Below are 57,103 nucleotides of genomic sequence, written 5' to 3'. Positions count from 1 at the left end.
CGCCGCGCTCGGACCGCAGGCACTGCGCCAGCCCTGCCAGCGTCCAGGTCCTCCCGCGCCCAGCACGGCGGCCGGCCCGGACGCGGTGCGTCCGCCAGGGCTGCGAACCCGCCGCCGGCAAACCGGTGCAGCGCCCTGCGCACGGTGACCACGTGCCTGACGACGATCAGCGCGATCTGCGGCACCGTCCGGCCCTGCGCCGACAGCCGCACACACTCCAGCCGCATCCGCTCATTTACCGTCAGATCCCACGTTCGCAGCCGACACCCAAGCTCGGCCTCCTGCACCGCCGACAACTCCACACGCAACGGCCTCATCACCACGGCAGCCCCTCCCTCCAGGCCACCTGCCCAAAGCGCACAACAAATGGCCAAGACTTAGACCGACCGGCAAATGGATCACTTGAGGCGTCGGGTGGTGGGGCGGCCGTCCCAGCGATAGCGGCTCGTCGAGCGTCGGATGAGCATGCGGAGCGTGACGAAAGAGGAGCGAGCGATGTCGCAGCCCTCTGATCTGGTGGCGCTCCTGATCGAAAGAGATAGAACGTGGCCGAACGAACTTGACCTCAAGTTAGGTTGACTTTCTACGGTCGATCTCGTCGAACCAGCTCAGGCAAAGGCGGAGGGACCAGCCATGAAGTACTCGCACAGCGACGCCGAACTGATCGAGCAGCCTATCGGCTACTGGAGTTGGGCGGCCTACAAGGCCATCGTCACCCGCACCCGGGCAGCCCTCGCGGGGATCGGCACTACCCAGCCGCAGTGGTGGGTTCTCGCGCAGGTCGCACGCGCCGACACCGTCAAAACCCGCGACGAGGTGTCCCGCCTCCTCCGAAATTACCTCGACACAGGTCCGGAAGCCATGGAGTCGGAGATCGACAAGACCATCGCCCAAGGCTGGATCACCGAGGACGCCGAGGGATGCCTCGGCATCACGACGAAAGGCCGGGCATTCTATGACAAGGCAGCGGCCCTCCAGGACGAGCTGCGGGCGGAACGGCACGCGGGCATCTCCGGAGAGGAGTACTTGAGCACCCTCAAGGTACTCCAGCGATTTCATCCACAACACCGGCGGGCGCGCTTGGCACCACTGAGACCGACTGGCGAACGGTGGTGGCACTGACGGCTGGTCACTCAAGAGCACGAAACAGGCACGGGCCTGGGTGATCATGGAGTTCTCTACGCTCAGTGATCCCTGGAGGGCCCGTGCCTGCTGTGCCATCCTGCCTGCTCGAACCCCTGTGGGACCAGTTCGCCGTCCTGCTGCCCGCGCGCGATGACTATGCGCCCACCCACCCGCTGGGCTGTCACCGTCGCCGGGTCCCGGACCGGATCGTCTTCGAGCACATCGTGCAGGCTCTGGTCCACGGCACCGGGTACGAGCGGATCGCCAGTCCGGGTTGCTCGGATCGCACCATCCGACGCCGTGTCAAACTCTGGTCACAGATGGGCATATCAGAGCAGATCCACGCCCTGGCACTCCAGGCGTACGACCGGATGAACGGCCTCGGACTGGCTGAGATCTCCGTGGACGGCTGCATCACGAAAGCTCCCTCGGGCGGCGAGAAAGCAGGACGCTCCCCGGTCGACCGGGGTAAGCAGGGACTGAAGCGATCGGTGGCCTCCGACGCGGCCGGAGTTCCTCTGGGAATCGTCTCCGCAGGCGCCAACCGGCACGACTCACCGCTGCTCGGCCCCACCCTCGAAGCTACGAAGGCCCAGGTAGGAGCACTCCCCGAGCAAGTGAACGTCAACCTGGACCGGGGCTACGACAGCGCCAGGACCCGTGCCTTGCTTGACGAGTTCGGCTTCACCGGCGAGATCGCTCGTAAGGGGGTGCCCGCACCGATCCAGGCTGGTAAGCGGTGGGTGGCCGAGCGTTCCCATTCGTGGATGAACGGCTACGGCAAGCTGCGGCGCTGCACCGAGAAGGACGGCAGCGTCGTGGACTTCTACCTCTACCTAGCCGCCGCTGTCGTCACGCTCCGCATGCTCATCCGACGCTCGACGAGCCGCTATCGCTGGGACGGCCGCCCCACCACCCGACGCCTCAAGTGATCCATTTGCCGGTCGGCCTAAGTCTCCCCAGTACGTTCGTACGCGCACAGGGCCGCACTCCCCGGGAGGGGGGTGCGGCCCTGCCGCGTTCTAGACGCACACATCGACGGACGCACACACGCTGATACACGACTGAGCGGTCGCCGCGGAACGTCTGATACACGCGTGAGCCCTTCCGGCGGTCCGCCGGGTCCAGGATCGGTGGCCCGGACGGGACGGCCGGGTGCCGTTCCTCCTCCGTACGAGATCGCCGCGGGGACGGCCCGCGGCGGACGAAAGGGGAGACGTTGATGCGCAATTGGATAAGTCGGAGGGCGGCCGCCGTCCTGACGACCGGGGTTGCCGTGGCCGCGTCCATGGTGGCCGCGACGCCGGCGCAGGCCATCAAGGGCGGCACCGAGTCGACCCACGCCTACTCGTTCATGGGATCGTTCCAGCCCTCCTTTCCCAAGTCGCCGCACCCGGACGGACACGGCTGCGGGGTGGAGGTCCTCGCGCCGCAGTGGGTGCTGACCGCGAGCCACTGCGCCGGTAAGAACCCGACCATGGCGAGAGTGGGGGTCCCGAAGGGCTGGAAGGTCCGGGTCGGGTCGCTGGACACCAGGTCCGGGGGCGAGGTGGCGGAGGTCGATCACTACTACCGGCTGGCGACCTTCGATGACGACGTGTTCTGGGGCAAGGACGTGGCGTTGATGCACCTGCGCACCCCGGTGCGGGCCAAGCCCGTGCGGATCGCCTCGGCCACGCCGGCGGACAACTCCCCCGTCCGGATCATGGGCTGGGGCATGACCTGCGACGACGACACCGATTCGGCGTGCTACCCGCATCGGCTGCGGGAGGCCGACACCGTGGTCCAGCCGCGCTCGAAGTGCACGGAAGCCGACGTCGGAGAGCTGTGCGTCGGCAGCGACGACGGCAGCGTCACCACAGGGAACACGGACTCCGGTGGGCCCGCGCTGGTCCGTGAGGGCCGCCAGTGGGCGGTTGCCGGTGTGGTCAGCGGCCCCGACTGGGAGAGCGGCAGGACGCGGTACACGGACGTCACCAGGCACGCCGACTGGATCAACGGCATCATCAGCGGCGCCCACGTGCCGCCCGACGACAAGATCCCGAACGTGGAAGGCGCGGTGGACCTGGGCATCTGCGTGGGCTCGGTGGTGAGCACCCCGGCTTCCCGGCCGCAGGACCCGGCGCTGATGATGACCAACGGCCACTGCGTGGAGGGGAAGCGGCCCGCGCCCGGAGCCTCGCTGACGGACCAGCCGGCCGACCGCGAGGTGCCGATCGCCGACCGCCAGGGCTACCCGACGACCACCGCCCATGCGAAACGGCTGGTGTACGCGACGATGACCGGCACCGATGTCGCGCTCTACCGTCTGGACCAGACCTACGCGCAGTTGAAGGCCGAGGGCGCGAAGGTCTTCCGGCTCGCGTCCTCCCCGGCGCGCGCGGGCGACTCGCTGACCATGGCCTACCCCACCCACCGTTTCCACTGCACCGCCGAGGCCGTGGTCCCGCACCTGCGGGAGGGCGGCTATCAGGAGGACCACTCGATCCGCTACGCCACCGGCGAGGACTGCGCCCCCTTCTTCGGCACCTCCGGTTCGGCGCTGCTGGCCCCCGACGGCACCACGGTGGTGGGAATCCACAACACCCACAACGACGACGGCGAGAAGTGCACCGACAACAACCCCTGCGAGGTGGGCTCGGACGGAACGGTGACTTCCGTCAAGGGTCGCGGCTACGGTCAGCAGGTCTACGGGATCGCGTCCTGCATGACGGCGGGGTCGAAGCTGGACTTGTCGCGCGAGGGCTGCACGCTCACTGGTGCCACGCCGCGCGCGGGCCACGGGCGCTGATGGGGCAAACCCCGGCCACGGGCGCTGATTGGGCAAGGCGGACCTCCTCGTCGCATCATGGTCCCCCAGCACCCAGCACGTCCGATGGGGGAAAATGTCGGTCCCAGCGGCCGGGGGGAACGCCCCGGCGCCCGTAGCGATCCTGCTCGTCGAGGACGACGAGGTGATCCGCAGATCGGTGACGCTGGCGCTGGAGCGCTACGGCTACCGTGTCACCTCCGCCGGTGACGGACTGACCGGTCTCGAAGTGTTCCTGCGAGGCGGGCACGACCTGCTGTTGCTGGACATCATGCTGCCGGAACTCGACGGCATCGGACTGTGCCGCCGGATCAGGGAGACCAGCACGGCCCCGATCCTGATGATGTCGGCCCGCGGAGACATACCAGACATCGTGGCCGGCCTGGAATCGGGCGCCGACGACTACGTCGTCAAGCCGGTCGACACCGCCCTGCTGGTGGCCCGAATACGATCCCTGCTGCGCCGCGCCACGTTCGCGCCGGTCGCGGCGGCAGCGGAGCCCGGCACCGCGATGGCGGTGCCGGGCGGATCCACGGCCTCCCTGCCGGACAGGCCGTTCCCTCCTGGCGGGAGCGATCCATCCGGCGGGCGCCCCCGGCTCGTCTTCGGAGACCTGGCGGTCGATACGGCCGGCCTGGAGGTGTTCCTCGCCGGTGAGCCGGTCGCGCTGGGCCCCACCGAACTCCGGCTGCTGCTGGAATTCGTCGCCCACCCGGGCATCGTCCTGGACCGGCAGGCCCTGCTGCGCAACGTGTGGGACTACGGCTGGGACGGCGACAGCCGGGTGGTCGACCTGTGCGTGCAGCGGCTGCGGAGGAAGATCGGAGCCGGGCGCATCGAGACGGTTCGAGGATTCGGCTACAAGCTGAGGAGCTGACATGGGAGCCCGGCGGTCCCTGCTCAACTGGCGCTCGCTGCGCTGGAGTATCGCCCTCCTGGTAGCCGTGGCGTGCTGCGGCATCGCGCTGACGGTAGGGCTGCTGGTGCACCACAGCACGTACGAGTGGTCCATGAACGACGGCGCGGCCAAGGCGCGCGTCGCCCTCAACACCGCCCTCTCGGCGGACAGCGGCAGCGGTCTCTGCGTCCTGGTGACGGCCCCCGAGGACATGCCGGCGGCTCTTGTGCGAATGGTCCGGGACAACGGGAGCGGCCACCTGTACGAGCAGTACGACGGGTACTGGACACGGATGTGGGCCGGAAAAAGGATGCCCGGCGGGCGCCTGGCGGCAGTCTGGGTCGACATGACCTCCGACCGGAACAGCCGTTGGGCCCTGGACCGGCACATGTGGAGGTACTCACTGGTCGCGCTGGCCGTCATCGTTCCACTGTCCGTCCTCGCCGCCGAACTCCCCAACCGGCGACTGCGGTGGGTGGCGCGTACGGCCCGGTGCATAGCCTCTGGCGACCTGGTCGCCAGAACCGGGACGGGCGGCCGGAAAGGCGACGAGATCACCGAGATCTCGGCCGCCGTCGACTCGATGGCCGACAGTTTGCAGGATCGGCTGCTCAGTGAGCAGCGCTTCACCGCCGATGTCGCCCACGAACTGCGCACCCCGCTGATGGGCCTGGTCACCTCCGCCGAACTGCTCCCCGAGAGCGAGGCCACCGATCTCGTCAGAGACCGGGTACGAGTGCTGCGCGCCCTCGTCGAGGACCTGCTGGAGATCTCCCGCCTCGACGCCGGCACGGTCCACGCCGACCTGCGGCCCGTCGCCCTCCCCGACTTGGTCCGGGACTCGCTCGCCCGCACCGCCCTCGACGCGCATCTCACGGCCGGCGCCGTGCCGCCCGCCGTGGTGGAGACGGACCCCCGGCGGCTCGACCGGATTCTCGCCAATCTGGTCGTCAACTCCCACCGGCACGGCGCCGGTCCGGTCGAGATCACCGTCGAGGACACGACCGTCGCCGTCCGCGACCACGGCCCAGGCTTCCCCGACAGCCTCCTCGCCGACGGACCGCAACGCTTCCGCACCGGAGCAGCCGAACGCGGCCGCGGCCACGGCCTCGGCCTCATCATCGCCTCGGGCCAGGCCGAGGTCATCGGCGCGACCCTGCTCTTCTCGAACGCCGCTGACGGCGGAGCCGTCGCAACCCTCCAACTGCCGCCCAGCTGACGCCACCGGGCCTCCCCTGTTGGGGTGCGGCCCTGTCGCGTGTCAGAGGGGGGAGTCGTACCGCCCTGCTTTGGCGGCGCGGATGAAGGTGCGGAGGTTGGCGAGGGTGGTGGTGAGGATGACGTCGGGGGCGTCGCTTTCGCGAAGCTTGATGACGTCGGGGGCGCTCACGGCGACGTTGACGCATGCCTCCCCTTCGCCGCAGTACGAGGATGTCTGCCAGCCGGCGGGGACTTTGGCGACGTAAAGGACTCTGCTGCGCATTTTGCTGCGGGGAGTGGTGTGTTGGCGAGGTGATCGTTCCTGTGGTCGCTTCCCTGTCGTGTGGCCGCAGGGGGGATGATGCGGATGTCGTTGCAGCCGAAGGGGCTGCCGGAGATCCCGGAACAGAGCGTGGCGGTGGCGCGGGCGGCTTTCCCAAGGGGAGGCTGCCGATTCGGGTGCGGGACCGCTTGGCGGAGGTCTTCGCCGACGAGCCGTTCACCGGCGCCTTCGGGATCCGTGGTGCCCCGGGGATGGCACCGGCGGTGCTGTCCCTGAATCACGGTTCTGCAGTTCGCCGAGAACCTGACCGACCGGCAAGCCACCGCGATGGCCGTCCGCGCGATCGACTGGAAGTACGCGATCGGGGCGGAGCTGACCGGTACCGGCTTCGGTCCCAGCGTGCTGGCCCGCTTCCGCGCCCGGTTGGCCAGGCACGGCCTGGAGCGGGTGGTCTTCGACCGGCTGGTCGACCACTGCCGCGACGCGGGCTGGTCGGCGCCGGCGGCAGACAGCGTACCGATGCCACCACGTCATCTCCGCAGTCCGGGACTGAACCGGCTGGAGCTGGCCGGGGAGAGCGTGCGCGCCGCGCTGGAGGCCCTCGCGGTGGCCGCGCCCGCCTGGCTGGCCGACCAGATCGACGTCGCCGAGTTCGCCCACCGCTACGGACCGAGGGTCAACGGCTGGACCATGCCGTCGTCCAAGGCCAAGCGGGACCGGCTGGCGCAGGTGTTCGCGCAGGACGGCTATGCGATCGTGCGGGCCGCCTGTGACGCTGCCGCCCCGGTGTGGATCCGTGATGTCGAGGCCGTCCAGATCCTGCGGCAGGTGCTCGTGCAGACCTACTGCATGCGCACCGACACTCGGGGCGGGAGGTGATCGTGAAGCGGGACGCCGACGACGAGGGCGTCCCGCCCGGCAGACGCCGTCTGGCCTCCCCGTATGACCCGACGCCCGCTGGGCGGCCAAGGGCGAGGACCTGTTCTGGTGCGGATTCGAGATCCATCTGACCGAAAGCTGCGACGCCCCCACCGAAGCCGAAGCCGAAGCCGGACGGCGCTCCTGCCCACGGCCGAACCTGATCGCCGACGTGCACACCACCGACGCCACCGTGCCGGACGTGAAGGCCACCACCGGCATCCAGCAGCGGCTCGCCGAACGCGGCCTCGCCCCGGGCGAGCACTACCTGGATTCCGGCTACCCCTCGGCCGGCCTGGTCACCACCGCCGCGCAGAACGGCATCACCATGGTCACCCCGCTCCTGGCCGACCACTCCCCGCAGGCCAAGGCCGACCAGGGCTTCGGCAAGAGCAACTTCCGCATCGACTGGAAGACGCGAACCACGGCTTGCCCCGAAGGTCCACCAGCAGCGGCTGGTACCCCGTCACCCAGCACGGACACGACGCCATCATCGTCGAGTTCGACAGGCGGGACTGCCGGGCATGTCCCTCGCAAAAGCAGTGCACCACCGCATCCCACGGCTTCCGCACGCTCACCCTGCGACCCCGTGAGATCCACGAGGCCGTCACCACAGCCCGCACCGAACAGGACACCGGGACCTGGCGGGACAAGTACGCCCTGCGCGCCGGAATCGAAGGCACCGTCAACCAGGCCCTGGACGTGGCCGGGATACGACGGACCCGCTACCGCGGCCTGCCGAAAATCCGCCCCCAGCACGCCTTCTCCGCGGCCGCGCTCAACATCGTCCGGCTCGACGCCTACTGGACCGACCGCCCCCTCGGCCGCAACCGCTCCAGCCACCTCGAACGCCTTGCCTACCGACTCACCGCACGAACCCGAATAGAGCAGCAGAGCCCCTGTAGCCCCCAAAGTCCCGTCGGAATTAAGTCCTCCCGAGCTCGATTGTTCCTGCGCAGTGATCGAGGTGGGGGAGGCGTATGAACAACCTGAAGGCATTCAGGGTACGTGGTGGACAGGCCACGGAGATTGTGGGCTCGTCCGTGGCACTGGAGCGCGAGTTGCAGTCGCTGATCGAGGGCAACATGGAGGCGATGCTCGGCATTCGTTTCCTGGCAAGCGAGTACGGGCCGACATCGGGGGCGAATCGACCCTTTGGACCTGGACGAGAACGGGACACCGGTCATCGTGGAGTACAAGCGCTCCCGTGACCAGAACGTCACGAATCAAGCGTTGTCGTATCTGTCGTGGCTTCATGACCATCACCATGAGTTCGAGAGCCTGGTCAAGGAAGAGCTCGGTTCGGAGGCAGCCGAGGTGATTGACTGGAGCAATCCCCGACTCGTCTGCATCGCTGGGGACTTCACTCACCACGACACCGTGGCGATTGAGATGATCGGCCGTCGAATCGATTTGGTGAGCTATCGGGTCTTCGATGACGTGTTGACGCTGCACCTGGTTGCTTCCGTTTCCGGTACCGCGGCTCCGGCTCGGCGAAGGGCGGTGTCCGCCTCCCGATCTTCCAACGCTCCTTTGCCGAAGTCGGTGCAGCAGTACTTCGATGAGTCGCCGCAGGATCTTCAGGATCTCTATGCGGATCTCGACGAGGTACTTCTGTCGCATGGGGACGTGCAGAAGGAGCCGCAGTTGCACTACATCGTGTACCGGCGGATCAAGAATGTCGCCACGGCGCGCGTCCAGCCTCGTAATCGGATGCTCGTGGTCAACCTGAAACTGGATCCGGACGCCGTGGAGCTGGAGGAGGGCTTCTCGCGAGACGTCCGCGGTCTGGGCTGTCTCGGAATCAAGGACGGTGTCGAGGTACGGATCAGATCGCGCGAGGATCTCGCGCGGGCCGCTGGCCTCATCCAGCGGAGCGTCGAAGAAAGCTGACCGGAGCGTCAACGGCGGTTGCTTCATCGGGTTTTGGGTGAAGCAACCGCCCTAACCGCCCTCTTCTGTGTTTTCGCCGGTCTGCCAGTGGGCGCCTTCACTCCTCGGGCCCGGCGAGTTCGAAGTCGTCCTGGGCGAGGGCACCACGGAGGCGCTCTTCGGCGATGTCGGCGTAGTGGGAGGAGAGTTCGACGCCGATGAAGTTGCGGCCTTCCTTCAGAGTTGCGACGCCGGTGGTGCCGCTGCCGGTGAAGGCGTCGAGGACGGTGCCGCCGGAAGGGCAGACCTGGACGAGCTACTGCATGACCTCGATGGGCTTCTGAGTGATGTGGACACGGTCCTTGCGAGGCTGGGAGGCGATGTAGTGGCCAGGCAGGTAGGGGTTCCGGCGTGGTCGAGGCCGCCCTTGACGCCCCAGAGGATGAACTCGGAGTCCTGCTTCGGACCACCCTTGCGAGGGCGTGAGGCCGACTTGATCCACGGGATGGTGCCGGACCAGGTCCAGCCGGCCATCTGTAGGACATCGGAGGTGGTGGGGTCCTGCCGCCAGTCCGAGAAGACCATCACGATGGCGTGTTCGCGGCTGGCGCAGTATGCCTCGGTGAGCAGTTCGGTGAGCCAGGCGCGATAGGAGCGCTGGTCTCGTTCGGCGAGCGCCGGGACAGCGCCGCACAGGGGCACGACGAGTAACGGCGGGCAGCCGAACGCGGCTCCGGCCCCGTCGTCGGCCTGTTCAGTGGAACATCCGGGCGCCGAGCGGGTGCTGCTGGTCGAAGCCGGGGAGGATGAGGAAGGTTGCGCTGGCGGTGGTGGTGGTGAAGCGCAGCAGGGCGTCGGAATCGTCCATATGCGCAAGCGTGTTGGTGAAGGTGCGTATGTCGTTCTGGAAGCTGATGAAGAGCAAGCCAGGGGTGGGCTCGTCGGTGCTGTAGGAGCGGCGGAGCATGAGGCCGACGCCGACCACGTTGGGGTTGGCCCGGCGGACGTGAGCGTCGGCCGGTATGAGGTAGCGCCCGTCAGGTGTTTTGGCGCCGAGGTTCGGGGCCGAGGCCATGGTGCCGCCGGAGAGAGGCACGGCGGTGGCCCGGTGCCGGCCGAAGACCGCCTCCTGGTCGGCGACGGAGAGCGCGGCGAACCGCGGCAGGTCGAGTTCCATGCGCCGTAGTACGGCAAGGGTGCCGCCGGCGACCGGAGCCGGCCCGGCCAGCCACAGATGGCGTTGGTGTTCGGCCGTCGTGTGCGGGCCCACGATGCCGTCGATGAAACCGAGCAGGTTCTGTGGCGCGGAAATGTCCTTGTCCACGGGGATGTTCGGACCGCGGCGTCCGGACTGCCGCCAGCGTTCCCGTATCCGGTCACCGGCCTGGTCCAGCAGCGCGGCGGCGGTGACCGGCAACAGCAAGGCGTCGCTGGCGCAGATCTGTATCAACAGGTCCCCGCCGCGTGCCTGTGGGGCGATCCGCTCGCGGGAGAATTGAGGGAGGTCCGCCGCGCCGGGCAGGGCGGGATCGGACATGCGCACCAGCCGTGCGCCCACCCCGATCGTCACGGTGAGATCGCCCGGCGGCAGGCCCAGCAGTCGTGGATCGTTCCCCGCGGTGAGGGTGTGAATGGCCTGGCCGAGTTCGGCCAGCAGCGGACCGGCGGCCACGGCGTCGCCGAGGTCGGCCACCAGCGCCAGGAGGTTCGGCTGGGCCGGTTGCGGGAGCGTGATGCCTGCCTGATAGCGGCCGACCGGCGACACCCGTGTCATCGACGCGGCGGAAGGGGGCGGGCCCGGCTGAGGTGCAGGCGATTCGCACCCGGCGGCGAGCCCGGTGGCCGCCACGGCCCCGGCGGCCCCGATGAAGGCGCGGCGTGACGGATGGGACTCGGCTCGGCTCACGGTGGGAAGAATGCCATATCCGTTCAGGCGGTGGTGAGTTGATCGCTCTCCCGCCGGTATGACTTCATGCCAGGATGAGGCCATGCCTCGTCTGCGTCTTCGCCTGATGGCCGCGTTACTGAGCACACTGACATGTGTACTGGCGGGCTGCGGGTCCGGCGATGACGGGTCGAGCCACGGCCGGCGACCGTCCGGCGCGCAGGTGACGGTCAGAGTGCCGGCCGACGCCCCGACGATCTCGGCTGCGGTGTCTCTCGCTCACCCCGGTGACCTGGTGTTGGTCGCTCCGGGCGTGTACCACGAGTCGGTGGAGATCTCCACGCCTCGCGTCACTCTGCGTGGTGAGTCTCGGGACAAGGTCGTCATCGACGGGCGGTTGCAGCAGCCGAACGGGGTCGTCGTCACCGCGCCCGGGGTGGCCGTGGAGAACCTGACCGTGCAGAACAACACGCAGAACGGGGTCCTGGTCACCGGTTCGGCGAAGGCCGTCGCCGGGCTGCCGGGGCGTTCGGGGGGCTACGACACCGGCGATGAGCCTGTCACCTTCGTGAAGTCGTTCCTGGTTTCCTATGTGACCGCGACTCGCAACGGTCTCTACGGTATCTACGCGTTCTCCGCGCAGGACGGTGTCATCGAGCATTCATACGCCTCGGGCGGCGCGGACTCGGGGATCTATGTCGGACAGTGCAAGCCCTGTCACGTCGTGGTGCGGGACAACGTCGCCGAACTCAACGCGGTCGGTTACGAAGGCACCAACGCCAGCGGCGACATGTACGTGGTCGGCAACCGCCTGGTCGGCAACCGGGTCGGACTCACCACCAATTCCGACCACCAGGAGAAGCTGCTCCCGCAGCAGGGCGCCATCATCGCGGGCAACCTGATCGCGGCCAACCAGCAGCGGGCGACCCCCGTCCAGGCCGACGGCGGGTGGGGCATCGGCGTGGGCATCGACGGCGGCAGCGACAACCACTTCATCCGCAATCGGATCGCCGACAACAGCAACGCCGGGCTGGTGATCACCGCAACCGCCGACATCCCTCCGAACGGCAACCAGATCGTGGACAACACCTTCGCCGTCAACGGAGTTGACGTCGGCTGGACGTTCCGCACCGCCACGCGGGGACGGGGCAACTGCCTGCGCGGCAATGATCTGCGAACCACCGTGCCCGCCCGGCTCGCGACGACCGCGCCCTGCCCGCTGCCGGCCGGATCGCCCTCGCCGGCCGGCAGCTGGGCGATGCCGACGGCACCCGGTGGCATCCCGTTCACCGAGGTCGCGGCGCCTGGTCCCCAGCCACAGTTCCCCGGCGCCCGCACTGCGGGCGCCACCGCCGTCCCGGCCGTTCCGGCCCTGCCGGACACGGCAGGCATCCCGCTGCCGCCGGCGTCCCTGCTCGCCGCCGGCGCGCGGGTGCGGACGCCCTGAGCGTCCTGAGCGTCCTGAGCAGCGGCTACCGCGCCGGGGTGACTCCGGGTACCGGGGTGACTCCGGGTACCGGGGTGACCGGAACGTACTTCTGGGTGTCGAAATCGATGACCACCGGCTGCGTCTCGGAACCCACGCTGACCCGGGTCCGGTACATGGTGCCGTCCGAGCCGACCCAGTAGCGCACGCTGCCCGCCGTACCGGCGCGGTCACGGGAGGACGGTCCGGTCATGACGTCCACCGGATGCCCGTTCACCTGGTCTCGTCCCCACCAGGCGGCGCCGTTCTGCGACAGCAGTTGGGCGTTGTCCGGCCGGTCGCTGCCGAGGCTGAGCGCGATGGTCAGCGCACTGTCCAGCGAGCTGCCGGACGACCGCAGCGGACGGCTGTACCAGCCCGACCGGGGCGGCGACGCGGGTGCGTGCCCCGGGGCGTTCGCCATCGGGTGGACGAAGACCGCGGCGGCCGTCCACTCGATCAGCCCGTCGCTGGACGCGTCGCGTCCGGTGCCGTGCACCACGCCGTAACCGAGCTTGCCCCGGTAGTCGACGGAACCCGTGACGATCAGCCCGCCGGCGGTGCCCGGCACAGTGATCGTCACCGAGCGGCCGTGCGCCTCGTAGTTGCGGAACCGCGTGATCGCCAGCCGGCTCGTCTCGTCCGAGGTCAGCGCGCGCGGACCGCTGGGTCCGGAGCCACTGCCGGGGATCAGGAACGCGGCCACGGCGACGGCCGTCGCACCGATGACGGCTGCCGCCCAGCGTGGCCGCAGCCATCGGCGCCGGTCAGCCGCAAGGCCCGATCGAGCTTGCCGGATTCTCACGCTCCGCACGCGGCGCGACGCTGACACTCTTCTGGTTCACCCTCTCAGTCACCACCCTGCCGAGTGCCGTCGTGCGGTCACGGCGGCACTCGGCAGTCCGGTGACAGACGACGCCAAGGCCGGCCCTCGCGGACCGGCCGAGACGTGATGTGCCCGACCGCGCCGTCCGGAGCGCGGGCGGGCTGATCACCGTTGTTCAGTTCGTTCGGTGATTCTGGGCGCGACGCTTCCGGCTCAGGAACACGATGGCCAGGCCCGCGCCCACCAGCAGACCGACGAGGGCGACCATCTCCGGCAGCCCGGCCATACCGGTGTGCGCCAGCGAACCCGTGCTCCCACCGGCCGGGGCCTGGTTGGCAGGCGGCACGGACGGCGGCGGCGTAGCGGCCGGTGGCGAGGTCGGCCCTGGGGTCGGGGTCGGCGTCGGGGTCGGGGTCGGGGTCGGTGTCGGGGTTGCCTTCGGGATGTACACCCCGGCGTCGATCGTGTGATCGACCCCGCCCGGCTTGTCCGGCGCTGTGACAGGTGCGTAGCCGTTGCACAACCGCCCGGTGGTCGGCGGGGTCACATTGGAGTCATGCGCCCGGTCGGCACCGGCTCGCGGAAGCGTGAACCGCAGTTCGCTTGCCGGGGGTTGGCCTGGCACCTTGCCGGTGTCCGCGGTGCACACGTCGAACTGCACCGTGTATTTCGCACCCGGCGTGAGCTCGTAGGCGGCGCCGACACCACCGAAGTAGTACTCGCCGGCGGCATCGGTCCTGGTCGTGGCGACCTGTTTGCCGCCCGCGTCCAGCAGGTTGATCGTCGCACCCGGCAGCGGCACTTCCGCCGGGTCCTGGATCCCGTTGTGGTCGCCGTCGAACCACACGCGGTTGCCGATCTGGATCGGCGCGTTCGCCGCCGCGTACGCGATGTCGCCGAGCCCGCCGGCCTTGCCGAATCCGTTCTGTTCCGGACCGACGAACTGGTACGCGTTGGCGGCCGGGCTGTTGCCCGGACCCTGACCGGTCGTGATGTCGTAGTAACCGGTCCCGCTGGTTTCGACGTTGACGGTCGGGTCGAACTCCGTGCTGACGACCCACTGCTGCCGGGGAATATAGGCCACCGCCCCCAGCGCGGTTTCCTGGTGACCGCCCGCGAAGAAGTCGCCCGGGAAGTATTCGACGACACCGTTGTCCTGGCCGCCGTCGGTGGCGGGGGTGGCGTGGTTGGGGCAGTTCCCGGTGCCTTCCCACGCGTATCCGCCGGTGGGATCGGCGCAGGCCATGGTGATGTCACCACCGGACATGCCCGTTTCCGGCGTGTTGTTCTGCGGGCGAGGGTCCAGTCCCTTCGCACTGAGAACGTCCATGAACCGGTCGCGGAAACCGAGGATGATCGAGCCGTCACGCGCGAAAGCGAGGCTGGCCAGCGCCGGCTGCGGATCGATGAAGGCACCGCCGAGATTGTTTTTGTCCCAGGTGGCCAGGTCGGTGTTCCACGGGTTCCACTGGCTGTTCTGAGCGGATGCCTTCTGGGTGGCACCGGCAAAGATGTCACCGCGCTTATTGGTGAGCGAATGCGTCAGCACCGTGGTGAACTGCTTGCCGTCGTAGGCGTAGACGACGGCTTTCAGGTCCGCGCGATTCTGCGTGCTCTCCGCGTCGCACACGCCACCGACGTAGAGCTTGTTGTCGTGCGTGGCGAGACCGAACGGCCGCCAGTCGCTCGGCGCCGCGCAGTCCGGGTCCGGGATCCGCACCGTCGCCTCGGGCGCCGACGCGGTGGCCCCGGTCGCGTCGAATTTCACCAGGGTCCGGGTCAGCAGGTTCACCGCGTACAGCGTGGAACCGTCCTCCGACAGGGCCAGACCGCCGATGCTCTCCTTGCCCGGTGCGTCGGTGAACCCGGGATCCTTGATCATCTGCGCCGCGTCGTGCGGTGTCACCGCGGCGCCCGGCACCCGCGCGAACAGCTTCGGCGCACCCTCGCCGCTGACCGGTACGGTGTAGATCGCGCCACCGCCCTCCGGCCCGTACGGGGCGTACCGGCGGGCGAACGCGCTCTGGAACAGCCGGCTCCGGTACTTGTCGTAGGCCAACCCGAACGTCGTGCCCACCTGGGCCTGCGTGTCCAGCGTGACCGGGCACGACACATCGGTAGGACACGTGCCTCGGGTCTTCGTCCCGAACGCCACCAGTGCCCGGGTGTCAGCTCCGTTGGCGCCGTTCTGGACCGGTACGAAATAGCGCGATTCCGGCAGCGTGTAGTCGGCCGGATCCCACACCCCCGTCACCACCGAGGCGTTCTTGCCGCCCGACACATCCACGAACGACGTGAAGCTGTCGAAGTGGTTCCCCGCCGTCGACGCAGGCGCCGCCCGCAGATAGCCGCTGTACGGCGCCGGGATGCTGACGTCGACGCGGTACTGGCCGCCGCTCAGCACGGTCGACCGCGGCACCACGACCTTTCCGGTGGCATCCGTGACGCCGGTGACAGCGTGACCGGCGGGGTCGGAGACCTGCACCTTCATGCCCCGCTGCGGCACGTCCATCGTCGCGTTGATCACGCCTTCGCCGAAGAAGTCGCGCAGTACCTCAACCGTCAGCGTGCCGTCGGCGGTCGAAGCCGCGGCCGGTCCAACCGCCGCCCCCATGGCGCCGCCTGCCAGCAAGAGAACAGACAACCCCATGCGCGCCAGCGGCTCCACAAGCCTCCGGGCCGGCCGGCGCGAGTCTCTGCCTAGTCGGTTCATGGCATCACTCTCCACACCTCTCTTGTCATGAATACGAAGCCCCGCTTCTCGCTGCACGTCCACTTCGTGGCCCCGGACGAGGACGCCGGCCGCGAACGGCCACGGAAAAACAAAAGGGGCCCACTCCTGTGGTGTGGGCCGCCTCGTGGTGATCGCCGGAGGATATTGCGGTCGAGCGGTAAACGTCGCAGGCCAGAAAAAGCGAACGCGCGTTCAGCGTCTCGGGAAGGACAGCCCTGGGGTGCGTGTGTGTGCAGCTCAATCACGGTGCTCTCGCCCCCCACCGCCGACCTCACCCACGCCATCGCGAGCAGCGCGCGCCGCACTCTATCCGTTGGCATCTCGCCGTCACCAGCGGAACCGTGACATCCATCGGAATTCGCGGCAGTCCCCCGGCGCCCGGAGAATGGTGACCGGAAGAACGTGCGGCAGCGACGTGCTGACCGGCCGCGTTCAGCCACCTGGACCACCCCGGCACCCGGCAGGCGATCCAAGTCGCCTGACAGCAGCGCGACTTGCGCACCGGGAAGCCGGCCATCGAGCGTGTCTGCCTGATCACCAGCCTGCGCGCCTTCGATGCCACCCGCACCGGACTCGCCACCTGGATCAGAGACCGCTGAGGCATCAAGAGCCTCCCGCACCACCTCCGATCGTCACTCTCCGTTATTTCACACGGGGTGTGCGCCGGTGACTCGCAGCGTTGCGCCGCACACGCTCCCGCCTGTCGTCGCAGGGCAGTTGACTGGTACCCGTACGGACAACGAAGTCGTTCGCGAGAGGAATGAGGAGCGCACCGTGACCGCCCACCCCGAACCCGATCTGGTGGCCGCCGACCTGGCGGAAATGAGGCGCCGCCTCGATGTGCGCACCGCCGAAGTCGAAGGCCGGCTCGCGCTGATCTCCCAGCGCTCGGCACAGTACGAGCGTGACGCGGACGAACTACACGCCCGCGTCACGCAGTTGGAGAGCGGTCGCTGGCCGCTGCCGTCCCTCGCCGCGCTCACGGGGCTCGCGGCGTTGCTGGTCACCCTGTGGCAGGCCGTGGCCCGATGAGAGAGGGCCGGCAGCGGCGGGGCGGACCGGTCAGCCGAGCCGGATGTGGTGCAGCATCAGCAACGCCGCTGCCATGTTGGCGGCCGGCACCTCCCCCCTCGCCACCATGTCCGGCACCAGCTTGAGGGAGACCCACTCCCGCCGGTCGGACTCGAAGTCGTCCTGCGGCTGGCCGACGAAGGCGCCCTCGTCGGACCAGTAGATGTGGTGCCGGGCATCGGTGAGGCCGTTGGACGGCTCCACCGTGAGGAGGTGCCGGAGGGGGCCGGGACGCCACCCGGTCTCCTCCTCCATCTCCCGCGCGGCCGCGGCCGCGATGTCCTCGCCGTCCTCCACGACACCGGCGGCCAGCTCCCAGCCCCAGGTGTCGGTGATGAACCGGTGCCGCCACAGCAGCAGCACCTCATTGGCCTCGTTGACCACTGTGGCCACGGCGACGGGCCGCATCCGGATCAGGTAGTGATCCAGGTGGTGGCCGTCGGGGAGTTCCACATCGGCGAGATTGACCCGGAACCAGGGGTTCGCGTACACGGTCTGTTCACTGAGGTTGTTCCAACGCACTTGATGTCACCTTCCGCCGTTTTGAGCTGGCGAGGTGACACGAGCCCGGTCACAGCGGAACGCGCAGCACCTCGTCGATGAGATCGGCGGCCGCGTCGGTCGCGGAGCTCCCGGTCTCGGCCAGATGCTCGCGCACCGCCCGCAGCCGGTCCCGCAACCGTTGCGACTCCATGCCCCGAACCTGCTCGGTCATCTGCGCGGCATTGGCCACGGCCCGGTCCGCATCGCCTTGGCGCAGCTCGATATGGGTGAGCATGGCCAGCCGGTGGACCCGGCCGCGGTCGTGTGCGGGGGTGTCGACGGCGGCGTCCGCCTGCTCCCGGGCGGAGCGCAGGTCACCGAGGCTGAGCAGCGCCTCCGCCACTTGTACGTTCACCAGGCCGGGCTGGACGTAGCCCGTCTCCGCCGGTTCGAGGCCCGGCCGGATCCGCTCCGCCGCCGCCTCCGCACGCCGGATGCACGCCAGCGCGCTGGCGCCGTCGCCGAGCCGTGCGTAGGACTTGGCCTGCATCGCGTAGAGGTCCGCGGAGAGCGCCGGGGTGATCTGCGGACCCGCGGCCCGCAGCGCCGCCTCCGCGAAGGCGACCGCCTGGCGGTATTCCCTTACGAAGAGGGACTGGTTGACCAGCAGCGCGATCACATACGCGCCGAGGCCGCGGTCCCCGCTCGCCTTGGCCAGCCGTAACGCCTGATGGAAGTAGCGCTGGGCCAGCCCGAGAGCGTCCGAGTCGTACGCGCAGATGCCGGCGACGGCGACCAGCCCGCCGGTGGCCCGGTGGAGCTGGCGTCCCGTCGCGTCGGTGTAGCTGCCCCGCAGCAGCGGCGCCGCCTCGGTGTTGAGGAATCCCACGATGCGTGCTCTGGTCGCGACACCACCCGCCTTCCGGTACATCTGCTCGTAGTGGGTCCGCGCCGTGCGCAGCATCTCGATGTCCGCCATGCCGACGCGCGACATCCCGGCGCGCGAGACGTCGGAGTCCTCGGGAGGGTTCTCCCACTCCCATACGGGCATGACCGCCGAGGTACCGGTGAGCGCGGGGGCGGCCAGGATGTGCGGCCGCTGCTGTTCGTCGGACCGCCACAGGGCGGTGGCGCGCTCGACGAAACCGGAGAGCGGGGTGACGGGGCCGCGCAGGTCCGGCCGGCTGAGCCCGATGTCGTCGAGTCCTACGGCGCGGTGCAGCCGGTCGCCGAGGATCTCGCAGATCATGTCGGGTACCTGGCCGCGCGGCCGCTGGCCCTTCAGCCAGCGGGCCACCGCGGTGTGTTCGTACCGCAGGGCGAGGCCGCGGGCGCGGCCGAGCTGGTTGATCCGGGCGGCCAGCCCGGCATGCGAGATACCGGCCTCGTCGAGGATCGCGTCGAGCAGGGTGTTGGGCTCCATGCCGGCCTCCCGGTGAGCCGGGCCGGCCGTGGGCCGACGGCTCATGGCCTTGTCGACTTACTGACTTCGTCAGATCAGCGTAGTGAACCGCGCTTCACACGGGGTGTGAAGCGGCGGCGGGCGCCATGGATACATGTCGGAGTGAACTGCCCTGCTCCGTACGGACGTTGCGGCGGCGCGCCCTGGTCCGGGGAGCACCGGCACCCCGCCGGGCTCCGGAACAGGCCGGCACTCCCCCGGGGTCCCGGGCGAGCGATGCGGCGGCTGATTTTCCCCGGAACGCCGGAAGGGGTGCGGGTGTGGACGGCATCCCTGCCGTCCACACCCGCACCCCTCATACCGTTCCCGGCGGGCGGATCCGCGCTCAGCCGCGCAGCGCCGCTCCGGTGCGCTCCACCGCCACCGCGACCGCCGCGTCACGGGCCGCCGTGGCGTCCTCCGCGGTCAGCGTGCGGTCGGCGGCACGGAAACGCAGCGCGTACGCGAGGGACTTCTTGCCCGCGCCGAGCTGCTCGCCGGTGAAGACGTCGAACAGCCGCACCGACTCCAGGAGGTCACCCGCGCCGTCGCGCAGCGCCGCCTCGACGTCCGCGGCCGGCACCGTCTCGTCGACGACGATCGCGACATCCTGGGTGGCGACCGGGAAGGTGGAGATCCGCGGGGCGCGCCGCGGACCGGTCGAGGCCCGCTCGACGCGGTCCAGGTCGATCTCCATCGCGCAGGTGCGCTCCGGCAGGCCGAGCGTCTTGATGACGCGCGGGTGCAGCTCACCGGCGTTGCCGACGAGGATCTCCTCGCCGTCGACGACCGCGAGCAGCGCCGCGCACCGGCCCGGGTGCCACGGGGCGTGCTGGTCCTGCCGGACGATCAGCTCGACACCCGCCTCCCGCGCGACCGTACGGCCCGCCTCGACGGCGTCCGCCCAGGTCGCCGGGCGGGCGGAACCCCACCAGCCGGCCTGCTCACGGGCCCCGGCGAGCACCACGGCGGCGCGCCGCGGCTGCTGCGGGAGCGAGGCGTCCAGCGAGGCGATCTCGTCATCGGTCGGCCGGCGGTCGACGACCAGCCGGGTGGCCGGCTTCTCGTCGCCGGTCGCCCGGAAGACCGGACCGGTCTCGAAGAGCGCGAGGTCGTGCGAGCCGCGGCCGACGTTGCGGCGCAGCGCGTTGAGCAGCCCCGGGACCAGCGTCGTCCGCAGGTCGGGCTCCTCGTCGGAGAGCGGGTTGACGAGGGTGACGGCCTGCCGGCGCGGGTCGTCCGCCTCGATGCCGAGCTGGTCGAGGACGGCCTGCCCGGTGAACGGGTAGTTCAGCGCCTCGACATAGCCCGCCCCGGCGAGCGCCCGGCCGACCCGGCGGTGCAGCCGCTGACGCTCGGTCAGGCCACGGCCGGCCGGCGGCCGCGGGAGGGTGGCGGGGAGGTTCTCGTAGCCCTCCAGCCGGATGACCTCCTCCGCCAGGTCGTTCGGGTCGCTCAGGTCCGGCCGCCAGGACGGCACCGTGACGACCAGTTCGTCCTGCCCGTACACATCGCAGCCGACCTCCTGGAGGCGGCGGACGACGGTCTCGCGGCCGTAGGTCACCCCGGCGACCTTGTCCGGGTGGTCCGCGGAGATGGTGATCGTGCGCGGCCCGCTGGGCGAGACGACCTCGGTGACCCCGGCCTCGGCGGTGCCGCCGGCCAGCAGCACCAGGAGGTCGACGGTCCGCTGCGCCGCGGCGGAGGCGGCCTGCGGGTCCACGCCGCGCTCGAAGCGCTTGGACGCCTCCGAGGACAGCTTGTGCCGACGGGCCGTACGGGCGATCGACAGCGCGTCGAAGTGCGCGGCCTCCACCACGATCTCGGTGGTGCCGCGGACCTGCCCGGTCTCGGGGTCGGTCGCCACGTCCGCGATCTCGGTGTTGGCGCCGCCCATGACACCCGCGAGGCCGATGGGACCGCGGTTGTCGGTGATGACCAGGTCCGCGGCGTCCAGCACGCGCTGGACGCCGTCCAGGGTGGTCAGCTTCTCGCCCGCGAGGGCGCGGCGGACCCCGATCGGACCGTCCACGCTGGTGCGGTCGTAGGCGTGCAGCGGCTGGCCGAGCTCCAGCATCACGTAGTTGGTGACGTCGACGGCCAGCGAGATCGGGCGCATCCCGGCCTTCTGGAGCCGGCGCCGGAGCCAGAGCGGCGAGCGCGTCTCGGGGTCCAGACCGGTGACCGTGCGGGCGGTGAAGCGGGTACAGCCGATCGGGTCGGCGACCTGGACCGGGTAGCCGTACGCGTTCGGCGGCGGCACGTCCAGCAGCGCCGGGTCGCGCAGCGGCAGGCCGTAGGCGGTGGCGGTCTCGCGGGCGACACCGCGCATCGACAGGCAGTAGCCGCGGTCCGGCGTGACGGCGATGTCCAGGACCTCGTCGACCAGCTGGAGCAGCTCGATGGCGTCGCTGCCCACCTCGTGCTCCGGCGGCAGCACGATGATGCCGTCCGTGCCGTCGTCGCCCATGCCCAGCTCGTCGCCGGAGCAGATCATGCCGTGCGAGGTCCTGCCGTACGTCTTGCGCGCGGCGATCTTGAAGTCGCCGGGCAGCACGGCGCCGGGCAGCACCACGACGACCTTGTCGCCGACGGCGAAGTTGCGGGCACCGCAGACGATCTCCTGCGGCTCGCCGGTGCCGTTGGCGGTGCCGACGTCGACGGTGCAGAAGCGGATCGGCTTCTTGAAGCCTTCCAGCTCCTCAATGGTCAGCACCTGGCCGACGACGAGCGGGCCCTTGAGACCCTCGCCCAGCCGCTCGACGGTCTCGACCTCAAGGCCGACGGCAACGAGCTTGGTCTGTACGTCGCGGCCGGACTCGGTCGCCGGCAGGTCGACGTACTCCCGCAGCCAAGAAAGCGGGACCCGCATCAGATCTCCATCCCGAACGGCCGGGTGAACCGGACGTCGCCCTCGAACATGTCGCGCATGTCTTCCACGTTGTGCCGGAACATCAGCATCCGGTCGATTCCGAACCCGAAGGCGAAGCCGCTGTACTTCTCGGGGTCGACACCACAGGCGATGAGCACCTTGGGGTTGACCATGCCGCAGCCGCCGAGCTCGATCCAGCCCTCGCTGGAGCAGGTGCGGCAGGGGCGGTCCGGGTTGCCCACGGACTCACCACGGCACACGTAGCAGACCATGTCCATCTCGGCGGACGGCTCGGTGAACGGGAAGTAGTTCGGCCGCAGCCGGGTCTTCATGTCCGCCCCGAACAGCGCCTGGACCATGTGGTCCAGGGTGCCCTTGAGGTCGGCCATGGTCAGGCCCTCGTCCACGGCGAGCAGCTCGATCTGGTGGAAGACCGGGGAGTGCGTGGCGTCCAGCTCGTCGGTGCGGTAGACCCGCCCCGGGCAGACGACGTAGACCGGCGGTTCGCGGTCGACGAGCGTACGGGCCTGGACCGGCGAGGTGTGGGTGCGCAGCACGACACCGGACTCGTCGCCCTGGGTGCCGTCACCCTGGACGAAGAAGGTGTCCTGCATCTGGCGCGCCGGGTGGTCGGGCACGAAGTTGAGGGCGTCGAAGTTGAACCACTCGGCCTCGACCTCGGGGCCCTCGGCGACCTCGTAGCCCATGGCGACGAAGACGTCCGCGACCCGCTCCATGAAGGTGGTCAGCGGGTGCCGGGCGCCGGCGGGGACGCGGTCGTAGGGCAGCGTGACGTCCACCGCCTCCTCGACGAGCACGCGTGCGTCGCGCTCCGCCTCCAGCTCCTCCTGGCGGGCCTTGAGCGCCTGGTTCACCCGGCCGCGCGCCTGGCCGACGCGCTTGCCCGCGTCCGCCTTGGCGTGCGGGGGCAGGGCGCCGATCTCGCGGTTGGCGAGGGCGAGCGGCGAGCGGTCGCCGGCGTGCGCGACCTTCACCTCGCGCAGCGCCTCCAGATCGGCCGCGGCGGCGACGGCGGCGAGCGCCTCGTCGACCCGCCGGGCGATCTCTTCCGGTTTCAGGGCTTCGACCTCGACAGGGTCGTACGACTTATTGGGTGCGGACATCTCTTCCCGTGCTTCCGGTGGTCTGGCTTCGCTTCGCTTGGCATCGGCTCTTCGATCACAAACTTCGGATGCCGAGCCCGCGCTTGTGCCCGCGATGCTTGTGCGCCAAAGGTGCCAAAGGTCAAGTCTAAGGGGACGGCTGCCAGGGCTGTTCCAAGCCCCTGGCCGGGGCGCCCGCCGCTGCTCCTCAGGCCATGAAGGCCGGGGCCGCGACGGGCAGGCTGAATCGGAACTGCGCGCCGCCGGCCGGCGCCCGGCCGACCGTGATCGTCCCGCCGTGCGCCTCGACGATGCCCTTGACGATATAGAGGCCGAGGCCCGTGCCGCCGCGTTTGCTGCCCCGCCAGAAACGGGTGAAGACGCGGCTCATCGACTCCTCGGGGATTCCGGGGCCCTCGTCGCTCACGGTGACGGACGTCCCTTCCGTATCGGCCCGGTCCGCTGCCGGTCCGACCTCGATCGTGACCGTTCCCGCACCGTGCCGCACGGCATTTTCCAGCAGGTTCCCCAGCACCTGGTCGACTTTGTCCGGGTCTGCCCACAGATCGGGCAGGGGCGCCAGCATCCGGATCAGGAAGCGGTCCGGCCGCTGTCCCGCGGTCGTCTGCGCCTGGACGTGCCGGCGGACCGCCGCGCTCATGTCGACCCGCTGCCGGCGCACCTCCAGCCGCCCGGAGTCGATCCGGGAGATGTCCAGGAGCTCGGCGATGAGGCGGGTGACGCGGCTGGCGTCGGCGTCCACGGTCTCCAGCATCAGCCGCTTCTGGTCGTCGGTGAAGCGCTCCCACTTCTGGAGCAGGGTGGCCGTGAAGCCCTTGACGGAGGTCAGCGGCGAGCGGAGTTCATGGGCGACGGTGGCGATCAGCTCGGCGTGGCTCAGTTCCGTACGGCGCCGGGCCTCGGTGCCGCGCACCGCGATGACCAGCCGCTGGAGGGGACCGGTCGGCCGGCTGCGGACATAGCGCGCGGAGACCAGCACCTCGCGGCCGCCCAGCAGCAGATTCCGTTCCGGCTGGCCGCTGCGGATGGCGAGCCCGCCGTAGGGGTCGGTCAGCTGCCACCAGCGGCGGCCTTCGAGGTCCTGCAACGGCAGGGCCTGTTCGAGGGGGTGGCCCAGCGCGTCCCGCGGGGCGATGCCGGTGAGCTTGGCGGCCGCGGTGTTGAAGCAGATCACCCGGCCGCTCTCGTCGGCGACGACCAGACCGTCGGGCAGCGTGTCGGGGTCGAGCCCGGGACCGGCCCCGAGCGCGCCCGGGTCGGTGGCGGGCGACGGGCCGTCCGCGGCACCGCCGGGCGGGCAGGTGCCGGCGGCGACCGTGGTGCCGGACGTCCTCACACTCACTCCCGTTACCCCCTTCCGGGCCCCGAGCACGCAAGACTACTAGGACGGACCGTATGTGCCGCGGAGACCGGACGGACGCCCCTCAGCCGGGTGACACCGCGCGGCAGCCGCCCGCGGTGCGCTGGGCACGGGCCGAGGCGTAGAGACAGACGGCGGCGGCCGTCGCGAGGTTGAGACTCTCGGCCCTGCCGTGGATGGGCACCCGCACCACGGCGTCCGCCAGCGCGCGGGTCTCTTCCGGCAGCCCCCACGCCTCGTTGCCGAAGACCCAGGCGGTGGGCCCGCTCATGACGCCCGCGTCCAGCTCGGCGTCCAGATCGCGCTCGCCCGCGCCGTCGGCGGCGAGGATCCGCACCCCGGCGGTCCGGAGCCCGCTCACGACCCGGTCGACCGACACGCCGACCGCGACCGGCAGGTGGAAGAGGGAGCCGACCGAGGCCCGTACGGACTTGGGGTTGTAGAGGTCCACGGAGGCGTCGGTCAGCACGACGGCGTCGGCGCCCGCCGCGTCCGCGCAGCGCAGCACCGTACCGGCGTTGCCCGGGTCGCGGACGTTCGCGAGCACCGCGACCAGCTGCGGGCGGGCGGCGAGGATCTCCTCGAACGGCGAGTCGAGGAACCGGCAGACGCCGAGCAGGCCCTGCGGGGTGACCGTCTGCGAGATGTCGGCGACGGTCCGGTCGTCGGCGAGGTGCACCCGGACCCCGGCCGCGCCGGCGGCCGCCACGATCTCGGCATGCCGCTCGGCGGCCTCGACGGTCGCGAACAGCTCGATGAGCGTGGGCTCGCCGTCGACGCGGTGCGCGATGGCCTCCCGTACGGCCTGCGGGCCCTCGGCGATGAACCGGCGTTCCTTGCCGCGGAAGGTACGGCGGGCCAGCCGCCGGGCGGCGGCGACGCGCGGGGAACGCGGGGAGATCAGCTCGGGGGTGCCCATGGGCGGCGGCTCGCTTCTTTCGTTCGGTGCGTGGGGACCGGGCGAACGGTCCGGCAAACGGCGGCGGACCCGCAGGCCGGGGCCTACGGGTCCGCGTCACACCGTCGTCAGGCTGAGGTTCAGGCAGCCTTCGGGGCGTTGACGTCGCTCGGCAGCGCCTTCTGCGCGACCTCGACCAGCGCGGCGAACGCGTTGGCGTCGGTCACCGCGAGGTCGGCCAGGATCTTGCGGTCCACCTCGACGTTGGCGGCCTTCAGGCCCTGGATGAAGCGGTTGTACGTCATGCCGTTGGCGCGGGCAGCGGCGTTGATGCGCTGGATCCACAGCTGCCGGAAGTCGCCCTTGCGCTTCTTGCGGTCGTTGTAGTTGTAGACGAGGGAGTGGGTGACCTGCTCCTTCGCCTTGCGGTAGAGGCGGGAGCGCTGGCCACGGTAGCCGCTGGCCTGCTCGAGGATCGCCCGGCGCTTCTTGTGGGCGTTGACTGCCCGCTTGACGCGTGCCACTTGTTAACTCCTTGTAGCGGGGCCGCGGTTGTCTTCACGCGACCCGGTTCGAATGTGGACCCGGTCCAGGTCCCGCACCCCGGCCGTCGGCGGGGCGCACGGACTCACTTGCCGAGAAGCTTCTTGATCTTCTTGGCGTCGCCCGGGGCCATCTCGGCGTTGCCGGTGAGGCGACGCGTCAGACGGGACGACTTGTGCTCGAGCAGGTGGCGCTTGCCGGCGCGCTCGCGCATCACCTTGCCGGAGCCAGTGATCTTGAAGCGCTTGCTGGCACCGCTGTGCGTCTTGTTCTTCGGCATGCGCCGTTCTCTCCTCGTCAGTGGCGCTCCCACCGGCACGGACCGGCCCGCGGGAGCGTCAGATGTATCGGTTTTGGTTTCCGGGCGGGTGCCCCGGTGTGAATCCGCGGCTCACGCCCGGGAATCACGCCTCGGCAGGCTCCTCGGCAGGCCCCTCGGCGGACTCGTCCGCGGGTGCTCCGCCCTGGCGCTCCGCCTTGCGGGCGGCCTGCGCCTCACGGGCCTCGGCCATCGCCTCGGTCTTCTTCTTGTGCGGACCGAGAACCATGATCATGTTTCGGCCGTCCTGCTTCGGGTTCGACTCGATGAAGCCGAGGTCCTCCACGTCGGACGCGAGCCGCTGCAACAGCCGGAAGCCCAGCTCGGGGCGGGACTGCTCGCGACCACGGAACATGATCGTGATCTTGACCTTGTCACCCTGCTTGAGGAACCGGACGACGTGACCCTTCTTGGTGTCATAGTCGTGCGGGTCGATCTTCGGCCGGAGCTTCATCTCCTTGATGACCGTGTGCGCCTGGTTCTTGCGCGCCTCACGGGCCTTCATGGCCGACTCGTACTTGAACTTCCCGTAGTCCATGAGCTTGCAGACCGGCGGACGTGCGTTCGCCGCCACCTCGACCAGGTCGAGGTCGTACTCCTGCGCAAGCTCCAGTGCCTTGGCAAGCGGCACAATGCCGACCTGCTCGCCACTGGGACCGACGAGTCGCACCTCAGGGACACGAATCCGGTCGTTGATGCGGGGCTCGGCGCTGATGGATCCTCCTCGGTAGCACCACGCGACGGCCTGGCGGACTGCCGCGTAACGTCTGTTTCGGTGTGACCAACCGCGCCGGTACATCAAAAACGCCCCGGACGGGACACAGGCGGGGCTCCGTAAAGTGGATCAGGAGCACCGCCGCGAAGTCTCCGCGGGGCGCAGCCAGACCGTTGACCCGCCGACCCTGAGGCCGGTGCGGGTGGGAGATCGGAGCCTCCACTTGTGGGCCGGTCACATGCGTGTCCGGCCGGTCGGAACACCAGAATACACGAGTCAAGGGGCGGGCACCCCTTTCGTCCCCGGACGGACCCGACCGGCCCGCGCGAAGACCGCGGGAGACGGGCCATAAGGTGGGCACGACCCCCTCAGCAGGAAGAGAAGTCCCCAGACATGAGTGAGCAGAGCCCGCAGCAGCCCGCCGCCCCGAATCCGGCAGACCAGGCAGACCCCGGCTTCGACGCCATGACCCGCGATATCGCGGAGGTGCCGGCGGTCGAGGTGATCACGACGGTCGCGGTGCACCTGATGAGCTCGGCAGCGGTCAACCTCGGTCTCGCCGAGGAGGGCGAGGACCACAAGGACCTGGACGAGGCGCGCAAGCTCATCCAGGCGCTGGCCGGTCTGGTCACCGCCAGTGCCACCGAGATCGGCTCCTACCACGCGGCGCCGCTGCGGGACGGGCTGAAGTCGCTCCAGCTGGCCTTCCGCGAAGCCTCGGTCGTCCCGGACGAGCCGGGTCAGGGCCCCGGCGAGAAGTTCACCGGCCCGGTCTACGGCTGACCCGGCGCCGCCTGCCCAGCGGATACAGGACGAGCCCCGGCCACGACGGCCGGGGCTCGTCCTGTATGCCGGGACCCGGCCGTCAGGCCGGCTACTCGCCGCGGGCCTGCCCGGGTGCCTCCTCGGCGGCGAGGACGGAGTTCGGCGGGTGGGTGATCTGGTGCACCACGGCCGCCAGCGCGCCGCCGATCAGCGGCGCCACGATGAACAGCCACAGCTGGGTGAGGGCCGCGCCGCCCGCGAAGAAGGCCGGGCCGATGCTGCGCGCCGGGTTCACGGACGTACCGGTGAGCGGGATGCCGACGAGGTGGATGGCGGCGAGTGCCAGACCGATCGGCAGGCCGTCGAAGCCGATCACGGCCACCCGGTGGGTGACCGAGAGGAAGACGAAGACCAGCAGGAAGGTCAGCACGATCTCGGCGACGAAGGCGCCGCCGAGGTTGATGTGGAGCGCGGAGCGGTCGCCCCAGCCGTTGGTGCCGAACGCCTCGTGGGTCTTCAGGCCCGGTACCTGCTTGGCGACCAGGAAGAGCAGGGCCGCGCCGACGATGGCGCCCAGGATCTGCGCGATCCAGTACTCCACGGCCGTACGGAGGGTGATGCGGCGGGCCAGCAGCACACCGAGGGTCACCGCCGGGTTGACATGGGATCCCGAGATCGGGCCCAGGGCATAGGCGAGGGCCAGCAGGGTGAAGCCGAAGGTCAGGGCGATGCCGAAGGTGCCGATGTACTCGCCCGCCAGCACTGCCGAGCCGACGGCGAAGAACACCAGGAGCAGCGTGCCGAGGAATTCGCATACGACGGGACGGGTCTCCGTGGTCTCCATGGGGCTCTCCTCGCGTGGATCTTGAGCTCTCCTCGAAATTGTGGGGCCGGGGAGCCGAACGCGCCCGTTGGCGAGGAGGAGCCCGGCGGGGAGAGCCGTCCGGCGGGACGGGACGGGAGGCCGGTGCGAGGGGGTCAGCGGCGGAAGAGCGGCTCCCCGGACGGGGCGGCGCCGGGCGGCAGAAGTGCCAGGTCCAGGCCGCGGACGAGACGGCCGCGCAGTACCTCGTCGGTGGCCAGCGACTGGGCCAGCCGCTCGGCGACCTCGGCGGCGGGGGCGTCGGCGGCGAGGCCGATCGCGAGGGTGGCATCGGTTTCGGCCGACGGGGCGAGATGGGCGACGCGTACGCCCGGCTCGGCGGCGAGGAGGGCGCGCAGCGCGTCGGTGACCGCCGGGTCGGCGAGCGGGTCGGCGCTCTCCCGGCCCTCGGCGAGGGCCCGCAGGGCGGCGCCGGTGAGCTGGTAGGTGACCGGTCCGGCCAGGTCGACGACGACCGTGTCGGCCTTCTCGTGGGAGGCGGCGAGCAGCGCCTGCTGGAGCGGCACCGCCACCGGGCGGGCGTCCGCGCGCCAGCGCTTGAGGGTCTCCATGGACGTGAAGGCGGGCAGCGCGCGGCGGCCGTCCGGGGCCTGGAGGGTGGGTACCGCCATATCGCTGGTCTTCTCGCGCCGCAGGCCGTCCGGGCCGGTCTCGGTCTCGCCCAGTACGGCGACGACCGGCACCAGGACGCGGGCGCCGGTCAGGGCCGACAGCAGCTGGGGCTCGGTGCCGCGGTCCCGGTCGTAGGCGGCCAGCGCGGCCGCCAGGGCCGGGTCGGCGGAGCCGTCGTCGTCGGAGTAGCCGGGGTCCGGGATGTTCTTCTGCACGGGGCGAGCGTAGCGGCTCGGGCCTTCCGCACCTCGCGCGGTGTGGCGCCGTGGTGCGGGCGGTACCGCGCGGGCGCCGGGGCGGGCGGCGGGCCCCGGAACGCCCGTGCGGTGTGCGGGTCAGCCGGCGGCCGCGGGGCGGGGGCGCCGGAGGTGGACGGCGACGGTCAGCAGGACCAGACCGGCGGCCGCGGCGGTCCACGGGAGCCAGCTGGAGGCGCCGTCTTCCTGGGGGGCGGCGGTGGGTCCGGCGCCGAAATAGCGGTGGGCGTAGGCGGCGGGGGCCGACAGCTGGGGGGCGGGCCGGAGGTTCCGGCCGGCCTCGATGGCGGCGGCCGGGTCGACCAGACCGGCGCCGAAGGTGTCGTCGCGGCCGCCCTCGGGGGCGTCCTGCGCGGTGTCGATGAGCAGCTGGCGGATCTGCGCCGGGCTCAGACCGGGGTGCGCGGCGCGGACCAGCGCGGCGGCGCCGGAGACGAAGGCCGCGGCGGCGCTGGTGCCCCAGCCCTCGTAGTACTTGCGGTCCGGATTGGCTATCACGACGTCCACGCCCGGCGCGCAGAGCGTGGCGTACCAGCGGCGGGTGGAGAACGGGGCGCGGGCGCCGTAGCGGTCGACGGCGGTGACCGCGATGACGCCCGGATAGGCGGCCGGGTAGGAGGCGCGGTTGCCGTCCGCGCCGCCGTTGCCCGCGGAGGCGACGACGGTGACGCCTTTGCCCAGCGCGTACTGGATGGCGGCGTCCTCGCGCGGTTCGGGGTGCGCGGACCTGCTGTCGTCGCCGAGCGACAGGTTGATCACGTCGGCGCCCTGGTCGGTGGCCCAGCGGATGCCGTCGGCGAGGGCGCCGGCGCGTTCGGCGCGGGCTTCCTTGCGCTGCGGGTCGCTGTCTTCGAGGATCACCCGGACCGGCAGGATCCGGGCCGCCGGGGCGACCCCGAGCACCCCGTCCGCACGGCCCGCGCCATGGCCGTGGCCCGCGATGATGCCGGACATCGCGGTGCCGTGCTGGGCCCACGCCGGGTTGCCGGGGCCGGCGCCGAAGCCGACCAGGTCCTTGCCGGGCAGCACCTGGCCCTTGAGGTCGGGGTGGTCGGCGTCCACGCCGGTGTCCAGGACGGCGACGGTGATGCCGTCCCCCTTGGTGGTGCGCCAGGCGTCCTGGGTGTGCATGGCCTCCAGCGACCATTCCTGAGCGCGGATGCCGTCGGCCCGCGCCGGGGCGGCGGGCAGTACGGCCAGCACGGCGGAGCAGAGCGCGGCGGCGGCGCCGCGCAGTACGGCCCTGGTCATTTCGTCGCCTCCGTGGCCCGGGGGGTACCGGCGGACGCCTTGCGGAAGGCCGCCTCCAGGTGGTCCGCGAGGTCCTTCGCGCCGTGGCCCAGCCCGGACTGGGCGGGCGTGGTGGTGGCGCCGGGCCGGGTCGCGGCCTCGGCGTCCTGCGGGTCGGCGACGGCGCGGCCGTCGGCGAAACCGGAGACCGCGTAGACGACGACCGGGAGGTCGGTCAGTACCCGGACGCTCCAGCTGGCGCGCTGGGCGGCCCCGAAGCCGGCGGCGAGGGTGCCCTGGGCGGGGTACGGCCGGGGCATCAGGTCCGTCCGGGCGGTCAGCTTCTCGGTGGTGAAGCGGGCGCGCAGGGTCTGCATGGCGGTCCGGTCGGCCGTGGTGATCTGGGCGCCGACGGTGACGACGCCGGTACGGGTGGCGTCGGCGTAGGTGGCGCGCAGCAGACGGGCGCAGCCGACCGGGGAGAGCGCCTTGGCCAGCAGCGGGTCGAAGGCGCCGGCGCAGCCGCTGTCGGGGGCGACGGCGATCCGGGTCCAGTGGCGGTCGGCGCCGCCCGGCCCGGTGCCGAGGCCGTTGAGGGTGCGGGGGAAGAGGGTGTCCACGGGGGCGTTGTGCCAGACGTCGCGGCCCTTGGTGAAGGCGGCCTCGGCCGCCGGGCGGGCGTCGGAGCTGTTGGCGAGCCAGCTCCCGGCCGCCGCACCGCCGATGAGGCCGATGCCGAGGACGAGGCAGACCGCGGCGGCGGCCGCCCGGACGCGTGCCCGCCGCGCGCCTGCGGGCGCGCCCGGCGGCCGTGGCGGGACGGCGGGCGGAGCGGGAACGGCCGGTGCGCGGCCAACTCGCGTCGCGCTGGCGGGAGTTGGGCTCTCGGTGGACGCGGGCGGGCGAGCGGCGGAGGGACGCGGCGTGCCGCCGGGGGTGCGCGGCGGCGGGGTGGCGGCGCGCGTGCGGGAGCCCGTACCGGGCCGCCGGGCTGCCGGGGCGGCGCCCGTACCGCCGTTCCACAGGTCCTGGCTGTTGGCCAGGTGGAAGGCCGCGGTGTCGCGGAAGGAGGCGGGGCGGTCCACCGGCCGCTCCGGCGCGGGCGCTCCGGCGGCCGGGGCGTCCGGCGCGCGTTCCGGCCGGGGCGGCAGCTGCGGGCCGGCAGGGGCCGGCTCCGTACGGGGCCGGGGCGGCACAGCGGACAGCGGGACGGCGGACGACGCCGCCGGGGCGGACGGCGGGGCCGGTGGCGTCGCGGGGCGCGGCGGGGCGGCGTGAACAGCGGGACGTACGGGGGCTGCGGGCGTGACGGGACCGGTGAGACCAGCAGAACTGGTGGGACCAGCGGGACCGGTAGGACCGGTAGGACCGGTGGAACCAGCACGACCAGTAAGGCCGGTGGAACCAGTAGGACCGGTGGAACCAGCGGGACCAGTAAGGCCGGTGGAACCAGCGGGACCGGCAGGGCCGGCGGAACCGGCAGATGAGGCGGGCGCGGCGGTCCCGGCCGGAGTCACCGGACCGACCGGACCGGCGGCAGCCGCCGTGCTGCGCGGCGTCGCGGACTCCGCCGGCGGCGGCACGACGGGAGCAGCCGGCGGCGCGGCGGCGCGGGCCGGTTCGTCGGCGGCGGCCCGCGGCGGGGGCGTCGAGGCGGTGGACGCCGGGCGCAGGACGGTGGTTGCCGGGTCGTCGTCGGGGGGCGCGGCCGTGGCGGGCCGGTGGGGTGGGTGCGGGGGTATGGGCGGGATGCGGTGCGCGTCCGCGAAATCGGCGTCGGTGCTCACCCGCGCTCCCCCTCGCGCCGTTTGCCCCCGGTCCGATCCGCGAGCGGGATCGGACAGGATGGTTCGTATCCGGACAACACGCCATGGACCTGCCGGTGGTGGCGCCCGGCCACTCTACGGGCTGGTGCGGCCGGTCCTCCAACCTGTGTCCACCCCGTGTCCACTCTGTCGCGATCTCTCCCCTACCCAGCGGTAGGCACCTCTGGCAGGCTGCCGCCATGCCCCCGAACACCGCTGACGCGCTTGGCGACAAGGCCCGTTACGACCGGGCCACCGCCCATCTCGACGCGCCGCTGGCCGTCGTCGACCTGGCGTCCTTCGACGCCAACGCCGCCGATCTGGTGCGCCGCGCGCGGGGGAAACCGATCCGGGTGGCGAGCAAGTCGGTGCGCTGCCGGGCGCTGCTGGAGCGGGTGCTGGCGCGGGACGGCTTCGCGGGCGTCATGAGTTTCACGCTCGACGAGTCGCTGTGGCTGGCGCGTTCGGGCCTCACCGACATCCTGCTGGCGTATCCGTCGGCGGACCGGGCGGGGTTCGCCGCGCTGACCGCGGATCCACGGCTCGCGGCGGCGGTGACGGTGACGGTGGACGATCTCGCGCAACTGGATCTGATCGACGCGGCCCGGCCGGCCGGCGGCGGCGAGGAGGTGCGGGTCTGTCTGGAACTGGACACCTCCTACCGCGCGCTGGGCGGACAGGTGCGGTTCGGCGCGCGCCGGTCGCCGCTGCGCGCCCCCGCCCAGCTGGCCGCGCTGGCCCGGTCGGTGGTCCGCCGCCCCGGTTTCCGGCTGGTGGGGCTGATGGCGTACGAGGGGCATGTGGCAGGTGTGGGCGACGAGGTCGACGGCAAACCGGTGTTCTCGCGGGCCGTCCGGATGATGCAGGCGGCGGCGCGCAAGGAGCTGGCGCGGCGGCGCTGGGAGGCGGTCCGGGCGGTGCGGGCGGTGGCGCCGCGGCTGGAGTTCGTCAACGGCGGCGGTACCGGCAGTGTGCAGCACACGGCGGCGGAGGCGGCGATCACGGAGATCGCGGCCGGTTCGGGGCTGTACGTACCGCGGCTGTTCGACAACTTCCGTTCGTTCCAGGGGCGTCCGGCGGCACTGTTCGCGCAGCCGGTGGTGCGGCGGCCTGGACCCGGCGCGGTGACGGTGCTGGGCGGCGGCTATCCGGCGTCCGGCGCGCCGGGGGCGGACCGGCTGCCGGTGCCGTATCTGCCGGCCGGGCTGCGCTACGACCCGCAGGAGGGGGCCGGTGAGGTGCAGACGCCGCTGCTGGGGCCGGCCGCCGACGGGCTGCTGATCGGCGACCGGGTGTGGTTCCGGCACGCGAAGGCCGGTGAGCTGTGCGAGCGGTTCGCGGCGCTGCACCTGGTCGACGGGGACCGGGTGGTGGCGACGGTGCCGACGTACCGCGGTGAGGGGCGCACCTTCCTGTGACGGGCCCCGCGGCAGGACGCCGCGGGGCAGGCCACGCCGGGCCCGGTGTCCCCCGGAGCGTCCGTCAGCCGTGGACGCGGTCGCGCTGGTCGGGGACGACGGTGCCGTCGGGGCGGCGGACCGGGCCGGGGGCGCCGTCGGTGTTGGTGTAGCCCGTGGTGGCGCAGGGGTAACCGCCGGACTTGCGGGGCAGCGGATCGATGAACATCGGGTTGACCACCCAGCGGCCGTCGGCGTTGTCGTAGCCGCGGCACATCAGTTCACTCTTGTTGCGGTTGATGGCCAGGTGCGCGCCGGTGGCGTCGCCCACGAACGTGACGTCGGTGTCGGCGTCGCCGCCGCCGAGCGCGATGCGGTGCGCCGGGTCCTGCTTGCGCCATGCCTCGGCGCCCTTGATCTTGAAGATCTCCTGGTTGATCCAGCAGCGCTTGCCGTCGATGTACGGGATGGCCTCGCCGCGGCCGTCCCCGACGTCGCCGCAGCCGCGGATGCCGGTGGTGAACCTGCCGTCGCGGACCATGCTGCGGATGCCTATGGTGTGCGCCCGGTCCACGCCGACGCCGCCGGACCACGCCGCGGCGATCGTCTCCGAGCTGGCCGAGACGATGTAGACGTCGAATCCGGCGGCCTTGAGCGTGCGGATCAGGTCCTTCTGCTGGTCGTAGTAGCGGATGTAGCCGGCCATCGTGTGGGTGCCGACGGTCTGCTCGGTGCCGACGGGCGCGGCGAGGTTCCGGGCGCGGGCCTGCCGGGCGTAGGAGGTGAGGGCGGCCGGGGTGAGGCCGGCGAACAGCTGCGGGACCCAGGCGTACTGGGGGACGGTGCGGCGGTGGTTCCAGTCGCCGGCGAAGGCCGGCGCGCCGCTCATGGTCCTGCCCTCGCCGCGGATCTCCATGATCTCGTCGGTGCAGGCGGTGTTCCGCGCGGTGGGCAGCGGCCGGCCGGCGGGGACGGTGGTGCCGCACGCCGTGGTCAGGGCGCGGTCGGCGGCCCCGGTGAGCCAGGGGCTGGTGTCCCGCCAGCTCTTGGGCCGCGGGATCTTGTCGTGCTGGAGGGCCCAGGCGAGCGTGGCGTCGGAGATGTCGTTCTTGACGACGGTGTTGTCCCAGTCGAAGGCGGCGACGGGGCGGCCCCCGGGGCCGGGTGACGGGTGGCCGCAGAGACCGCGTTCGTCGATCATCTTCTGGAGCTTGGCGCGGTTGTCGCCGTACCACGGAAGGCTCTTGGAGAGCTGGGGACAGTGGCTGCGGGCGGGGGCTTTCGCGGGGGCGGCGGCCGTGGCGGGCGCGGTGGCCACGAGGGCCGAGACGGTGGTGGCGCCGGCGAGTGCCAGGGCGAGGGCGTGCCTCTTGCGCATGGGGTCTCCGAGGTGAGGGGCGGCGACGGGAGCGGGACCGGCACGCGAGGGTGCCGGTCCCGAGGTGGTGTGCGGACGGTACCCGCGGGTCGCGCCGGTCCCGGCCGGGCGTGGCATCCGCGGGTGCCACGGGCTATACGGGCGTGACGTACGCGCCCGCGATACCGCCGTCGACCAGGAATTCGGCGGCGTTGACGAAGGAGGAGTCGTCACTGGCCAGGAAGGCCACGGCGGCGGCGATCTCCTCGGGCTCGGCGAACCGGCCGACGGGGACGTGCACCAGGCGGCGCGCGGCGCGCTCCGGGTCCTTGGCGAACAGCTCCTTCAGCAGCGGGGTGTTGACCGGCCCCGGGCACAGGGCGTTGACCCGGATGCCCTCCCGGGCGAACTGGACGCCCAGTTCGCGGGACATGGAGAGCACACCGCCCTTGGAGGCGGTGTAGCTGATCTGGGAGGTGGCGGCGCCCAGCACGGCCACGAAGGAGGCGGTGTTGATGATGGAGCCGCGGCGCTGGCGCTGCATATAGGGCAGCACATGCTTGCAGCAGAGGTAGACGGAGGTGAGGTTGACCTCCTGGACGCGCTTCCAGGCGTCGAGTCCGGTGGTGAGGATCGAGTCGTCGTCGGCCGGTGAGATGCCGGCGTTGTTGAAGGCGATATCGACCGAACCGTAGGTGTCGTAGGCGGTCTCGAAGAGGGCCTCGACCTGGTCGGAGTCGGTCACATCGACCTGGACGAAGGTGCCGCCGACCGCCTCGGCCGCGGCTTTGCCGGCCGCCGCGTCGATGTCGGCGCAGACGACGTTCGCGCCTTCGGAGGCCAGCCGGCGGGTGGCCGCCAGGCCGATGCCGCTGCCGGCTCCGGTGATCACCGCGGTACGGCCCACCAGGCGGCGGCACACCGGGGTCGCCCCCGCCGAGGACACGGGGAGGGTCTGGTCGCTCACTTCACTGCTCCTTGGTCGTGCTGATGAAGACGTTCTTGGTCTCGGTGAAGGCGGTCAGCGCGTCGGGGCCCAGCTCACGGCCGATGCCGGACTGTTTGAACCCGCCGAACGGGGTCCAGTAGCGCACGCTGCTGTGGGAGTTGACGGAGAGGTTGCCCGCCGCGACGGCGCGCGAGACGCGCAGGGCGCGGCCGACGTCGCGGGTCCACAGGGAGCCGGAGAGCCCGTACTCGGTGGCGTTGGCGAGCCGGATCGCGTCGGCCTCGTCGTCGAAGGGGAGGACGACGGCGACCGGGCCGAAGATCTCCTCGACGGCGGTCCGGTCCTCGGGCCGCCCCTCCAGGACGGTGGCCGGGTACCAGAATCCCTTGCCGGCGGGCACCTGGCCGCGGATGGCGGCGGGGGCGTCCTCGGGGACGTAGGACCGTACCCGCTCGCGCTGGGCGGCGGAGATCAGCGGGCCCATCCGGGTGGCGGGGTCGGCCGGGTCGCCGGCCGTGAAGGACCGCACGGCGGGCTCCAGCAGCGCCATGAAGCGGTCGTAGACGGAGCGCTGGACGAGGATGCGGCTGCGGGCGCAGCAGTCCTGGCCGGTGTTGTCGAGGAAGGAACCGGGGGCTGCCGCCGCGGCGGTTTCGAGGTCGGCGTCGGCGAAGACGATGTTCGGGCTCTTGCCGCCGAGTTCGAGGGTCAGCCGTTTGGTCTGCGCGGCGCAGCGGGCAGCGATCCGCCGGCCGGTGGCGGTGGAGCCGGTGAAGACGACCTTGGCGACGCCGGGATGGTCGACGAGGGCGGCGCCGGTGACCGGCCCTTCGCCGGGCAGGACCTGGAAGAGGTCCTCCGGGACACCGGCGTCCAGCGCGTACCGGGCGAGCCGGAGCGCGGTGAGCGGGGTGGTCTCGGCGGGTTTGAGGAGGACGGCGTTGCCGGCCGCGAGCGCGGGGGCGGTGCCCCAGGCGGCGATCGGCATCGGGAAGTTCCAGGGGGCGATGACGGCGACGACGCCGAGCGGCTCCTGGAAGGTGATGTTCAGGCCGTCCGCGACCGGGATCTGGGTGCCGTTGAGGCGTTCCACTCCCCCGGCGGCGTAGTGCAGCAGATCGCGGACGTTGCCCGCTTCCCATTCGGCGTTGGCCAGGGTGTGCCCGGCCTCCAGCAGCTCCAGTTCGGCGAGTGGCCGCAGGTGCGCGTCGACGACGTCGGCGAACCGGCGCAGGATCCGGGCCCGGTCGCCGGGGGCCAGCGCGGCCCATTTCCGCTGGGCGGCGGCGGCCCGCCGGACGGCGGCGTCGACCTCGGCGGGGCCGGTGGTGGGGACGGTGGCCACCACCTCCTCGGTGGCCGGGTTGATGATGTCCAACTCGTGCGGGACGGTGCTCACTTCGTCGTTCCTCACATGCGCTCGAAGGAGCGGAAACGCTCCCAGTCCGTGACGGCCGCGTCGTAGGCGTCCTGTTCGACGCGGGCCATGTGGCGGTAGTGGTCGACGACCTCGTCGCCGAACGCGGCGCGGGCGATCGGGCTGTGCTCCCACAGCTCGGCCGCCTCGCGCAGGGTGGCCGGGACGTGCGCGGCGTCGCCCCGGTAGGCGTTGCCGGTGGTCGCCGCGGGGAGTTCCAGCTCGTTCTCTATCCCGTACAGACCGGCCGCGACCATGGCGGCGACCGCGAGGTAGGGGTTCACATCGCCGCCGGGCAGGCGGTTCTCCAGGCGGTGCGCGTGACCGTGGCCGAGCACCCGTAGCGCGCAGGTGCGGTTGTCCGGGCCCCAGGCGACGGCGGTGGGGGCGAAGGAGCCGGGGCGGAAGCGCTTGTAGGAGTTGATGTTCGGGGCGTAGCAGAGCGTGAAGTCGCGCATCGCGGCGAGCTGTCCGGCGAGGAAGTGCCGCATGGTCGCCGACATGCCGTACGGGCCGTCGGCGTCGGCCAGTACGGGCCGGCCGTCCTCGTCGCGCAGCGAGAGGTGGATATGGCAGGAGTTGCCCTCGCGCTCGTCGTACTTCGCCATGAAGGTGAGCGACATGCCCTCCTGGGCGGCGATTTCCTTGGCGCCGGTCTTGTAGACGCTGTGCTGGTCGCAGGTGGTGAGCGCGTCGTCGTAGACGAACACGATCTCGTGCTGGCCGAGGTTGCACTCGCCCTTGGCGGACTCCACGGTCAGGCCGGCCGCGCCCATCTCGTTGCGGATGCGGCGCAGCAGGGGCTCCACGCGGCCGGTGCCCAGGACGGAGTAGTCGGCGTTGTACTGGTTGGCGGGGTTCATCCCGCGGTAGCCGCGCGACCAGGCGTCCTCGTAGGTGTCCTGGAAGACGATGAACTCCAGCTCGGTGCCGGCGTACGCCTGCCAGCCGTGCGCGGCGAGCCGGTCGAGCTGGCGGCGCAGGATCTGGCGCGGGGAGGCGACGACCGGGGAGCGGTCGTGCCAGGCCAGGTCGGCGGTGATCAGGGCGGTGCCGGGGTTCCAGGGGGTGCGGCGCAGGGTGGCGGTGTCGCCGTGCATCGCGAAGTCGCCGTAGCCGCGTTCCCAGGAGGCCATCGCGTAGCCCTCGACGGTGTTGAGGTCCACGTCGACGGCGAGAAGGTAGTTGCAGCCCTCGGTGCCGTGTTCCAGGACGGTGTCGAGGAAGTGGCGGGCCGCGAACCGCTTGCCCTGGAGCCTGCCTTGCATATCGGTGAAGGCGAGGACGACAGTGTCGATCTCCCCGGCGTCGACGAGGACCCTGAGTTCCTCGACGGAGAGCGGGGGCGTGCGGTCAGCCACGGTGTTGCCTCCTGTCACTGCATCCGGAGGTCATAAGGTAGGCACACGAACCATTACTTGGGAAGGGGTTCCGATGGACGGTGCGGCGGACCGGCTGGCGCCGGTGCTGCGCCCGGTGCGGGCGGGCAACGGTTTCGAGGAGGCGCTGGAGCAGATACTCCAGATCGTCCGGCTGGGCCTGGTCCCGCAGGGTGACCGGCTGCCCGCGGAACGGGAGTTGGCGGACCATTTGCAGATCAGCCGGGTGACGCTGCGCGAGGTGCTGAAGGTCCTTCAGGACGAGGGCCTGGTGGAGAGCCGGCGCGGACGCTACGGCGGCACCTTCGTCCGGGTGCGCACCGAGAATCCGGGCGAGGCCGAGCTGCGGCGCCGGATCGGGAAGGTGGACGTCGAGGACACCCTGCGCTTCCGGGAGGTGCTGGAGGTGGGCGCGGCCGGGCTGTGCGCGGCGCACGGGCTCGGCGGCCCGCAGGGCGACCGGCTGCGCGAGGCCCTGGCGGCGACCCATGACGCACCGCTGCCGGACTACCGCAGGCGCGACACGCTGCTGCATCTGACGCTCGCCGAGCTGTCCGGTTCACCGTCGTTGGCGGCCCAGTACGCGGCGGTGCGGGCGCGCGTGAACGATCTGCTGGACTGCATTCCGCTGCTGGTGCGCAATCTGGAGCATTCGCAGGCCCAGCACAGCGCCGTGGTGGCGGCGGTGCTGGCGGGCGACGCGGACGGGGCCCGCGAGGTGATGCGCGAGCACTGCTGCGGGACGGCCGCCCTGCTGCGGGGATTCCTGACCTCCCCGGCACCGTAGCCACTGTTTTCCGCACGGGTCTTGCGCGGGAGCGGTACGGACAGCAAAGGTATGCCGCTGGACCTTTACTCCGACACCCCTCGGCGAGGCAGGAGCGGCGCATGGCCGACAGCACGGATCCGCAGACCGTACCGTCCCCTTCGTCCCCGGGCGGCGCCGCCTCACCCGAGGCCGCCTATCTGGAGCGGCGGGCACTGCGCCGCGGCAGCGCGGGACCGCTGCTGCTGACCGGCCTGGGCGTCGCCTACGTCGTCTCCGGCGACTTCTCGGGCTGGAACAACGGCCTGGCGCACGGCGGCTTCGGCGGTCTGGCCATCGCCGCCGTCCTGATGGGCCTGATGTACACCTGTCTGGTCTTCGCGCTGGCCGAGCTGGCCTCGATCCTGCCGACCGCGGGCGGCGGCTACGGTTTCGCCCGGCGCGCGCTCGGCACCTGGGGCGGCTTCCTGACCGGCACCGCGATCCTCATCGAGTACGTGCTGGCGCCCGCCGCGATCTCCCTCTTCATCGGGGACTACGTCCAGTCGCTGGGCCTGTTCGGCCTGCATGCCGGCTGGCCCGTCTCGCTCGCCTGCTTCGTGCTCTTCATCGGGATCCATCTGTGGGGCGTGGGCGAGGCGCTGCGCTTCAGCCTGGTCGTCACCGCGGTGGCCGTCGCCGCGATCCTCGTCTTCGCGTGCGCGGCGTTCACGGGTTTCCGGGTGGACGCGCTCAACGACATCCCCGTCCGGTCCGGCGCCTTCGGGGCCAGTTCCTGGCTGCCGTTCGGTGTGCTGGGCATCTGGGCGGCGTTCCCGTTCGGGATGTGGTTCTTCCTCGGCGTCGAGGGCGTACCGCTGGCCGCCGAGGAGACCAAGGACCCGGCCCGGGTGCTGCCGAAGGCCATGGGCGCCGCGATGGGCATTCTGCTGCTGCTCGCGCTGATCACCTTCACCGCCGCGACCGGCGCCCGGGGCTCGGCCGCGATCCAGTCGGTCGGCGATCCGCTGGTCCAGGCGCTCCAGCCGCACGGCGAGCCGACCACGGTCAGCCGGATCGTCAACTACGCCGGGCTCGCGGGCCTGGTGGCCTCCTTCTTCTCGCTCATCTTCGCCGGGTCACGGCAGCTCTTCGCGCTCTCCCGGGCCGGCTATCTGCCCCGCTTCCTCTCCCTGACCAGCCGCCGCAAGGCCCCCTACCTCGGCCTGCTGGTGCCCGGCGCGCTCGGTTTCGGGCTCGCGGCGGCGACCGGCGACGGCGCCCGGATGCTCAACGCCGCGGTCTTCGGCGCCACCATCTCCTACGCCCTGATGTCCCTTTCGCACATCGTGCTGCGCCGCCGCGAGCCCGGTCTGCACCGCCCCTACCGCACCCCTGGCGGCGTGCTCACCTCGTCCGTCGCGTTCGTGCTCGCCTGCGCCGCGCTGGTGGCGACGTTCCTGGTCGACAAGGACGCCGCCCTCATCGCGCTCGGCGTGTACGCCGCCGCCCTGCTCTACTTCGCCCTCTACTCGCGGCACCGCCTGGTGGCGGCCGCGCCCGAGGAGGAGTTCGCGGCGCTGGCGGCGGCCGAGGCCGAACTGGCCCGCGACTGACCGGCCCGGCAGCGCCGCCCGTACGTCCGCACCCCGTACGTCCGCACCCCGCATGACCCGGAGGACCCGATGTCCCAGCCGCTCATCGGCATCAGCACCTATCTGGAAGAGGCCCGTTGGGGGGTGTGGACGCTGCCCGCCGCCCTGCTGCCCGCCGGGTACCCCCGGCTGGTCCAGCGCTCCGGCGGGCTCGCGGCGCTGCTGCCGCCGGACGACCCGGCCGCCGCCGCGGCGGCGGTGGCCCGCCTGGACGGGCTGGTGATCGCCGGCGGCCCGGACGTGGCACCGGCCCGCTACGGCGCCGAGCCGCACCCCCGGACCGGGCCGCCCGCCGCGGACCGGGACGCCTGGGAACTGGCCCTGATCGAGGCCGCGTTGACGGGCGGCGTACCACTGCTGGGCATCTGCCGGGGGCTGCAACTGCTGAACGTGGCGCTGGGCGGCACCCTCGTCCAGCATCTGGACGACCACGCCGGTCCGCCCGGCGTCTTCGCCCGGCACACCGTCGAGCCGGTCGCCGGGACGCTGCTGGGCGCCGTCCTGCCCGAACCGGTCTCCGTGCCGACGTACCACCATCAGGCGGTGGACCGGCTCGGGCGCGGGCTGCGCGTCTCGGCGTACGCGGCGGACGGCACCGTCGAGGCGCTGGAGCTGCCGGCCGCGCGCGGTTTCACGCTGGCCGTCCAGTGGCATCCGGAGGCCGGTACGGACACCCGGGTGATGGACGCCCTGGTGGCCGCGGCCCGCGACCGGGCGTGCGCCGCGGGGTGACGGGCCGGCCGTGCCGCGGGGCAGAGCACCGGGGGGTGACGGGCCTGGCCGCCCTCGCCGAGAGCCGGTCGCCCGGAGGGGTGCCCGGCCCGTCAGGCAGCGCCGCGGGTCAGCCCCAGCAGATGCCGGGCCGGGCCCGCCGGGCGCTGGCCGGTGGGCCAGACGGCGCGCAGATCACGGACCAGGCGGAGGCCGGCGACCGGGATCTCGACCAGCCGGCGGGCGGCCAGCTCCTCGCCGACGGCCAGTTCGCTCAGCACGGAGGGGGCCGCCTCACTGACCGCGGCGGCCTTGACGGCGGTGGTGGAGGCGAGTTCGAGGAGCGGGTCCGCCAGGCCACCGTGCCGGGCCAGCGCCGCGTCCAGCACCTGACGGGTGCCGGAGCCGCGTTCGCGCAGGATCAGCGGGGTCGCGGCGAGTTCGGCGGCGGTCAGCTCCCGGCGGCGCCGGGACCAGGGGTGGGCCGGCGCCGCGACGACGATCAGCCGGTCACGGCCGATGACCGCGCCGTCCAGGCCCGCCGGTACATCGAGCCCCTCGACGAATCCGAGGTCCGCCTCGCCCGCCAGCAGCCGGGCGGCGACCGCGCTGGAGTTGCCCGCGAAGAGCGAGACGGCGGTCCCCGGCCGCTGGGCGCGCAGCGCCACCAGCCAGCCGGGCAGGAGGTACTCGGCGATGGTCATGCTGGCCGCGACCCGCAGCCGGGAGTCCCGGCGCCCGCGCAGCGCCTGCGCGCCCGCGTCGAACGCCTCGGCCGCCTCCACCACCCGGCGCGCCCAGTCCGTGACCAGGACGCCGGCGTCGGTGAGCCGGGAGCCGCGCGGCGAGCGGTCCACCAGCGCGACGCCCAGCTGCCGCTCCATCGAGCGGATCCGGCTGCTGGCGGCGGGCTGGGTGATCCCGGTCGCCCGCGCCGCCCGTCCCAGGCTGCCGAGCCGGGCGACCGCGAGCAGCAGCTCCAGCGCGCCGAGATCCGGCACCCGGTGCGCCAGCGGCACGCCGCTCGCCGGTGCCCGCTCCCCCGGTGCGCCGCTCATGCCCGCACCCGTTCGCCACCGCGCGCCGTCGTCCCCCGGGCGCGCCCCGCGCCGCCCGTCACGCCCCCGTCCACCCCGCTGCACATAACTCCAGCTTATGTCCTCATAGACACGATGTCCCTGGTGGGGCCGGACGGGGCGGGTGACGCTGATGCCATGGCAACACTCGCGCAAGCACCTTCCCGGTCCACGACCGCCCCCGGCGCCACCCCCGACGCGGTCCCCTCCGTCCGCCATCTCGGGCCGAACTGGTACGCCGCCGTGATGGGCACGGCGATCGTCGCCAACGCCGGTGCGACCCTGCCGCTCGACATACCGGGCCTGCGCGTGGCGTACCGGGTCGTCTGGGCGCTGTCGGCGCTGATGCTGCTGACGCTGGTGGCCGCCCGGACCGTGCACTGGGCCCGGCACACCGACCAGGCCAGGGGGCATCTGCTGGATCCGACGGTCGCGCCGTTCTACGGGTGCCTGTCGATGGCGCTGCTCGCCGTCGGCGGCGGCACCCTCGCCGTCGGCAAGGACCTGATCGGCGAGAGTGCCGCCGTCGCCGCCGACAGTGTGCTGTGGATCCTGGGCACCCTCGTCGGACTCGCGGCCGCCGCGGCGATCCCGTACCTGATGGTGACCCGGCACCGGATCGAGACCGGTACCGCCTCACCGGTCTGGATCCTGCCGCTGGTCGCGCCGATGGTCTCCGCGGCGCTCGGCCCGGCCCTGGTGCCGCATCTGCCGGCCGGCCAGTGGCAGGAGGCGATGCTGCTCGCCTGCTACGCGATGTTCGGCATGTCGCTGCTGGCCACGCTCATCATGCTGCCGGTCATCCTCGCCCGGCTGATCCACCACGGCCCGCTGCCGCTCGCCCTGACGCCGACGCTGTTTCTCGTCCTCGGCCCGCTGGGCCAGTCCACCACCGCGGTCAACAACCTCGCCGACGCCGCCCCCGGGACGGTCGACGCCTCGTACGCGCACGCGATGGGAGCGTTCGCGGTGCTGTACGGCGTGCCGGTGATGGGCTTCGCGCTGCTGTGGCTGGCGATCGCGGCGGCCATGGTGATACGCGCGTTCCGCGGTGGGATGACCTTCGCGATGACCTGGTGGGGCTTCACCTTCCCCGTCGGCACCTGTGTCACCGGCGCCGCGGGCCTCGCCCGGCACACCGGTCTGGAGGCGTTCACCTGGCTCGCGGTCGCCCTGTTCCTGCTGCTGGTGACGGCGGTCGTGGTGGCCGGTACGCGCACCGCGATGGGGCTGGCCAGCGGCCGGCTCCTCGCCCCGCCGGCGAAGCCGCAGCCGCAGCCGGCTGCGGTGTAACCGGGCGAGACCGTCCGGTCACGGCGGGCTGAGGCAGGGCCGGACGGCCGCCTCAGCCCGCCGTCGTGTTCAGCGCCGCGTCCACCGCCGCCGCCAGCACGCCCGGTGCCCGTGTCAACGACGGTCCGTACCAGGTGAGATGGCGGCCGCTGACCAGCGCGGCGGGCAGCCCGGGGAACGCCTCGGGGCCGTCCTCGGCGGTGAAGCGGTACGGCTCGTCCGGGAGGACGACGAGACCGGCGCCGCAGGCGCGCAGTTCCCCGAGCGGGATGCGCGGATAGCGGTCGGCGTGCCCGGCGTAGCGGTTGCGTACGCCGAGGCGGGCGAGGAGGTCACCGGCGAAGGTGTCCCGGCCCAGCACCATCCACGGCCGCCGCCAGACGGGCACCACGGCGGTCAGCTCCGCCGGGCGGGCCGGCAGGTCCCGCCAGGCGGCCGCGGCGGCGGCCAGCCAGTCGGGGCGGGGCAGCCCGCAGCTGTGCAGTACCCGGGCCAGCTCGACCAGCGCCTGGTCGAGGGTGCGGACCTCGGTGACCAGCACGTCCAGCCCCGCGGCCCGCAGCGCGTCGAGGTCCTGGGGGCGGTTCTCCTCCTCGTTGGCGATCACGAGGTCGGGTGCGAGGGCGGCGATCCGGGCGGTGTCGGGGTTCTTGGTGCCGCCGATACGGGTCACGTCGAGTCCGGCGGGGTGGCTGCACCAGTCGGTGGCGCCGACCAGCAGCTCGGGGGCGCCCGCCGCCACAGCTTCGGTGAGGGAGGGCACCAGGGACACCACACGTCGGACGGCACGGCGAGGAGTCATCCGCCCACCGTACGCGGGCGGGTACCGCGGCGGGCCGGACCGTAGGTGCGGCGACGAAGGTGCGGGGACGGATACGGCGAGCCCCGCCGCCGGCTCGGGGCCGGGGCGGGGCTCGCCGCGTCTGCGCCGGTGGTCCGGTGCGGGTTACTTCACCGGGGCCATCTTGTCGACGATGCCCGGGTGGGCGTCGATCCACTTCTCGACGCCCTGGTCCTCATGGCCCTTGCCGGCGTCCTGGATGGCCTGCTCCAGGCTGCCGAGCTCCTCGGGGCTCATCTTCCAGTTCTTCAGCCAGCCGTTGAACTCCGGGAACTTCTCCGGGAACGACTTGTTGGCGATGGTCTTGATCTGGTTGTTGGCGCCCCAGGTGCCCTTGGGGTCCGCGAGCTTGGTGAGGTCGTACTTGCTGTACGCCCAGTGCGGGGACCACAGGACGACCGCGACCGGCTCCTTCTTGGCGTAGGCCCGCTCCAGCTCGGCGAGCATGGCGCTGGTGCCGGCCTCGGTGACGTCGAAGTCCGTCAGGCCGTACTCGGGCGCGACGACCTCCTTGAGGCGCTTCATCTGGCCGGTGCCCGGCTCGATCCCGATGATCTTGCCCTTGAACTCGTCCTTGTGCTCCCGCAGATCGTCGAGGGTCTTCACGCCCTTGACGTACGAGGGCACCGCGATCTCCAGGGAGGTCTTGTCGTACCAGGCCCCGACGTCGACGAGATCGTTCCGGTACTTGTCCCAGTACTGCTTCTGCGCGACCGGCAGCCAGCCGTCGGTCTCGACGTCGATCTGCCCCGTGGACAGGCCGGTCCACATCGGGCCGACGTCGAGGTTGCGGATGTTCGGCTTGTAGCCGCGCTTCTCCAGGACGTTCTTCCACAGGTACGTGGTGGCGATGCCCTCGTCCCACGCGGGGTAGCCCATGTTGGGGGCCTTGCCCGCGTCCTTGCCCTTGGCGTAGTCGGCGTGCGCGGACGGGGCCAGCTTGTCGACCAGGCCCGGGTTCTTCTTGAGCCAGGCGCGCACACCGTCCTGCTCATGGCCCACGCCGGCCTTGGTGACCTCGTTCTCCAGGCTGGTGAGCTGCTCCTCGTCCAGGTGGAAGTTCTTCATCCACCCGGCGACCTCGGGCTCGTCCTTCGAGAAACCCTTGCGGCCCAGCATGTGCAGGCTGTCACCGGAGCCGAAGGCACCCTTGGGGTCCTTGAGCTTGGTGAGCTCGTACTTGTTGTACGCCCAGTGCGGGGACCAGAGCGTGACGGCGATCGGCTTCTTGTCGTGGATGGCGCGGTCCAGCTCGGTGAGCATCGACGAGGTGCTGGACTCCTGGACCTTGTACTCGTCCTCCAGGCCGTACGCCTTGAGGACCTTGTCCTTGAGGATCTTCATCTCGCCGGCGCCCGGCTCGATGCCGGTGATCCGGCCGCCGAACTCGGCGCCCTTGCCCTTGAGGTCGTCCAGGGTCTTGATGTCCTTCATGTAGGACGGGACCGCGATCTCCAGGGAGGTCTTGTCGTACCAGGTGCCCAGGTCCTCCAGCTTGTCCTGGTACTTCTTCCAGTACTCGGCGTGGGTCGTCGGCAGCCAGGCGTTGGACTGCACGTCGATGTCCCCACGGGCCTGACCGGCGAAGAGCGGACCGGCGTCCAGGGCCTGGACCTTGGGCTTGAAGCCGCGCTGTTCGAGGATTTCCTTCCACAGGAACGTGGTGGCCCGGCCCTCGTCCCAGTTGACGTAGCCGAGGCTGATCGAGCGGCCGCCGCCGTCGCTGGCCGCGGCGCCCTTGCCCGCGCCGTCCTTGCCGAAGACGCTCATCCCGCCGGCGACCAGCGCGAGCACGACCACACCGACGGTGGCGAGGGAGGTGGCGGGCTTCCAGTAGAGGAACTTCATCCCGCCGAGCGCCGCCTGCGCCTTGGCGAGCGCGCGCCGGCCGAGCGGGGAGACGCGCTGGTTGAGCGCACCGGTCATCCGGTCCAGGTACACGGCGAGGATGACGACCGACAGACCCGCCTCGGCGCCCAGCTTCACGTCCACGGAGCTGAGCGAGTTGTAGACGGAACCGCCCAGACCGCCGCCGCCGACCATGCCGGCGATGACGACCATGGACAGCGCCAGCATGATGACCTGGTTGATACCGGCCATGATCGTGGGCAGCGCGAGCGGCAGCTGGACGCGGAAGAGCGTGCGCCGCGGCGGGGTGCCGAACGCCTCGGCCGCCTCGACGAGTTCCTCGTCGACCTGCCGGATGCCCAGCTCGGTCATGCGGACCGCGGGCGGCATGGAGAAGACGATGGTCGCCACGATGCCCGGGACGACGCCGAGGCCGAAGAAGAGGATGCCGGGGATCAGGTAGACCATCGCGGGCATCGTCTGCATCAGGTCCAGCACCGGGCGCAGCACCCCGCCCACCGCGCGGCTGCGGGCCGCCAGGATGCCGAGCGGGATGGCGACGGCGACCGTGATGATGCAGGCCACCAGCACCAGCGACAGCGACGACACCGTCTCGTTCCACTGCTCGATCGAATCGATCAGCGCGAAGCCGAGGAACGTCAGCAGGGCGGCCGGCAGACCGCGCAGCCACCAGGCGAGGATCGCGAGGATGCCGGCGAGGACGAGCGGTTCGGGGCCGGCCAGGACCACGTGGACCGCGTTGTAGAACCCGTTCAGGACATGCGTGATGAAGTCGAAGAGCCAGGCGACGTTGTCCCGCAGCCAGTCGACGAGGCCGCTGACCCAGCTGCCTATCTGGATCCTAGGCACCGGCGATCACCTTGCCCTCGGGGTCGCGGTCCGTGGACGGGTGCCCGTTTTCCGGGGCCTTCGCGGCGGGGGCGGGTGGGGCAGGCGGTTCTTGTTTCTTGGGCTCGCCGAGGACGGCGAGCAGCCGGCCGGCCGGTACGGCGCCGATGACCTCGCCCTGCTCGTCGGTGACGGCGACCGGGACGGTGCTGGTCGAGCAGGGGGTGAACAGCTCGGCGATGGGGGTGTCGACGCGGGCCGTGGCGGGCGCGGCGGCGAGGAACTCCTCGGCGGTGCCGATCTTCTTCCCCTGCGCGGTGGTGGTGCCGAGCACGGTGTCGGTGTCGGCCATGATCGCGCCGGCGGTGAGCACCCGGGTGCGGTCCACGTCCTGGGTGAAGGACGCGACATAGTCGTTGGCCGGGGTGACGAGGATGTCCTCGGCACTGCCGATCTGCACGATCCGGCCGTCGCGCATGACGGCGATCCGGTCGCCGAGGCGCATCGCCTCGTTGAGGTCGTGGGTGATGAAGACGATGGTCTTCTTCAGGGTCTTCTGGAGCTCCAGCAGCTGGTCCTGCATATCGCGGCGGATCAGCGGGTCGAGGGCGCTGAAGGACTCGTCCATCAGCAGCAGATCGGCGTCGGTGGCCAGCGCACGGGCCAGGCCCACGCGCTGCTGCATCCCGCCGGAGAGCTCGTCGGGCCAGGACTTCTCCCAGCCCTTGAGGCCGGTGAGCTCCAGCGCCTCGGTGGCGCGCCGCTCGCGTTCGGCCCGCGGTACGCCCTGTACTTCGAGCCCGTAGCCGGCGTTCTCCAGCACGCTGCGGTGCGGGAAGAGCGCGAAGTGCTGGAAGACCATGGATATCTTCTGGGAGCGGACCTTGCGCAGCTCCTTGTCGCTGAGCGAGGTCAGATCCTGGCCGTCGAAGCGGACGGTCCCGGCAGTCGGCTCCAGCAGCCCGTTGAGCGTACGCAACAGCGTGGACTTACCGGATCCGGACAGACCCATGACGACGAATATCTGGCCCTCGTCCACCTCGATCGACGCGTCGATCACCGCGGCGGTCGTGCCTTCGGACCGCAGCTCGTCGCGGCTGGCGCCGGCTTCGAGCTTGCGTACCGCGTCCTCGGGTCGTCTGCCGAACACTTTGTACAGGTGTTCGGCTTGCAGCCTGGACACATACACCTCTCTTGTCGCACGAGAAACGACCTGCCACCCCCGTAGGCAGGTCGTGGAGCGGTGCGGGTTCCGCCCGCCTATACCAGTGGAAATATTGATAATCCGCCGGGTCCACTCCGGATGCGCGCCTGCCCGGCCCGCCCCACCTCAAACCGAACAGTGATCCAGTTCACATCCATGGGACGCTTGAGCCGTACGGCATCATGCGGTAGGTGACTCGACGCCTGATGCTCCTCGACACCGCCTCCTTGTACTTCCGCGCCTATTTCGGGGTGCCGGACTCGGTCCGGGCCCCGGACGGCACACCCGTCAACGCGGTGCGCGGCCTGCTGGACTTCATCGCCCGGCTCGTCCAGGACCACCACCCCGATGACCTGGTCGCCTGCATGGACGCCGACTGGCGCCCCCAGTGGCGGGTCGAGCTGATCCCCACGTACAAGGCGCACCGGGTCGCCGAGGAGTCCCCCGGGGGCGCCGCGGACCCGGCCGAGCCCGCGAAACCGGCGGAGGAGATCCCGGACACCCTCGCGCCGCAGGTCCCGGTGATCGAGGAGGTCCTCGACGCGCTCGGCATCGCGCGTATCGGGTCCGCGGGCTACGAGGCGGACGACGTCATCGGCACCCTGACCGGCCGGGCGGACGGACCGGTGGACATCGTCACCGGCGACCGCGACCTCTTCCAGCTCGTCGACGACCGGCGCGGCATCCGCGTCCTGTATCCGCTCAAGGGCGTCGGCACGCTCCAGATCACCGACGAGGCGTGGCTGCGCGAGAGGTACGGCGTGGACGGGCCCGGCTACGCCGATCTGGCGCTGCTGCGCGGCGACCCCAGCGACGGCCTGCCGGGCGTGCCGGGCATCGGCGAGAAGACCGCCGCCAAGCTGCTGGCCGCGTACGGCGACCTGGCGGGCATCCGGGCCGCCGCCGGCGATCCGGCCTCGAAGCTGACCCCGTCGCAGCGCAAGCGGCTGACCGAGGCGGGCCCCTACCTCGATGTCGCCCCGACGGTCGTACGGGTGGCCACCGACGTTCCGGTTCCGGACATCGATCACGCGCTGCCGGCCGGGCCCGCCGACCCCGAGCGCCTGGCAGCGCTCGCCGCGCGGTGGGGCTTGGGCGGATCTTTGCAGCGGTTGCTCTCCACCCTCCACGGGTGAACTGTTAGGTTAGGTAAACCTAACCATTCATCGCGTCAGGGAGACCGCCGTGGCAGCAGAGCGTCCAGCCCGCCAGAAGCCCGTACTGCACCGCGCCGAGGTCGTGCGCACCGAGCGGCTCACCCCGCACATGGTGCGGGTGGTGCTGGGCGGTGCGGGACTGGCGGAGTTCGTGGCGGGCGAGTACTCCGACCACTACGTCAAGCTGGTCTTCCCGCTGCCCGGGGTGACCTACCCCGAGCCGTTCGACATCGCGCAGATCCGCGCCGGCTTCCCGCGCGACCAGTGGCCCAGCACCCGTACGTACACCGTGCGGTCCTGGGACCCGGAGACCGGCGAGCTGGCCGTCGACTTCGTGGTGCACGGCGACGAGGGACTGGCCGGGCCGTGGGCGGCCACGGTGCGGCCGGGCGCGGAGGCGCTGCTGCTGGGCCCCGGCGGCGGGTACGCACCGCGGGCGGACGCCGACTGGCATCTGCTGGCGGGCGACGAGAGCGCGCTGCCGGCCATCGCGGCCTCCCTCGCGCGGATACCGGCGGGCACGCCGGTGCACGCCTTCATCGAGGTCGCGGACGCCGCGGAGCGGCAGGAGCTGGACGCACCGGCCGGCGCCGAGATCACCTGGCTGCACCGCGACGGCGCACCGGTCGGCCGGGAACTGGTCGCCGCCGTACGGGCGCTGGAGTTCCCGCCCGGCCAGGTACAGGCGTTCGTGCACGGCGAGGCGGGCTTCGTGAAGGAGCTGCGGCGGCTGCTGCGGGTCGAGCGGGAGATCCCGCGCGAGGCCCTGTCGATCTCCGGCTACTGGCGCCGCGGCCACGACGAGGACGGCTGGCAGGCGTCCAAGCGCGACTGGAACCGGCAGGTCGAGGCGGAGCAGGAGCCCGCGGCCGCCGCCTCCTGACCCACCCGCACCACCGGCGGCCGCGCCACGCCTCGGCCGCACCGCCGGTGCACGCCTGCACCGGCGCGGTACGCCCCGAGGGCGCCCGTCAGGAGGGCGTGTCCGGTCCGCCGGACACCCCCGGGCGCCCTCGCCCGCTTCCCCGGCCCCGCTCGCCGTACCGGCGGGCCGACGCGTCCACCTGCGCGAGCCGGCGCATCGCCGTCAGCACCGCGTCCCCCGGTACGGTCCCGATGACGACGCTCGCCACGATCCCGTCGACCTCCGCATGGCGCCCCACGAACGCCGGATCGGCGGCGGCGATCCGCTCGCACGCCTCGGCGCAGGCGTCCAGCACCTCCTCGAACTCGCCGTGCCCGACGTCCCGGAAGGCGGCCGGCGCGACCGCGACGGCCTCGACGGACGGGTGCGCCGGCCTGATGTGCCGGCCGCGGTGCGGCGCAGCTCCAGGACCGCGTGCCGCGCCTCCGGAGCCATCTTCGGTCAGCCCTCCGCCGGACCGCCCTCCAGTGCGCGCCACGCCTCGGGGATCTCCCCGGTCTCGCCCCGCTCGCGCCACTCCGCGACGCCGCTGACGGAGCCCTGCGCCAGTTCCTCGCGGAAGGCGCGGATCCAGGCGATCTCGGCCCGCGTCATGTGGAGTTGGTACTCCGACTCGATCAGCACGATGCGCGGCACCTTGTCGGCGAAGCCGGTCAGTGCGTCGCGGGCCGCGTCGCACTGCGACGTCAGCCGGCCGACCCGCTCGTCGAGCAGTTCACACGCCTCGTCGAGCGGCAGCACCAGCAGCATCGAGAGCGCCGCGGCGAACGCCGGGAACTCCCTGGCGGGGACGGACACCATGTCGGCGAGCCAGTCGTGCAGCTCCTTCCGGCCGGACGAGGTGAGCCCGTAGAGCGTGCGCTCGGGGCGGCGCCCCTCGCGCTGGGTGCCGACGGGCTCCACGAACCCGTGCCTCTCCAGGCTCTGGACGACGGTGTAGAGAGACCCGTAATTGATCTTGATGGTCTCGTCCTTGCCGCGGAGCCGCAGCAACCGGGCGATCTCGTACGGATGCATCGCCCGCTCGCCGAGCAGCGCCATCACCGCCAGCGCCAGGGGATTGCTCAGCTTCCGCCGCCTCGCACTCATGACCCTCACCCCCTCCCGCATATCCGCTCACGAATATATCTCGACATCGGAAGCGAGGATAATACGCGATATAACGCGTATTGCCGGGCTCGCTCGCGCACCCTCGGACCACGCCCCGCCCCGGCCGCGCCGAGGGCTCAGTCGTGGTGGAAGACCTCTCGCATCGGCGTCCACCACTCCCCCGCCACCGCTCCCTCGGTCTGCTGCTGGCAGGGGTCGGTGAGCCGCCACCACTCCCGGGTCACCGGATCGGCGGCCATCCGCGCCATATCGGCGGCGTAGTCGTCGCCGACGTACTCGGCGTACGAGAAGAGCAGATCGCCCTGGAGGAAGATCGAGTAGTTGCGGAGCCCGCAGGCGGTGATCGTCGCCAGTACGGCGGGCCAGACATCCGCGTGCAGCCGCAGATATTCCTCCCGGTGCTCGGGCCGCAGCCTGATGACCTTCCCGAAGCGCCGCACCGGCGCTGCGGCCCGGCCGGCCGCCTCGCCCGTACCCGTCCCCGCGGCGGTGGCCGGAATTGTTCTGCGTGCACTCATAGCGTCCTTCCCAAGGGGGGATACCCGGTCGGCCGCGCCCACGGCCGGCGCCCGGCCGCCCGTCGCGGCCCCGCCGCCCCCGACCCACCGTGGGACGCGTCCTCCACCATGCGCCCGCCCCGCCCCATCCGCTCCCCCGCTGCGCCGCGAAGTGGGCCGTCCGCCCCGGGAATTGGTTGACGCGGCCCTCGGTTGCCTGTTCAACTGGCCGCATGCGTCCTCAGCCGCGGCTGGTCACCCGCGACCACATCGACTTCGGTCGAGTGTGGTCCGCTTCCTGTTGCCGCTGACTTCTCCGTAGCGCACCACCCTTCCCCGTACGGCGATTCCGTACGCCCGCATGACCTACGAGAAGACGAGGCCGCACCCATGCCTGTCGAGTTCCTCGGCATTGCCGCCACCAACGACGGTTCCGAAGTCACCCCGCGCTCCGGCGTCTCCTTCGACAAGGACTACACGCTGAAGCTGGCCCGCGCCCACGAGGAGTACGGCTGGGACCGGGTGCTGTTCGCCTACGGTTCCGGCTCCCCCGACCCGTCCCCGGCCGCCGCCTATATCGCCGCGCGCACCGAGACCCTGCAACTCCTGGTGGCGCACCGCCCCAACGTCTCCTATCCGACGTTCGCCGCGAAGACCTTCGCCACACTGGACCGGATCAGCGACGGCCGGCTCGCCGTGCACTTCATCACCGGCGGCAACGACCACGAGCAGGGCCGCGAGGGCGACACCCTCACCAAGGACGAGCGCTACGACCGCACCCGCGAGTACATCCGCCTCGTCAAGAGGATCTGGACCAGCCACGAGCCCTTCGACCACGAGGGCACCCACTACCGCTTCCACGACTTCGTCTCGGACACCTTCCCCGTCCAACAGCCGCACCCGCAGGTGTCGTTCGGCGGTTCCTCGGCGGCGGCGTACGCGGCGGGCGGTGCCGAGGCGGACATCTACTGCCTGTGGGGCGAGCCGCTGGCACAGACCGCCGAGCAGATCGCCTCGGTCAAGGAGGCGGCGCGGGCGGCCGGCCGCGCCGACGTACCCAGGATCCAGGTCGCGTTCCGGCCGATCATCGCGCCGACCGAGGAACTGGCCTGGGAGAAGGCGCACCGCACCCTGGAACGGATCAAGGCACGCAAGGCGGGCGGCACGCTCAGCCGCCGGCACCCGCTGACGAACCCGCAGAACGCCGGTTCACAGCGGCTGCTCGCGGTGGCCGCCCAGGGCGAGCGGCACGACCGGGCGCTGTGGACGCCGACCGCGGCGGAGACCGGCGGCGCGGGCAACTCCACCGCCCTGGTCGGCACGCCGGAGACCGTCGCACAGGCGCTGCTCGACTACTACGACCTGGGTGTGGAGATCCTCTCCGCGCGTGGTTACGACCTGCTCGACGACGCGATCGACTTCGGCCGGTACGTCATCCCGATCGTCCGCGAGGAGGTCGCCAAGCGCGACGCGGAGCGGGCCGCCGCCTAACGCGCCCCGGCGCCGGACGGCAGCGACGGCGCCCCCGGGATCCCGGGGGCGCCGTCGCTCACCGCTCAGCCCACCGAGGAATAGGCCACGACGCCGCGCAGCACACCGTCCACCGCCTTGCGGGCGGCACGCGCGACCGAGCCGCCGGGCGGAGCCGCCGCGGCGATCTGGCCGAGGACGTCGATCAGCTGCTTGCACCAGCGGACGAAGTCGCCGGCCGGCATCTCCGCTTCCTGGAGCACCTCGTCGAGGCCGGCACCGGAGGCCCAGCGGTACGCGGCCCAGGCGAAGCCGAGGTCCGGCTCGCGCTGGCCGACGCCCTCCGCCTGGTTGATCTTGTGCTCCTCCTCCAGGGCGTCCAGCCGGCCCCAGATGCGGACCATCTCCGCCAGCGCGTCCTTGGCCCGGCCGGACGGCAGCTTGGGCGCCACCGCGTCGTCCGCCTGCCGCGCCTCGTACACCAGCGCCGAGGCACAGGCGGCCAGTTCCGCCGGGCCGAGCCCCTCCCACACGCCGTCGCGCAGGCACTCGCTCGCCAGCAGGTCCAGCTCGCCGTAGAGGCGGGCCAGCCTGCGGCCCTCGTCCGTGACGGTGTCGCCTTCGAGGTACGCCAGCTCGGTCAGCAGGGCGCAGATCCGGTCGAAGGTGCGCGCGATGGTGTTCGTCCGCCCCTCGATCCGCCGCTCCAGCTGGCGGGTGTCCCGCAGCAGCCGGTGGTACCGCTCGGCCCAGCGGGCGTGGTCCTCGCGCTCGTCGCACCCATGGCAGGGGTGCGCCCGGATCTCCGTACGCAGCCGCGTGATGTCCCGGTCGTCGGCGGCCTCCGAGCGGGGCTTGCGATGGCGCGACGGTACGAGGTGCCCGGCCTTCGTGCGCAGCGCGGACGCCAGGTCGCGGCGCGACTGCGGGCTGCGGGCGTTGAAGGACTTGGGGATCCGCATCCGCTCCAGCGCCTCGACGGGCACCGGGAAATCGATCGACGCCAGCCGCTTGACCTGCCGCTCGGCGGTGAGCACCAGCGGCCGCGGGCCGTCCTGTGCGTCGAAGCCGCGGTAACCGTTCGTCCGCCCCGGCGGCATGCCCGGATCCAGCACCAGCGCGAGGCCCGCGTACTTGCCGGTCGGCACGTGGATGACATCGCCCGGCCGGAGCTTCTCCAGCGCCGCCGCGGCCGCCGCCCGGCGCTGCACCGCGCCCTGCTTGGCCAGCTCCGTCTCGCGGTCCTTGAGGTTCCGCCGCAGCCGGGAGTACTCCTCGAAGTCGCCGAGATGGCAGGTCATCGAACCGCGGTAGCCCGCCAGGCCCTCTTCGTTCTTCTGCACCTGCCGCGTGATCCCGACCACCGACTTGTCGGCCTGGAACTGTGCGAAGGACATCTCCAGCAGCTCCCGCGAGCGGTGCCTGCCGAACTGCGAGACGAGATTGACCGCCATGTTGTACGACGGCCGGAAGGAGGACCGCAGCGGATACGTCCGGGTCCCGGCGAGACCGGCCAGCGCGCCCGGGTCCATTCCGCGCTGCCACAGCACCACGGCGTGGCCCTCGACGTCGATGCCGCGCCGCCCGGCCCGGCCGGTGAGCTGGGTGTACTCACCGGGGGTGATGTCGGCGTGCTGCTCGCCGTTCCACTTGACGAGTTTCTCCAACACCACCGACCGCGCGGGCATGTTGATGCCCAGGGCCAGCGTCTCGGTCGCGAAGACGGCCTTGACCAGCCCCTTGACGAACAGTTCCTCCACGACCTCCTTGAAGGTCGGCAGCATGCCGGCGTGGTGCGCCGCGATGCCCCGCTCCAGACCTTCCAGCCACTCGAAGTAGCCCAGCACATGGAGGTCGTGGTCCGGGATACCGGCCGTCCGGGCCTCCACTGTGCGGCGGACCTTCTCCCGGCCCTCCTGGTCGTTGAGCCGCAGGCCCGAGGCGAGGCACTGCTGGACGGCCGCCTCGCAGCCCGCCCGGCTGAAGATGAAGGTGATCGCGGGCAGCAGGCCCTCGTTGTCGAGGCGGTCGATCACCTCGGCCCGGCCGGGCGTCCAGATCCGGTTGCGCTGGCGCCGCTCACGCTCGCGGTCCGCCTCGCGCATATTGCGGACCCGCCGCTTGTCCCGGCCGAACGTCGGCCGGCTGTTCTCCATCCGCGCCAGCCGCTCCAGGTCGGGGTTGACCTCACGGCGGCCGCCGCCCTGCCCGTCACGCTCCTCGAACAGGTCGTATATCCGGCGGCCCGCGAGGACGTGCTGCCACAGCGGCACCGGCCGGTGCTCGGAGACGATCACCGCGGTGTCACCACGGACCGTGTCCAGCCAGTCGCCGAACTCCTCGGCGTTGGAGACCGTGGCCGAGAGCGACACCAGGGTCACCGACTCCGGGAGGTGGATGATGACCTCTTCCCAGACGGCGCCCCGGAAGCGGTCGGAGAGGTAGTGCACCTCGTCCATGACCACGTAGCCGAGCCCGGACAGCGACCGCGAGCCGGAGTAGAGCATGTTCCGCAGCACCTCGGTGGTCATCACGACCACCGGGGCATCCGCGTTGACGCTGTTGTCGCCGGTCAGCAGGCCGACCTTGTCGGCGCCGTAGCGCTTGACCAGATCCTGGAACTTCTGGTTCGACAGCGCCTTGATGGGCGTGGTGTAGAAGCACTTGCGGCCCTGTTCCAGGGCCAGGTGGACGGCGAATTCGCCGACGATCGTCTTGCCGGATCCAGTGGGGGCCGCGACCAGCACGCCCTTACCGGCCTCCATGGCCTGACACGCCTCGATCTGGAACGGGTCCAGGTCGAAGTCGTACATCTCTCGGAAAGGGGCGA

Annotated in this window: 49 protein-coding genes and 4 pseudogenes (2 of these 53 cut by a window edge); 20 read left to right on the top strand and 33 right to left on the bottom strand. The window is 71.6% G+C overall.

The features are described 5' to 3' along the window. The 3 genes and pseudogenes from ACLJWH_RS26390 to ACLJWH_RS26380 form a co-directional block, all read right to left on the bottom strand. Positions 1–121, bottom strand: partial view of a transposase gene (locus tag ACLJWH_RS26390; protein ID WP_411144229.1) — the 5' end (the start) only. The gene continues 749 nt to the left of window position 1, outside the view; only the first 121 of its 870 coding nucleotides appear in the window; it begins with the start codon at positions 119–121; the stop codon falls past the left edge of the window. Next, a pseudogene (locus tag ACLJWH_RS26385) lies at positions 81–227 on the bottom strand (helix-turn-helix domain-containing protein); the annotation flags it as partial. The pseudogene ACLJWH_RS26385 and the gene ACLJWH_RS26390, both read right to left, overlap by 41 nt. A 171-nt stretch (positions 228–398) precedes the next feature. Next, a pseudogene (locus tag ACLJWH_RS26380) lies at positions 399–488 on the bottom strand (IS5/IS1182 family transposase); the annotation flags it as partial. Between the two features lie 145 nt (positions 489–633). Here ACLJWH_RS26380 and ACLJWH_RS26375 point away from each other — a divergent pair. The 5 genes and pseudogenes from ACLJWH_RS26375 to ACLJWH_RS26355 all read left to right on the top strand — a co-directional run bounded on the left by ACLJWH_RS26375 (position 634) and on the right by ACLJWH_RS26355 (position 6,051). Next, positions 634–1,093: pseudogene (locus ACLJWH_RS26375) on the top strand (MarR family winged helix-turn-helix transcriptional regulator). A gap of 112 nt (positions 1,094–1,205) precedes the next feature. Further along, a complete protein-coding gene (locus ACLJWH_RS26370; protein WP_411144228.1) occupies positions 1,206–2,057 on the top strand; it encodes an IS5 family transposase in 852 nt (283 codons plus the stop codon). A gap of 290 nt (positions 2,058–2,347) precedes the next feature. Next, on the top strand, positions 2,348–3,916 hold the full coding sequence (locus tag ACLJWH_RS26365; RefSeq protein ID WP_411144227.1) for a trypsin-like serine protease: 1,569 nt from the start codon (positions 2,348–2,350) through the stop codon (positions 3,914–3,916). A 94-nt stretch (positions 3,917–4,010) separates the two neighbouring features. Further along, positions 4,011–4,811 (top strand): response regulator transcription factor, encoded by an 801-nt coding sequence (locus ACLJWH_RS26360; RefSeq protein WP_411144226.1) that lies wholly within the window; start codon positions 4,011–4,013, stop codon positions 4,809–4,811. 1 nt (position 4,812) lies between these two features. Beyond that, the gene (locus tag ACLJWH_RS26355; protein ID WP_411144225.1) at positions 4,813–6,051 is read left to right on the top strand and encodes a sensor histidine kinase; all 1,239 of its coding nucleotides are present in this window, start codon (positions 4,813–4,815) and stop codon (positions 6,049–6,051) included. 42 nt (positions 6,052–6,093) lie between these two features. On the opposite strand, the gene ACLJWH_RS26350 is transcribed toward ACLJWH_RS26355, so the two are convergent. After that, positions 6,094–6,315 (bottom strand): DUF397 domain-containing protein, encoded by a 222-nt coding sequence (locus tag ACLJWH_RS26350; protein WP_411144224.1) that lies wholly within the window; start codon positions 6,313–6,315, stop codon positions 6,094–6,096. A 276-nt stretch (positions 6,316–6,591) separates the two neighbouring features. Here ACLJWH_RS26350 and ACLJWH_RS26345 point away from each other — a divergent pair, with 276 nt between their 5' ends. The 4 genes from ACLJWH_RS26345 (at position 6,592) to ACLJWH_RS26330 (ending at position 9,126) form a co-directional block, all read left to right on the top strand. Further along, the gene (locus ACLJWH_RS26345; RefSeq protein WP_411144245.1) at positions 6,592–7,194 is read left to right on the top strand and encodes a transposase; all 603 of its coding nucleotides are present in this window, start codon (positions 6,592–6,594) and stop codon (positions 7,192–7,194) included. Between the two features lie 468 nt (positions 7,195–7,662). Continuing rightward, positions 7,663–8,217: a transposase gene (locus tag ACLJWH_RS26340; protein ID WP_411144223.1), complete on the top strand. Its 555-nt coding sequence runs from the start codon at positions 7,663–7,665 to the stop codon at positions 8,215–8,217. Then, entirely contained in the window at positions 8,214–8,444 is a 231-nt protein-coding gene (locus ACLJWH_RS26335) for a hypothetical protein (protein WP_411144222.1), read from the top strand. The genes ACLJWH_RS26340 and ACLJWH_RS26335 overlap by 4 nt, the downstream gene beginning before the upstream one ends. Continuing rightward, positions 8,422–9,126, top strand: a complete 705-nt coding sequence (locus tag ACLJWH_RS26330) for a DUF5655 domain-containing protein (protein WP_411144221.1) — start codon at positions 8,422–8,424, stop codon at positions 9,124–9,126. The genes ACLJWH_RS26335 and ACLJWH_RS26330 overlap by 23 nt, the downstream gene beginning before the upstream one ends. A 97-nt stretch (positions 9,127–9,223) precedes the next feature. Here ACLJWH_RS26330 and ACLJWH_RS26325 read toward each other — a convergent pair. Beyond that, a pseudogene (locus ACLJWH_RS26325) lies at positions 9,224–9,771 on the bottom strand (DNA-methyltransferase); the annotation flags it as partial. Positions 9,772–9,859: 88 nt separating this feature from the next. Further along, the gene (locus tag ACLJWH_RS26320) at positions 9,860–11,011 is read right to left on the bottom strand and encodes a Dyp-type peroxidase (RefSeq protein ID WP_411144220.1); all 1,152 of its coding nucleotides are present in this window, start codon (positions 11,009–11,011) and stop codon (positions 9,860–9,862) included. Positions 11,012–11,225: 214 nt separating this feature from the next. On the opposite strand from ACLJWH_RS26320, the gene ACLJWH_RS26315 reads away from it, so the two are divergent. Beyond that, a complete protein-coding gene (locus ACLJWH_RS26315; protein WP_411144219.1) occupies positions 11,226–12,437 on the top strand; it encodes a right-handed parallel beta-helix repeat-containing protein in 1,212 nt (403 codons plus the stop codon). A 25-nt stretch (positions 12,438–12,462) separates the two neighbouring features. On the opposite strand, the gene ACLJWH_RS26310 is transcribed toward ACLJWH_RS26315, so the two are convergent. Together ACLJWH_RS26310 and ACLJWH_RS26305 are read right to left on the bottom strand one after the other, a co-directional pair. Beyond that, complete coding sequence (locus tag ACLJWH_RS26310; RefSeq protein ID WP_411144218.1) at positions 12,463–13,161, bottom strand: hypothetical protein; 699 nt, start codon at positions 13,159–13,161, stop codon at positions 12,463–12,465. A gap of 295 nt (positions 13,162–13,456) precedes the next feature. Then, entirely contained in the window at positions 13,457–15,895 is a 2,439-nt protein-coding gene (locus ACLJWH_RS26305; RefSeq protein ID WP_411144217.1) for an SdrD B-like domain-containing protein, read from the bottom strand. An 894-nt stretch (positions 15,896–16,789) separates the two neighbouring features. Between ACLJWH_RS26305 and ACLJWH_RS26300 the strand changes: the two genes are divergently transcribed. Continuing rightward, entirely contained in the window at positions 16,790–17,047 is a 258-nt protein-coding gene (locus ACLJWH_RS26300; RefSeq protein WP_411144216.1) for a hypothetical protein, read from the top strand. A 30-nt stretch (positions 17,048–17,077) separates the two neighbouring features. Here the strand turns inward: ACLJWH_RS26300 and ACLJWH_RS26295 are convergent, their stop codons facing one another. The 9 genes from ACLJWH_RS26295 to infC form a co-directional block, all read right to left on the bottom strand. Beyond that, positions 17,078–17,608: an NUDIX domain-containing protein gene (locus ACLJWH_RS26295; protein WP_411144215.1), complete on the bottom strand. Its 531-nt coding sequence runs from the start codon at positions 17,606–17,608 to the stop codon at positions 17,078–17,080. A 49-nt stretch (positions 17,609–17,657) separates the two neighbouring features. Further along, positions 17,658–18,992: a transcriptional regulator gene (locus ACLJWH_RS26290; RefSeq protein WP_411144214.1), complete on the bottom strand. Its 1,335-nt coding sequence runs from the start codon at positions 18,990–18,992 to the stop codon at positions 17,658–17,660. 364 nt (positions 18,993–19,356) lie between these two features. Next, positions 19,357–21,882, bottom strand: coding sequence for a phenylalanine--tRNA ligase subunit beta (gene pheT / locus ACLJWH_RS26285; RefSeq protein WP_411144213.1), 2,526 nt, complete (start codon positions 21,880–21,882; stop codon positions 19,357–19,359). After that, the gene (gene pheS, locus ACLJWH_RS26280) at positions 21,882–23,006 is read right to left on the bottom strand and encodes a phenylalanine--tRNA ligase subunit alpha (RefSeq protein ID WP_411144212.1); all 1,125 of its coding nucleotides are present in this window, start codon (positions 23,004–23,006) and stop codon (positions 21,882–21,884) included. The genes pheT and pheS overlap by 1 nt, the downstream gene beginning before the upstream one ends. Before the next feature lie 187 nt (positions 23,007–23,193). After that, entirely contained in the window at positions 23,194–24,348 is a 1,155-nt protein-coding gene (locus ACLJWH_RS26275) for an ATP-binding protein (protein ID WP_411144211.1), read from the bottom strand. 82 nt (positions 24,349–24,430) lie between these two features. After that, the gene (locus ACLJWH_RS26270) at positions 24,431–25,285 is read right to left on the bottom strand and encodes a TrmH family RNA methyltransferase (protein WP_411144210.1); all 855 of its coding nucleotides are present in this window, start codon (positions 25,283–25,285) and stop codon (positions 24,431–24,433) included. A gap of 119 nt (positions 25,286–25,404) precedes the next feature. Next, positions 25,405–25,788: a 50S ribosomal protein L20 gene (gene rplT, locus ACLJWH_RS26265; protein ID WP_052857680.1), complete on the bottom strand. Its 384-nt coding sequence runs from the start codon at positions 25,786–25,788 to the stop codon at positions 25,405–25,407. A gap of 104 nt (positions 25,789–25,892) precedes the next feature. Then, on the bottom strand, positions 25,893–26,087 hold the full coding sequence (gene rpmI / locus ACLJWH_RS26260) for a 50S ribosomal protein L35 (protein ID WP_052857675.1): 195 nt from the start codon (positions 26,085–26,087) through the stop codon (positions 25,893–25,895). Between the two features lie 124 nt (positions 26,088–26,211). Further along, the gene (gene infC / locus ACLJWH_RS26255) at positions 26,212–26,925 is read right to left on the bottom strand and encodes a translation initiation factor IF-3 (protein ID WP_411144209.1); all 714 of its coding nucleotides are present in this window, start codon (positions 26,923–26,925) and stop codon (positions 26,212–26,214) included. Positions 26,926–27,234: 309 nt separating this feature from the next. Here infC and ACLJWH_RS26250 point away from each other — a divergent pair, with 309 nt between their 5' ends. Beyond that, positions 27,235–27,624 carry a DUF1844 domain-containing protein gene (locus ACLJWH_RS26250; RefSeq protein WP_411144208.1) on the top strand — a complete coding sequence of 130 codons (390 nt, stop codon included), beginning with the start codon at positions 27,235–27,237 and terminating at the stop codon, positions 27,622–27,624. A 91-nt stretch (positions 27,625–27,715) separates the two neighbouring features. Here the strand turns inward: ACLJWH_RS26250 and ACLJWH_RS26245 are convergent, their stop codons facing one another. The 4 genes from ACLJWH_RS26245 to ACLJWH_RS26230 all read right to left on the bottom strand — a co-directional run bounded on the left by ACLJWH_RS26245 (position 27,716) and on the right by ACLJWH_RS26230 (position 31,673). Next, positions 27,716–28,450 carry an MIP family channel protein gene (locus ACLJWH_RS26245; protein ID WP_411144207.1) on the bottom strand — a complete coding sequence of 245 codons (735 nt, stop codon included), beginning with the start codon at positions 28,448–28,450 and terminating at the stop codon, positions 27,716–27,718. Positions 28,451–28,584: 134 nt separating this feature from the next. Then, a complete protein-coding gene (locus ACLJWH_RS26240; RefSeq protein WP_411144206.1) occupies positions 28,585–29,316 on the bottom strand; it encodes an SseB family protein in 732 nt (243 codons plus the stop codon). A gap of 120 nt (positions 29,317–29,436) precedes the next feature. Continuing rightward, entirely contained in the window at positions 29,437–30,609 is a 1,173-nt protein-coding gene (gene mycP, locus ACLJWH_RS26235; RefSeq protein ID WP_411144204.1) for a type VII secretion-associated serine protease mycosin, read from the bottom strand. Next, on the bottom strand, positions 30,606–31,673 hold the full coding sequence (locus ACLJWH_RS26230; protein ID WP_411144203.1) for a hypothetical protein: 1,068 nt from the start codon (positions 31,671–31,673) through the stop codon (positions 30,606–30,608). Before ACLJWH_RS26230 ends, mycP begins: the two co-directional genes overlap by 4 nt. Before the next feature lie 920 nt (positions 31,674–32,593). Between ACLJWH_RS26230 and ACLJWH_RS26225 the strand changes: the two genes are divergently transcribed. Next, entirely contained in the window at positions 32,594–33,811 is a 1,218-nt protein-coding gene (locus ACLJWH_RS26225) for an amino acid deaminase/aldolase (RefSeq protein WP_411144202.1), read from the top strand. 64 nt (positions 33,812–33,875) lie between these two features. On the opposite strand, the gene ACLJWH_RS26220 is transcribed toward ACLJWH_RS26225, so the two are convergent. The 4 genes from ACLJWH_RS26220 to ACLJWH_RS26205 form a co-directional block, all read right to left on the bottom strand. Continuing rightward, a complete protein-coding gene (locus ACLJWH_RS26220) occupies positions 33,876–35,168 on the bottom strand; it encodes a haloacid dehalogenase-like hydrolase (RefSeq protein ID WP_411144201.1) in 1,293 nt (430 codons plus the stop codon). Between the two features lie 133 nt (positions 35,169–35,301). Beyond that, positions 35,302–36,114: a 3-oxoacyl-ACP reductase gene (locus ACLJWH_RS26215; RefSeq protein ID WP_411144200.1), complete on the bottom strand. Its 813-nt coding sequence runs from the start codon at positions 36,112–36,114 to the stop codon at positions 35,302–35,304. Position 36,115: 1 nt separating this feature from the next. Then, positions 36,116–37,495 (bottom strand): aldehyde dehydrogenase family protein, encoded by a 1,380-nt coding sequence (locus tag ACLJWH_RS26210; RefSeq protein WP_411144199.1) that lies wholly within the window; start codon positions 37,493–37,495, stop codon positions 36,116–36,118. Positions 37,496–37,506: 11 nt separating this feature from the next. Then, complete coding sequence (locus tag ACLJWH_RS26205; RefSeq protein ID WP_411144198.1) at positions 37,507–38,874, bottom strand: glutamine synthetase family protein; 1,368 nt, start codon at positions 38,872–38,874, stop codon at positions 37,507–37,509. 73 nt (positions 38,875–38,947) lie between these two features. On the opposite strand from ACLJWH_RS26205, the gene ACLJWH_RS26200 reads away from it, so the two are divergent. The 3 genes from ACLJWH_RS26200 (at position 38,948) to ACLJWH_RS26190 (ending at position 42,024) form a co-directional block, all read left to right on the top strand. After that, on the top strand, positions 38,948–39,679 hold the full coding sequence (locus ACLJWH_RS26200) for a FadR/GntR family transcriptional regulator (RefSeq protein ID WP_411144197.1): 732 nt from the start codon (positions 38,948–38,950) through the stop codon (positions 39,677–39,679). Positions 39,680–39,780: 101 nt separating this feature from the next. Continuing rightward, positions 39,781–41,253: an ethanolamine permease gene (eat, locus tag ACLJWH_RS26195; protein WP_411144196.1), complete on the top strand. Its 1,473-nt coding sequence runs from the start codon at positions 39,781–39,783 to the stop codon at positions 41,251–41,253. 69 nt (positions 41,254–41,322) lie between these two features. Next, positions 41,323–42,024 carry a gamma-glutamyl-gamma-aminobutyrate hydrolase family protein gene (locus ACLJWH_RS26190; RefSeq protein ID WP_411144195.1) on the top strand — a complete coding sequence of 234 codons (702 nt, stop codon included), beginning with the start codon at positions 41,323–41,325 and terminating at the stop codon, positions 42,022–42,024. Between the two features lie 92 nt (positions 42,025–42,116). On the opposite strand, the gene ACLJWH_RS26185 is transcribed toward ACLJWH_RS26190, so the two are convergent. Further along, positions 42,117–43,061 carry a LysR family transcriptional regulator gene (locus tag ACLJWH_RS26185; RefSeq protein ID WP_411144194.1) on the bottom strand — a complete coding sequence of 315 codons (945 nt, stop codon included), beginning with the start codon at positions 43,059–43,061 and terminating at the stop codon, positions 42,117–42,119. Between the two features lie 156 nt (positions 43,062–43,217). On the opposite strand from ACLJWH_RS26185, the gene ACLJWH_RS26180 reads away from it, so the two are divergent. Then, a complete protein-coding gene (locus tag ACLJWH_RS26180; protein ID WP_411144193.1) occupies positions 43,218–44,372 on the top strand; it encodes a TDT family transporter in 1,155 nt (384 codons plus the stop codon). Positions 44,373–44,424: 52 nt separating this feature from the next. Here the strand turns inward: ACLJWH_RS26180 and ACLJWH_RS26175 are convergent, their stop codons facing one another. The 3 genes from ACLJWH_RS26175 to ACLJWH_RS26165 all read right to left on the bottom strand — a co-directional run bounded on the left by ACLJWH_RS26175 (position 44,425) and on the right by ACLJWH_RS26165 (position 49,093). Further along, entirely contained in the window at positions 44,425–45,174 is a 750-nt protein-coding gene (locus ACLJWH_RS26175; protein WP_411144192.1) for a helical backbone metal receptor, read from the bottom strand. A 144-nt stretch (positions 45,175–45,318) separates the two neighbouring features. Continuing rightward, on the bottom strand, positions 45,319–47,931 hold the full coding sequence (locus tag ACLJWH_RS26170) for an ABC transporter permease/substrate binding protein (RefSeq protein WP_411144191.1): 2,613 nt from the start codon (positions 47,929–47,931) through the stop codon (positions 45,319–45,321). Further along, positions 47,924–49,093: a quaternary amine ABC transporter ATP-binding protein gene (locus ACLJWH_RS26165; protein ID WP_411144190.1), complete on the bottom strand. Its 1,170-nt coding sequence runs from the start codon at positions 49,091–49,093 to the stop codon at positions 47,924–47,926. Before ACLJWH_RS26165 ends, ACLJWH_RS26170 begins: the two co-directional genes overlap by 8 nt. Positions 49,094–49,320: 227 nt before the next feature. On the opposite strand from ACLJWH_RS26165, the gene ACLJWH_RS26160 reads away from it, so the two are divergent. Beyond that, positions 49,321–50,250, top strand: coding sequence for a 5'-3' exonuclease H3TH domain-containing protein (locus tag ACLJWH_RS26160; RefSeq protein ID WP_411144244.1), 930 nt, complete (start codon positions 49,321–49,323; stop codon positions 50,248–50,250). 49 nt (positions 50,251–50,299) lie between these two features. Continuing rightward, complete coding sequence (locus ACLJWH_RS26155; protein ID WP_411144189.1) at positions 50,300–51,154, top strand: siderophore-interacting protein; 855 nt, start codon at positions 50,300–50,302, stop codon at positions 51,152–51,154. Positions 51,155–51,242: 88 nt separating this feature from the next. Here the strand turns inward: ACLJWH_RS26155 and ACLJWH_RS26150 are convergent, their stop codons facing one another. The 3 genes from ACLJWH_RS26150 to ACLJWH_RS26140 all read right to left on the bottom strand — a co-directional run bounded on the left by ACLJWH_RS26150 (position 51,243) and on the right by ACLJWH_RS26140 (position 52,824). Then, complete coding sequence (locus ACLJWH_RS26150; protein WP_411144188.1) at positions 51,243–51,674, bottom strand: hypothetical protein; 432 nt, start codon at positions 51,672–51,674, stop codon at positions 51,243–51,245. After that, positions 51,638–52,285: a PadR family transcriptional regulator gene (locus ACLJWH_RS26145; RefSeq protein WP_411144187.1), complete on the bottom strand. Its 648-nt coding sequence runs from the start codon at positions 52,283–52,285 to the stop codon at positions 51,638–51,640. Before ACLJWH_RS26145 ends, ACLJWH_RS26150 begins: the two co-directional genes overlap by 37 nt. A gap of 137 nt (positions 52,286–52,422) precedes the next feature. Next, positions 52,423–52,824: an L-rhamnose mutarotase gene (locus ACLJWH_RS26140; RefSeq protein ID WP_411144186.1), complete on the bottom strand. Its 402-nt coding sequence runs from the start codon at positions 52,822–52,824 to the stop codon at positions 52,423–52,425. A gap of 369 nt (positions 52,825–53,193) precedes the next feature. Here ACLJWH_RS26140 and ACLJWH_RS26135 point away from each other — a divergent pair, with 369 nt between their 5' ends. Then, on the top strand, positions 53,194–54,294 hold the full coding sequence (locus tag ACLJWH_RS26135; protein WP_411144185.1) for an LLM class flavin-dependent oxidoreductase: 1,101 nt from the start codon (positions 53,194–53,196) through the stop codon (positions 54,292–54,294). Positions 54,295–54,359: 65 nt separating this feature from the next. Here ACLJWH_RS26135 and ACLJWH_RS26130 read toward each other — a convergent pair whose 3' ends face one another. Next, positions 54,360–57,103, bottom strand: the 3' portion of a protein-coding gene (locus ACLJWH_RS26130; protein ID WP_411144184.1) for a DEAD/DEAH box helicase. It continues 73 nt past the right edge of the window; 2,744 of the gene's 2,817 nt are visible here — the last part of the coding sequence; its start codon lies off the right edge, out of view; its stop codon occupies positions 54,360–54,362.

The organism is Streptomyces sp. x-80 (assembly GCF_046549095.1).
Lineage (GTDB): Bacteria > Actinomycetota > Actinomycetes > Streptomycetales > Streptomycetaceae > Streptomyces > Streptomyces celluloflavus.
The sequence above is the reverse complement of the archived record's forward strand: the minus strand, read 5'-3'. Positions and strand labels throughout refer to the sequence as shown.

Excerpts from the sequence above, each read along its gene's own strand:
- ACLJWH_RS26365 (WP_411144227.1), top strand. The coding sequence starts at position 2,348 with ATGCGCAATTGGATAAGTCGGAGGGCGGCCGCCGTCCTGACGACCGGG.
- ACLJWH_RS26360 (WP_411144226.1), top strand. The coding sequence starts at position 4,011 with ATGTCGGTCCCAGCGGCCGGGGGGAACGCCCCGGCGCCCGTAGCGATC.
- ACLJWH_RS26355 (WP_411144225.1), top strand. The coding sequence starts at position 4,813 with ATGGGAGCCCGGCGGTCCCTGCTCAACTGGCGCTCGCTGCGCTGGAGT.
- ACLJWH_RS26350 (WP_411144224.1), bottom strand. The coding sequence starts at position 6,315 with ATGCGCAGCAGAGTCCTTTACGTCGCCAAAGTCCCCGCCGGCTGGCAG.
- ACLJWH_RS26335 (WP_411144222.1), top strand. The coding sequence starts at position 8,214 with ATGAACAACCTGAAGGCATTCAGGGTACGTGGTGGACAGGCCACGGAG.
- ACLJWH_RS26305 (WP_411144217.1), bottom strand. The coding sequence starts at position 15,895 with ATGGGGGCGGCGGTTGGACCGGCCGCGGCTTCGACCGCCGACGGCACG.
- ACLJWH_RS26290 (WP_411144214.1), bottom strand. The coding sequence starts at position 18,992 with ATGGAGCCCAACACCCTGCTCGACGCGATCCTCGACGAGGCCGGTATC.
- pheT (WP_411144213.1), bottom strand. The coding sequence starts at position 21,882 with ATGCGGGTCCCGCTTTCTTGGCTGCGGGAGTACGTCGACCTGCCGGCG.
- pheS (WP_411144212.1), bottom strand. The coding sequence starts at position 23,006 with ATGTCCGCACCCAATAAGTCGTACGACCCTGTCGAGGTCGAAGCCCTG.
- ACLJWH_RS26270 (WP_411144210.1), bottom strand. The coding sequence starts at position 25,285 with ATGGGCACCCCCGAGCTGATCTCCCCGCGTTCCCCGCGCGTCGCCGCC.
- rpmI (WP_052857675.1), bottom strand. The coding sequence starts at position 26,087 with ATGCCGAAGAACAAGACGCACAGCGGTGCCAGCAAGCGCTTCAAGATC.
- infC (WP_411144209.1), bottom strand. The coding sequence starts at position 26,925 with ATGTACCGGCGCGGTTGGTCACACCGAAACAGACGTTACGCGGCAGTC.
- ACLJWH_RS26250 (WP_411144208.1), top strand. The coding sequence starts at position 27,235 with ATGAGTGAGCAGAGCCCGCAGCAGCCCGCCGCCCCGAATCCGGCAGAC.
- ACLJWH_RS26245 (WP_411144207.1), bottom strand. The coding sequence starts at position 28,450 with ATGGAGACCACGGAGACCCGTCCCGTCGTATGCGAATTCCTCGGCACG.
- mycP (WP_411144204.1), bottom strand. The coding sequence starts at position 30,609 with ATGACCAGGGCCGTACTGCGCGGCGCCGCCGCCGCGCTCTGCTCCGCC.
- ACLJWH_RS26225 (WP_411144202.1), top strand. The coding sequence starts at position 32,594 with ATGCCCCCGAACACCGCTGACGCGCTTGGCGACAAGGCCCGTTACGAC.
- ACLJWH_RS26220 (WP_411144201.1), bottom strand. The coding sequence starts at position 35,168 with ATGCGCAAGAGGCACGCCCTCGCCCTGGCACTCGCCGGCGCCACCACC.
- ACLJWH_RS26200 (WP_411144197.1), top strand. The coding sequence starts at position 38,948 with ATGGACGGTGCGGCGGACCGGCTGGCGCCGGTGCTGCGCCCGGTGCGG.
- eat (WP_411144196.1), top strand. The coding sequence starts at position 39,781 with ATGGCCGACAGCACGGATCCGCAGACCGTACCGTCCCCTTCGTCCCCG.
- ACLJWH_RS26190 (WP_411144195.1), top strand. The coding sequence starts at position 41,323 with ATGTCCCAGCCGCTCATCGGCATCAGCACCTATCTGGAAGAGGCCCGT.
- ACLJWH_RS26185 (WP_411144194.1), bottom strand. The coding sequence starts at position 43,061 with ATGAGCGGCGCACCGGGGGAGCGGGCACCGGCGAGCGGCGTGCCGCTG.
- ACLJWH_RS26180 (WP_411144193.1), top strand. The coding sequence starts at position 43,218 with ATGGCAACACTCGCGCAAGCACCTTCCCGGTCCACGACCGCCCCCGGC.
- ACLJWH_RS26175 (WP_411144192.1), bottom strand. The coding sequence starts at position 45,174 with ATGACTCCTCGCCGTGCCGTCCGACGTGTGGTGTCCCTGGTGCCCTCC.
- ACLJWH_RS26160 (WP_411144244.1), top strand. The coding sequence starts at position 49,321 with ATGCTCCTCGACACCGCCTCCTTGTACTTCCGCGCCTATTTCGGGGTG.
- ACLJWH_RS26145 (WP_411144187.1), bottom strand. The coding sequence starts at position 52,285 with ATGAGTGCGAGGCGGCGGAAGCTGAGCAATCCCCTGGCGCTGGCGGTG.
- ACLJWH_RS26140 (WP_411144186.1), bottom strand. The coding sequence starts at position 52,824 with ATGAGTGCACGCAGAACAATTCCGGCCACCGCCGCGGGGACGGGTACG.
- ACLJWH_RS26135 (WP_411144185.1), top strand. The coding sequence starts at position 53,194 with ATGCCTGTCGAGTTCCTCGGCATTGCCGCCACCAACGACGGTTCCGAA.